This is a genomic window from Pseudomonas sp. LSJ-87, assembly GCF_032971465.1.
Lineage (GTDB): Bacteria > Pseudomonadota > Gammaproteobacteria > Pseudomonadales > Pseudomonadaceae > Aquipseudomonas > Aquipseudomonas putida_Z.
Map to the genome: position 1 here is coordinate 1 of NZ_JAWJYQ010000006.1, position 57,020 is coordinate 57,020.

Sequence of the window (57,020 nt, forward strand, 5' to 3'; positions counted from 1 at the left end):
TGGTGTCCAACTTCTTGGGGGCAGTCCAGGTACTGCACAAGGCTTGAGGTCGATGCAGTCGAGGTGGGAGCTGGCTTGCCGGCGATGGGCCGCAAAGCGGCCCCAGGTTTTCAATCTTTGATCAACCCTCGCAACACCGCTCGCGCTTCTTCAGTGCGCAAGCACTCGATGAACAGCCGGGCTTCCCGCGCCACTGTCGCCTCAAGCTCGGCTCGTTGGCCGTCCTTGAGCAGCCGCTTGCTGATGCGCAGCGCCGCCTGCGGGTAGCCTTGCAACTGCCGCGCCAGGCGCCGGGCAGCAGCCAGGCACTGCTCACCGTCTTCATGCAGTTCATTGGCCAGCCCCCAGGCCACCATCCGTTCGCCATCAAGCAACTCGTTTGCCAGCAGCAGGCGAGCCGCCCGGGCATGGCCAAGCAAGCGCGGCAGCAGCAGGCTGGAACCAAACTCCGGGCACACGCCCAACGGCGCGAAAGGGATGCGCAGCTTGGTCGTACGGCTGACCAGCACCTGATCGCAATGCAACAGCAAGGTGGCACCAATACCGATCGCCGCACCACTGACCGCGGCAATCAGCGGTTTGTCCAGGCCCATCACCACCCGCATCAGGCGGAACACCGGGCTGTCCAGGTCGGCGGGCGGGTTGTCGAGGAAGTCGCGCAAGTCATTGCCGGCGGTAAAGCAGTGCGGCCCCCCGGTGATGATGATGGCTTCGACATCAGGGTCTTCACCTGCCGCCAGCAGCAGGTCGCCCAGCTGTTGGTACATGGCGGTGTTCAAGGCGTTGAGCTTGTCGGGGCGGTTGAAGGCCAGGGTCAGCAGGCCCCGGTCCAGGTCGCGTGTGATCAGGTCGTTCATGGCAGCCGCTTTTGTTGTTGTGGGCATGGGTGCCAAGGGTTTATCACGCAGTCCGGCTTGTTGTACAGTCGTTCAGTCCAGCCCCTAGCCCGAGAGCCGACGATGAACCAGGAAGCCCGCTACCACCGCATGCTGCCGGAATTGCGCAAAGCCAACCTGGTCGAGGCGACCCTGGTATGCCTCAAGCGCCATGGCTTCCAGGGCGCGTCGATCCGCAAGATTTCGGCCGAGGCCGGGGTCTCGGTCGGGTTGATCAGCCATCACTACGCCGGCAAGGATGAGCTGGTGGCCGAAGCCTACATGGCGGTCACCGGCCGGGTGATGGGCCTGCTGCGCGAGGCCATGGCCCAGGCCGCGCCCAATGCCCGCGAACGGTTGTCGGCGTTCTTCCGCGCCTCGTTCTGCGCCGAGCTGCTCGACCCGCAATTGCTCGACGCCTGGCTGGCGTTCTGGGGCGCGGTGAAGACCGCCGACGCGATCAACCAGGTGCATGACCATTCCTATGGCGAATACCGCAATGAACTGAGCGGGCTGCTGGCCACGCTGGCCGGGGAGGAGGGCTGGCAGGGCTTCGATGCCGACCTGGCGGCCATCAGCCTGAGCGCCTTGCTCGATGGCCTGTGGCTGGAGTCGGGGCTCAACCCCGGTACATTCACCCCCGAGCAGGGCGTGCTGATCTGCGAGGCCTGGGTCGATGGCCTGCAGGCCGGTGGCCGGCGCCGCTTCAGCCTGCCGGAGGGCTGTTGATCGCCTGTTCAGTAACGAGTACGCTGCTGTCGCGAGTGTGTAGAACAAACCAATAAAAAAAAGAGACGACACGCAATGACGCCTCGGGTATTGATCGTCGATGACGATCCGCTTATTCGTGACTTGCTGCAGGCCTATCTGTCCCAGGAAGGCTATGACGTGCACTGCGCCGACACCGCGGAAAAGGCCGAAGCCCTGCTCGGCAGCCAGGATGTCGACCTGGTGCTGCTGGACATCCGCCTGCCCGGCAAGGACGGCCTCACCCTGACCCGCGAGCTGCGGGTACGTTCGGAGGTCGGCATCATCCTCATTACCGGCCGCAACGACGACATCGACCGTATCGTCGGCCTGGAATGCGGCGCCGACGACTACGTGATCAAGCCGCTCAACCCCCGCGAACTGGTATCCCGCGCCAAGAACCTGATCCGCCGCGTGCGCCATGCCCGCGAGGTGCACCCGGCGCCGGCCTGCGCGCAATCGCTGAAGCAGTTCGCCGACTGGGCGCTGGACACCGACCGCCGGCGCCTGATCGACGCCCGTGGCGGGCAAACCCTGCTGACCCATGGCGAGTTCCAGTTGCTCAGCGTGTTCCTGCGCAACAGCGGCCACACCCTCAGCCGCGACCAGTTGATGGACCAGATCCGCAACCGCGAGTGGGTGCCCAACGACCGCTCCATCGACGTGCTGGTCGGCCGCCTGCGGCGCAAGCTGCACGACGACCCGGCCGAGCCCCAGCTGATCATCACCATCCACGGCACCGGCTACCTGTTCACCGCCAGCGTGGCGGCATGACCCGCAGCGCCTGGGTGCTGGCCTTGGCATTGTTCGCCGTGCAAGCCAGTGCAAGGCAGCCGGTGCGCTATTGCGACTACCCGGTGTACCCGCCGATTTCCTGGAGCGACGGCCACCAGGTGCGTGGCCTGGCCCCCACCGTGGTGCGAGAGCTGTTCGCGCGCATGGGCTACGAAGTGCAGACCGTGGTGCTGGGCAACTGGAAGCGCTGCCTGATGGACGCTGCTGCCGGGCGGGTGGACGTGGTGCTGGCCTACAACAGCGACCAGCGTGACCAACGCATGCGCTTTTCCACGGTGCCGGTAGTGCGCGAGGAAGTGGCGGTGTTCTACAACCGCCTGCGGCCGGTGCAGTTCCAGCGCCTGGAGGACTTGGCCAGCTACCGTGGCGGCCTGCTGTACGGCGAAAGCTACGGCGCCGATTTCGACCGCTTCGTCGCCCGCCACCAGAACATCGAACGGGTGTCGTCCAGCCAGCAGAACTTCGGCAAGCTGATCCGTGGGCGCATCGACTACGTGATCCAGGAGCGGCGCACCGGCCAGCTGTTCATCGAAAACCTGCCTGGGGCGCAGGACATCCGCGTATTGCCCACGGCCCTGAGCGTGGACTACCTGCGCGTTGCGATATCACGGCAATCGCCCTTGAGCCAGCATATGGACGAAATCGACGCGCAGTTGCTGCGCATGAACCAGGCCGGCGAGATCGAGCGCTGGCTGGAGCAGAGCGAAGTGACCTACCGCGACATGGTCAACCTGCCGGCGGACTCCCGATGATCCGCCTGCGCACCGATGGCTTGCTGCGCCGCTTGCTGCTGTTCATCCTGCTGTTCAGCCTGTGCTTCACCGTGCTGGCCAGTTCGGTGCAGCTGTACTTCGAATACCGCCGCGAGATGCGCGATATCGAGGCGCGCATGGCGTTGATCCGCGCCGGTTACCTGGCCAGCCTGGAGCGCAGCCTGTGGGACCTGGACGAGGCACAGCTGGACGCACAACTGCGCGGCCTGGTGGACTTTTCCGATGTCGCCCGGGTGCGCCTGGTCAGCGACGATTTCCAGCTGCTGCGCGGCGCCGCCGAGCCCAAGGGGCCGCTGCGCATCGAACGCTTCCCCCTCGATTACCAGCCGCCCTCTGGGCCGGCCAGGCACCTGGGCGAGCTGGAAGTGAGCATCGACCTGGGCGCGGTGCACAGGCGGCTGTATGCCACTGGCCTTGCCAGCCTGCTGTGGATGGGCGTGTTCCTGTGTGGCCTGGCGGTGGCGCTGTCGGGGCTGTTCTACCGCCTGGTCACCCGCCACCTGCAAGTGATGGCCGAGTTCGCCCGGCGTATTGGCGCCGGCCAGTGGCAGGAACCGTTGCGCCTCGGGCGCCGCACCTCGACGCGCCCGGACGAGATCGACACCGTGGCCAATGCCCTGGATGACATGCGCCGCGCCATCCTCAGTGACATCGAGCGCCGCGAGCGCGACCGCCTGGCGTTGCAGGACAAGCGCGACGAACTGCAGGCCATGGTCGAGCGGCGCACCGCCAGCCTGGCCCGGGCCAAGGACGAGGCCGAAGCCGCCAACCTGGCCAAGTCACGCTTCCTGGCGACCATGAGCCATGAACTGCGCACACCGCTCAACGGCATTCTCGGCATGGCCGAGCTGCTGCGCGGCGGCCGGCTGGAGGCGGCCGACCGCCAGCGCGTCGAGGCCTTGTACAAGGCCGGCGAGGGGTTGCTGGCGATTCTCAACGAGGTGCTGTATTTCGCCCGCCTCGAGGAGGGCGAAAGCCGCGCCGAGCTGGTCGGTTTTTCGCTACGCCAGTTGTGTCAGGAAGTGCTGGCGCTGCTCGAACCCATGGCCCGGGACAATGGCGACGCCCTGCAGCTGCACATCGACGAGCAATTGGCCGAGTACCAGCACGGTGCCGAACAGTACCTGCGCCAGGTGCTCAGCAACCTGCTGGCCAACGCCATCAAGTTCACCGAACACGGCCAGGTGCGGCTTGCGGTGCAGGTACTGGCCAGTGACCAGGGCTCGCAGCGCGTGCGGGTGTCGGTCAGCGACAATGGCATCGGCATCGAGCCGGCTGTGCAGGCCAGGGTCTTCGACCGCTTCGTCCAGGCCAGCGAGGCGGTGGCCCGGCGCTACGGCGGCACCGGCCTGGGCCTGGCGATCTGCAAGCACCTGGTGGAAAAACTGGGGGGCTGCATTGGCCTGGACAGCGTGCAAGGGCAGGGTAGTTGCTTCTGGTTCGAACTCGACATGGCTCGCGCGCAGCCAGTGCAGGCCAACTCACCAGCCCCTTCGCCCCTGGCCAGCCTGGATATCCTGGTAGTCGAGGACGTGGCATTGAACCGCGAGGTGGCCGGTGGGTTGCTGCTGCGCGATGGCCACCGGGTGAGCTTTGCCGAGGACGCCGGGCAAGCCCTGCTGGCCTGCGCACAGCGGCGCTTCGACCTGATCCTGCTCGACGTGCACCTGCCCGGCATGAGCGGGGTGGAGCTGTGCCGGCAACTGCGTGCCACCCCCGGGCCGAACCGCCACAGCCGGATCCTGGCACTGACGGCTGGCGTGCAACCGGGGCAAGTGCCAGGGTACCTGGATGCCGGCATGCAGGGAGTGCTGGCCAAGCCCCTGCGGCTGGACAACCTGCGCCGGGCGCTGGCCGAAGCGGCGCCCGCTGAAGTGGCGGGCGTCGACGCGACAATGGACTGGTCATTGCTGGACACCCACCGCTCGCTGCTGGGTGAACAGAAGCTGCAAGGCCTGTTGAAGGTGCTGCGCCAGTCGCTGGAGCAGCACGCCACGGCGTTGGCCGAGGCGCTGCCGGCCCAGGACTTTACCGAAGTGCTGCACCTGGCCCACCGCCTGGCCGGCAGTTGCGACTCCCTGGGTTTTTCTGGCCTGGCTGCGTTGTTGCGACGCCTTGAGGACGCTGCCCGGCAGCATGACGAACAGGCATTGAAAGCGCTCGGCGCGCCGCTGGCCACCGAGCTTGCCCAGGCCCGCGCCACCCTGGAACAGCTGATCCAGAGCTGACGTACAAAAAACTTACGACTTTTTACATCTTCGATCCGTTCGTACAACGGCACCTTACATCCGTTTCCAATAATCCAAGGCAACCGTGTTGCACGCGGTCCATGAGGCTTATTGGAGACAAGAATAATGACATGCCGTAGCGCTCAGCCCCTCCTTCCTACCACACCGCGCGGCACCCCCGCGCGGCCTGGCACCAGCCGCAAAGGCGAGGTGCGCCATGACTGACAACCGCGAAAAGATCCAGCTCACCCGCGCGCTGAAAAGCCGGCACATCTTCATGCTGTCGCTGGGCGGGGTGATCGGCACCGGGCTGTTCATGGGTTCGGGCGTGACCATCAACCAGGGCGGCCCGATAGGCGCGATCCTGGCCTACCTGGTCGCGGGTTTGCTGATGTACCTGGTGATGGTCTGCCTGGGCGAGCTGTCGGTGCAGATGCCGGTGTCCGGTTCGTTCCAGGCCCACGCAACAAAGTTCATCGGCCCGGCCACCGGCTTCATGATCGGCTGGGTGTACTGGATGAGCTGGGCCACCACCGTGGGCCTGGAGTTCACCGCCGCCGGCATGCTGATGACCCGCTGGTTCCCCGAGGTGCCGATCTGGTATTGGTCGGCGCTGTTCGTGGTCGTGCTGTTCGGCCTCAACGCCCTGGCCACCCGTGCCTTCGGCGAGGCGGAGTACTGGTTCTCGGGGATCAAGGTGGCGACCATCCTCGGCTTCATCATCATCGGCCTGCTGGTGATCTTCGGCGCCATCCCGCTGAGCAGCGGGGCGCCGGCACCGATGCTGGACAACCTGATGGGCGAGTCGCTGTTCCCCCATGGCCTGTCGGCGGTGTTCGCGGTGATGATGACCGTGGTCTATGCCTTCCAGGGCTGTGAAATCATGGGGGTGGCGGCCGGCGAGACCGAGCACCCGGAAAAGAGCATCCCACGGGCCGTGCGCAACGTGGTGTTCCGCGTGCTGATCTTCTACGTGCTGGCGATTGCCGTGCTCTCGGCCATCGTGCCGTTCGAGCAGGCCGGGCTGATGGAAAGCCCGTTCGTGCAGGTGTTCGACATGGTCGGCATCCCCTTTGCCGCCGACCTGATGAACTTCGTCATCCTCACGGCCATCCTTTCGGTGGGCAACTCCGGGTTGTATGCCTCCACGCGCATCCTCTGGGCTATGTCGAAGAGCGGCATGGCGCCGAAAAGCCTGTCGCCGCTGAGCAAGCGTGGCGTGCCGTTGCGGGCGCTGAGCATCACCCTGTGCTTTGCGCTGATCTCGCTGATGACCAGTTTCGTTGCCGCCGACACCCTGTTCATGGTGTTGATGGCGGTGAGTGGCATGTCCGGCACCGTGACCTGGATCGTCATCGCCCTGGCGCAGTACCGCTTCCGCAAGGTCTACCTGCGTGAAGGTGGGCAACTGCAGGACCTGAAGTACAAGGCGCCGCTTTACCCGCTGGTGCCGCTGCTGTGCATCACCCTGTGCAGCTCGCTGTTCGTGTTCCTGGCGCTGGATGAAACCCAGCGGCCGTCGTTGTACTGGGGCTTTGGCTTCATTGCCCTGTGCTATGCGGCGTATTTCTTCGTCAACCGCCGTCGGCAGGGGGCTTTCGAGCCGAGCGTGCCGGGGGTCTGAGGTTTCAATCTCGGGGGCTGCTACGCAGCCCATCGCGACGCAAGGCCGCTCCCACAGGTACCGCGCAGACCTGAAGTCTGCGAATGACTTGTGGGAGCGGCCTTGTGTCGCGAAAGGGGCGCAAAGCGCCCCCAGCAATCCGTCAGTTGTACAAAGTTGTAACAACCACCTCCGATCTCAACCTTGGTACAACAAATAAAACTAATAAAAACAACGACATATATCGTTTCCAAGCGTTGTTACAGCCCAATCCCCGCGCAATTGCCGCCTTGTTGAACACTCGTTTAGTATCTCCCTCATCAAGCCTTCTCAAACCATCACAACAATACCGAGGCCCCCCATGACCACCCCGTCGTCGTCACTGTTGAGTAAGGTCGAAGCCGGCGTTGCCTGGATCACCCTCAACCGCCCCGAGCAGCGCAACGCGCTGGACATTCCCACCCTCAAGCAACTGCACGCCCTGCTGGAAACCTGCAACAGCGACCCGGCCGTGCGCGTGGTGGTGCTGACCGGCAGCGGGCGCAGCTTCTGCGCCGGTGCCGACCTGGCCGAATGGGCCGCGGCCGAGGCCCAGGGCACCCTGGAAAGCTACGGCTGGACCGAAACCGCCCACGCCCTGATGTTACGCCTGCACAGCCTCGACAAGCCCACCATCGCTGCCATCAATGGCACTGCCGTGGGCGGTGGCATGGACCTCAGCCTGTGCTGCGACCTGCGCATCGCCGCGGCCTCGGCGCGCTTCAAGGCCGGCTACACCAGCATGGGCTACAGCCCCGATGCCGGGGCCAGCTGGCACCTGCCACGGCTGATCGGCAGCGAGCAGGCCAAGCGCCTGTTGTTCCTCGATGAACTGTGGGGTGCCGAACGTGCCCTGGCGGCCGGGCTGGTCAGCGAAGTCTGCGCCGACGAGCAACTGCCCGCCGTGGCCGCCGAGCTGGCCGGGCGCCTGGCAAACGGCCCTACCTTCGCCTACGCGCAGACCAAGCGGCTGATCCGCGACGGCGCCCGGCGCACCTTGGCCGAGCAGCTGGAAGCCGAGCGCGAGGCCGGCCTGCTGTGCGGCCGCAGCCAGGACGGTGCCGAGGCGCTGCAAGCCTCGGTGGAACGCCGCGCCCCCCGTTTCACTGGCCAGTAACCCGATAACCGACCCTCACCAGGACCTTCGCAGATGAATTTCCAACTGACCCAAGAACAAGAAATGTTGGTGGAAGCGGTACGCAGCTTTGTCGCCAAGGAGCTGCTGCCCCATGAGGAGGCAGTGGACCGCGCCGATGCCGTGTCGCCCGAGCTGGCTGCGCAGATCCGCGGCAAGGCAATCGCCGCCGGGTTCTATGCCTTCAACATGCCCGAGGAGGTCGGCGGCGGTGGCCTGGACTATCTGTCCCAGGCGCTGATCGAGCGCGAACTGTCCAAGGTGTCCTGGGCCCTGCACGTGTTCGTCGCGCGGCCATCGAAAATCCTCATGGCCTGCAAGGACGAGCAGATCAACGACTACCTGTTGCCCTGCGTGCAGGGCGAGAAGATCGACTGCTTCGCCCTCACCGAGCCGGGCGCCGGCTCCGATGCCAACGCCATCAAGACCCGTGCCGTGCGCCAGGGTGACGACTTCGTCATCAACGGCAGCAAGCACTTCATCAGCCATGCCGGCCACGCCGATTTCGCCATCGTCTTCGCCGTCACCGACACCTACGAGCACAACGGGCGCAAGCGCAACGCGGTAACGGCCTTCCTGGTCGACCGGGGCACGCCGGGCATGACCATCCGCCGTGGCCCCAAGTGCGTGAGCAACCGTGGCTACCACACCTACGAGCTGTTCTTCGACGACTGCCGGGTGCCGGCCAGCAAGGTGCTGGGCGAGGTCGGCAAGGGCTGGGAGGTGGCCAACGCCTGGCTCACCGCCGGCCGGGTGATGGTCGCCGCCAACTGCGTGGGCCAGGCCCAGCGTGCCCTCGACCTGTCGCTGCAATGGGCCGCCGACCGCAAGCAGTTCGGCCAGGCCATCGGCAGCTACCAGGGCGTGTCGTTCAAGCTCGCCGACATGGCCACGCAGATTCGCGCTGCGGAAATGCTCACCCTGCACACCGCCTGGAAGATGGACCAGGGCAGCATGACCGACGGCGAGGCCGGCATGGCCAAGCTGTTCGCCAGCGAGGTGCTGGGCAAGGTTGCCGACGAAGCCGTGCAGATCTTCGGCGGCATGGGCCTGATGGATGAAGGCCCGGTCGAGCGCATCTGGCGCAACGCACGCATCGAGCGCATCTGGGAAGGCACCTCGGAAATCCAGCGGCACATCATCGCCCGCGAACTGCTGCGCCCGCTGCTGCGCTGAGCGCCAGGAGAACACCCATGTCGCATTCGATTCGTGACAACCTCAAGCGCCTGCTGGCCCCCCGGCACCTGGCCTTCGTCGGCGGGCGCAGCATGGCGCGGGCGCTCAAGCGCTGCGCCGAAGGTGGCTTTGGCGGCGAGCTGTGGCTGGTCAACCCGCAGCATGACAGCCTCGAAGGTATCCCCTGTGTGGCGCGGGTGGCCGACTTGCCCCATGCCCCGGACGCGGTGTTCATCGCTACCAACCGCGAACTGACCCTGCAGTGCGTTGCCGAGCTGGCCGCACGCGGCGCCGGTGGCGCCATCTGCTATGCCTCGGGCTTTGCCGAAAGCGGCGAAGAGGGCCGCCAGCTGCAGCAGCGCCTGCTCGCCGCCGCCGGCAACATGGCCTTGCTCGGCCCCAACTGCTACGGCCTGCTCGACTACCTGCACGGCGCTGCGTTATGGCCGGTGGCCCATGGTGGCCAGCAGGTGGAGAGGGGCGTGGCGATCCTCACCCAGAGCGGCAACTTCGCCTACAACCTGTCGATGAGCGACCGTTCGCTGCCGGTGGCCTACATGGCCTCGGTCGGCAACCAGGCACAACTGGGCGTGGCCGAGCTGATGGACGTGCTGCTCGACGACCCACGGGTAACCGCCATCGGCCTGCATCTGGAAGGCCTGAAGAACGTGCCGGGTTTCGCCCGTGCCGCCTGCAAGGCGTTGCAGCAGGGCACGCCGATCATTGCGTTGAAGACCGGCGTGTCGCAGATTGGCGCCGAACTGGCGCTCAGCCACACCAGCTCGCTGTCCGGCTCCGATGCCTTGTACGACAGCCTGTTCCAGCGCCTGGGCGTGATCCGCGTCAGTGGCCCGGTGAGCTTCGTTGAAACGCTCAAGGCCGCCGCCTGTGGCCGCCTGCCGGTGAATGGCGAGCTGATCGCCCTGGCTTGTTCCGGTGGCGATGCCGGCTTGATCGCCGACTATGCCGAGCGCAACCAGCTGGTCCTGCCGAAGCTTGCACAAGGGCAGGTGGCGCAGTTGGCCGAGGTGCTGCCGGCCTATGCCAACCTGGTCAACCCGCTGGATTTCACCACTGCCATCTGGGGTGATGCAGCGGCCCTGCAACGTATGCTCGACAGCACCCTGAGCGGCGCAGCCGACGCGGCCATGCTGGTGCTGGACTACCCGGCGGCGTTCACCGGCGAACGCAAGGAATGCGACCTGCTGCTGGCGCTGTACTGCGATGCGCTGGAGCGCCACGGCAAGATCGGCTTCGTCACCTCGGCATTCCCGGAGCTGTTGCCCGCCTGCGCGCGCGAGCGTTTGCACGCGCGAGGCATCGCCGCCCTGCAGGGTGTGGAGGATGGCCTGGCAGCCTGGGGCCGCATCGTCGCCTACCAGCGCAACCGCCAGCGGCTGCTGGAACAGGGTGAGGCCACGCGGGTGCCGCTGTGCCCGCAGGCCCTTGGCGGCGAGAGCCACCTGCTGGACGAATGGCAATCCAAACAAGCCCTGCGTGCCTTCGGCCTGCCGGTACCGGCAGGGGTGCTGAGCACACCCGAGCGCGCCGTGGCAGATGCCGCACGCGTCGGTTACCCGCTGGTATTGAAGGCGGTCAGCGCGCAACTGCCGCACAAGACCGAAGCCGGTGCAGTGGCGCTGAACCTGCGCGATGCCGCCGCCCTCGAGGTTGCGCTGGTGCAGATGCGCCAGCGCATCGCCGCCTACGCCCCGCAGGTAGCGTTCGACCAGGTGCTGCTCGAACCGATGGCCGAGCCGCCGCTGGCCGAACTGATCGTCGGCATCAAGCGCGAGCACGACTTCGCCCTGGCCCTGGTGATCGGTGCCGGTGGCGTGCTGGTCGAGCTGCTCAAGGACAGCGTCAGCCTGTTGCTGCCGACCACCGACAACGCCATCCGCGCCGCGCTGCTCAGCCTACGTAGCGCCAGCCTGCTGCAAGGCTTCCGTGGCCGCCCGGCCGCCGACCTCGACGCACTGGTTGCGGCTATCCGCGCGGTGGCCGACTACGCCTGCGAAAACGCCGGGCAACTGCTGGAGCTGGATGTGAACCCATTGATGGTCGGTGCCCACGGCACCACCGCGGTCGACGCGCTGATCCGCCTCGGCCAGGCGCAAGGAGAACGACATGAATAAGCACACCCCGACCGCCGGCCAGGCGTTGGTGCGCCTGCTGGCCAACTATGGCGTGGAGACGGTATTCGGCATCCCCGGCGTGCACACCCTGGAGCTGTACCGCGGCCTGCCGGGCAGCGGCATCCGCCATGTGCTGACCCGCCACGAGCAGGGCGCCGGCTTCATGGCCGACGGCTATGCACGGGTAAGCGGCAAGCCGGGGGTGTGCTTCGTCATCACCGGCCCGGGCGTGACCAATGCCGCCACCGCCATCGGCCAGGCCTATGCCGACTCCATCCCGATGCTGGTGATTTCCAGCGTCAACCACACGGCCAGCCTGGGCAAGGGCTGGGGCTGCCTGCACGAAACCCAGGACCAGCGCGCCATGACCGCGCCGATTACCGCGTTCTCTGCCGTGGCCCTGCGCGGCGACGACCTGCCCGAGCTGATCGCTCGTGCCTGGGCCGTGTTCGACAGCGAACGGCCGCGCCCGGTGCACATCTCGGTGCCGCTGGATGTACTGGCCGCGCCGGTCAGCCGTGACTGGAGCGCTGAGGTGGTGCGCCGCCCCGGGCGTGGCCAGCCGTGCCGCGACATCCTCGACCAGGCCGCCTTGAAGCTGGCCGCCGCCAAGCGGCCGATGATCATTGCCGGTGGTGGGGCATTGCACGCGGCCGAGCAGCTGCAGCAACTGAGCACTCGGTTGGCAGCACCATTGTTCACCAGCGTGGCCGGCAAGGGCCTGCTGCCAGCGGACGCGCCACTGAATGCCGGCGCCAGCCTGTGCGTCGAGCCCGGCTGGCAGCTGATCAGCCAGGCCGACGTGGTGCTGGCAGTGGGTACCGAAATGGCCGACACCGACTTCTGGCGCGAGCGCCTGCCGATCAGCGGCGAGCTGCTGCGCGTGGACATCGACCCGCGCAAGTTCAACGACTTCTACCCCTGTGCCATCGCCCTGCACGGTGATGCCCGGCAAACCCTGGCCGGCCTGCTGGAGCACCTGCCAGCGCTGGACCGTGACCCGGCCCAGGCCAGCGAAGCAGTGGCCAACCTGCGCCAGGCCATTCGCAGCGGGCATGCGCCGCTGCAGGCCGTGCACCAGGCAATCCTCGACCGCATTGCCGCCGTGCTGCCCGACGATGCCTTCATCAGCAGCGACATGACCCAGCTGGCCTACACCGGCAACTACGCCTTCGCCAGCCGGGCGCCGCGCAGCTGGCTGCACCCCACCGGCTACGGCACCCTGGGCTACGGCCTGCCGGCCGGCATCGGCGGCATGTTCGCCAGCGACCACCGCCCAGGCCTGGTGCTGGTGGGCGACGGCGGCTTCCTCTACACCGCCCAGGAACTGGCCACGGCAGTCGAGGAGCTGGACCGACCGTTGGTCGTGCTGTTGTGGAACAATGACGCCCTTGGCCAGATCCGTGACGACATGCTCGACCTGGACATCGAGCCGGTCGGCGTACTGCCGCGCAATCCGGACTTCATCGGCCTGGCCCGTGCCTTTGGTTGCACGGTGCGCCAGCCGCGTGATCTGGATGCGCTGCAGGCCGATCTGGCCAGCGGTTTCGCAACCCCCGGCGTCACCTTCATCGAACTCAAACACACCTGCGTCTGCTAAGCGGCAGACACCACGAACAACAAGAGAAACCACCATGCCATTTCGCCGTACCCTCCTGGCTGCATCCCTCGCTCTGCTGATCACCGGCCAGGCCCCGCTGTACGCCGCACCACCCCTGTCGATGGACAACGGCACCGCCGCCCTGACCGCGCAAAACAGCAACGCCTGGGTCGAAATCAGTGCCGGCGCGCTGCAACACAACATCCGTACCTTGCAGGCCGAGCTGGGCGGCAAGTCCAAGCTGTGCGCCGTGCTCAAGGCCGACGCCTATGGCCACGGTATCGGCCTGGTGATGCCGTCGATCATCGCCCAGGGCGTGCCTTGCGTGGCGGTGGCCAGCAACGAGGAGGCCCGCGTGGTCCGCGCCAGCGGCTTCACCGGGCAACTGGTGCGGGTGCGCCTGGCCAGCCTCAGCGAAGTGGAAGATGCCTTGCAGTACGACATGGAAGAACTGGTCGGCAGCGCCGAGTTCGCCCGCCAGCTCGATGCCCTCGCCGAACGCCACGGCAAGACCCTGCGCATTCATCTGGCGCTCAATTCCAGTGGCATGAGCCGCAACGGCGTGGAAATGACCACCTGGTCCGGCCGGGGTGAAGCGCTGCAGATCACCGACCAGAAGCACCTCGAGCTGGTCGCGCTGATGACCCACTTCGCCGTGGAAGACAAGGACGATGTGCGCAAAGGCCTGGCAGCGTTCAACGAGCAGACCGACTGGCTGATCAAACACGCGAAACTTGATCGCAGCAAGCTCACCCTGCACGCCGCCAACTCCTTCGCTACGCTGGAAGTGCCGGAAGCGCGCCTGGACATGGTGCGCACCGGCGGCGCGCTGTTCGGCGACACCGTGCCGACGCACACCGAATACCAACGTGCCATGCAGTTCAAGTCGCACGTGGCAGCGGTGCACAGCTACCCGGCAGGCAACACCGTCGGCTATGACCGCACCTTCACCCTGGCGCGTGATTCGCGCCTGGCCAACATCACCGTCGGCTACTCCGATGGCTACCGCCGGGTGTTCACCAACAAGGGCCATGTGCTGATCAACGGCCACCGTGTGCCGGTGGTGGGCAAGGTGTCGATGAACACGTTGATGGTCGATGTCACCGACTTCCCCGATGTGAAGGGTGGCAACGAAGTGGTGCTGTTCGGCAAACAGGCCGGGGGTGAAATCACCCAGGCCGAAATGGAAGAAATCAACGGCGCGCTGCTCGCCGACCTGTACACCGTATGGGGCAGTTCCAACCCGAAGATTCTCGTCGACTGAAACCGCCAATGAAGGGAGATTGCCATGCGCTACGCCAAGCTCACTCAACGCATCGCCGGGGACGGGGCCGCGGCCTGGGACATCCACTACCGCGCCCTGGCGCTGCAGGCCGAGGGCAAGGATATCCTGCTGCTGTCGGTGGGTGACCCGGACTTCGACACCCCCGCGCCGATCGTCGAGGCGGCCATCGACAGCCTGCGTGCGGGCCACACCCATTACGCCGATGTGCGCGGCAAGCTGGCGCTGCGCCAGGCCATCGCCAACCGCCACCGCCAGCGCAGCGGCCAGGCCGTCGATGCCGACCAGGTAACGGTGCTGGCGGGGGCCCAGTGCGCGCTGTACTGCGTGGCTCAGTGCGTGCTCGACCCGGGTGACGAGGTAATTGTCGCCGAGCCCATGTACGTGACCTACGAGGCGGTGTTCGGGGCCTGTGGCGCCAAGGTGGTGCCGGTGCCGGTCAAGCCGGAGAACGGTTTTCGCGTGTGCCCGCGTGACGTGGCCGCGCGCATCACCCCGCGCACCCGCGCCCTGGCCCTGAACAGCCCGCACAACCCTTCGGGGGCGAGCCTGCCGCGCGCCACCTGGGAAGCGCTGGCCGAGCTGTGCATCGCCCACGACCTGTGGCTGATTTCCGATGAGGTGTACAGCGAGCTGTTGTACGACGGCGAGCATGTCAGCCCTGGCAGCCTGCCGGGCATGGCCGAGCGCACCGCCACCCTCAACAGCCTGTCGAAGTCGCATGCCATGACCGGTTGGCGGATGGGCTGGGTGGTCGGTTCGACCGAGCTTGCCACCCACCTGGAAAACCTCGCCCTGTGCATGCTGTACGGCTCGCCGGACTTCATCCAGGACGCCGCCGTGGTGGCGCTGGAGCAGCAACTCCCGGAACTGGATGTCATGCGCGAAGCCTATCGCCAGCGTCGCGACCTGGTGTGCGAGCAGTTGGCCGACTGCCCGGGCATCAAGGTGCTCAAGCCCGATGGCGGTATGTTCGTGATGGTCGATATCCGCGAGACCGGCGTATCTGCCCAGACCTTTGCCGACTACCTGTTGGACAGCCAGGGCGTGTCGGTGCTTGCCGGCGAAGCGTTCGGCCCCAGCGCTGCCGGGCATATCCGCCTGGGCCTGGTGCTGGGCAATGCGGCGCTGATCGATGCCTGCCGGCGCATCGCCTGCTGTGCCGACGAACTGAAACGGGACTACGGCCATGCGTGAGTATGCGCGGCTGTACATCGATGGTGCCTGGCAGGTACCGAGCGGGCAGGGCATGGCCGAGGTGATCGACCCGGCCACCGAACAGGCCATCGGCCGCGTGCCGCTGGGCGCCGAGGCCGATGTCGAACGGGCGGTGATGGCTGCGCGGCGGGCCTTCGATGGCTGGTCGCGCACACCGTCCAGCGTACGCGCCGGGTACATAACGGCGCTGGCCGCACAGCTGAAGAGCCGCGCCGCGGAAATGGCCTCGCTCATCACCGATGAACTGGGCATGCCGGTGCAGTGGTGCCAGGCGGTACAGATCGAGGGCCCGATTGCCGGGCTGGAGCAGTACGCCGAACTGGCCGGGCTGATGGATGAGGTGCGCGAAGTCGGCAACTCGCTGGTGTACCGCGAGGCCGTTGGCGTGTGCGCGTTCATCAACCCGTGGAACTACCCGCTGCACCAGATGATCGGCAAGCTGGCGCCGGCCCTGGCCGCCGGCTGCACGGTGGTGGTCAAGCCCAGCCAGGAAACACCGCTGCACGCGTTCCTGCTGGCCGAGATGATCGAGGCCATCGGCCTGCCGGCCGGGGTGTTCAACCTCGTCAGCGGGCCGGGGGCCAAGGTTGGCGAGGCACTGGCCCGGCACCCGCAGGTGGACATGGTGTCGTTCACCGGCTCCACCGGCGCCGGGGTGCGCGTGGCCCAGGCGGCCGCGCCGACGGTCAAGCGGGTGTGCCTGGAGCTGGGCGGCAAGTCGCCGCTGCTGATCACCGCCGACGCCGACCTGCACGCGGCGGTGCGCCATGGCGTGCAGGACGTGATGATCAACTCGGGGCAGACCTGTACGGCCCTGACCCGCATGCTGCTGCCGGCCAGCCGCTACGCCGAGGCGCTGGAGATTGCCGAGGCCGAGACCCGTGCGCTGGTCATGGGCGACCCGCGTGACCCGGCCAGCTTCCTCGGGCCGATGTGTTCGGCAGGCCAGCGGCGCACCGTGCTCGACTACATTCGCCTGGGGCAGGAAGAGGGCGCGCGCCTGCTGTGCGGCGGTGATACGCCGGCCGGCTTCGAGCGCGGCTTCTACGTGGCGCCGACGTTGTTCGCCGATGTCGACAACCGCATGCGCATCGCCCAGGAGGAAATCTTCGGCCCGGTGCTGTGCCTGATCCCCTATGTCGACGAGGCCCAGGCGCTGGCCCTGGCCAACGATTCACCGTTCGGCCTGTCCAGCGCGGTGTGGGCCGGTAGCCGCGAGCACGGCCTGGCCCTGGCGCGGCAGATACGCGCCGGGCAGTGCTTCATCAACGGTGGCGGGTTCAACTACCAGGCACCGTTTGGTGGCTACAAGCAGTCGGGCAACGGGCGCGAGTGGGGCGAGGAGGGCCTGGCGGAGTTCGTCGAGGTGAAAGCGGTGCAGTGCTGAGCCACAGCTGGAAGACAACCTGTTTTGTGTGAGGAGAATGTTTGTGAATGTACTGATCGTCCACGCTCACCCCGAGCCGCAATCGTTCACTGCTGCACTGCGTGGCCAGGCCGTGGAAACCTTCCGCGCCCAGGGCCACCAGGTGCAGGTCAGCGACCTGTACGCCATGGGCTGGAACCCGGTGGCCAGTGCCGATGACTTCAGCCAGCGCGAGAACCCCGAGTACCTGGTGTATGCCCTGGAGCAGCGCCAGGGGGTGAAGCGTGGCGCCATTGCCGCGGATATCCAGCAGGAGCTGGACAAGCTGCTGTGGGCCGACTTGCTGGTGCTGAACTTCCCGATCTTCTGGTTCTCGGCGCCGGCCATGCTCAAGGGCTGGATCGACCGGGTGCTGGTGTCGGGGGTGTGCTATGGCGGCAAGCGCTTCTACGACCAGGGCGGGTTGGCGGGCAAGAAAGCGCTGGTGACCGTGACCCTGGGCGGGCGCGAGCACATGTTTGGCGACGGGGCGATTCATGGGCCGCTGGAAGACATGCTGCGGCCGATCTTGCGCGGCACGCTGGCCTACGTGGGGTTCGAGGTACTGCCGCCGTTCGTGGCCTGGCATGTGCCGTACATCAGTGACGAGGCGCGGCAGGCGTTTTTGCAGCAGTACCGGCAGCGCCTGGAGCAACTCTCGGACGACCAGCCACTGGTGTTCCCGCGCCTTGAGCAGTTTGATGAGGCGCTTTACCCGCTGGCGTGATTGACTGTTCTGGCCCAATCGCCGGCAAGCCAGCTCCCACAGGGAAATCACAGGGCTTCAGGACTGTGGAGGACTTGTGGGAGCTGGCTTGCCGGCGATTGGGCCTGTGGCCTTCATACAAAATTCACCTGCCAAAAAACGACCACCCACACATTCGGGGTATGTCCCCCTTCGGCAAATCCCTCGATAGTGCCCCCATCGGCTCGATCCCGAGCACTCACACGATGGAGTTGCCATGCGCAAGGTACTGAAGGTGATTGGCGGTCTGCTGCTGGCGTCTGGCGCCAGCCTGGCCCAGGCGGCAGAGGTGGACAGCGGTAACACGTTGCGGTTGTACAACTGGACCGACTATATCGGCGAAACCACCCTGGCCGACTTCGAGAAGGCCACCGGCATCAAGGTCATCTACGACACCTTCGACGGCTACGAAACGGTACAGACCAAACTGCTCACCGGCCGCTCCGGCTACGACCTGGTCATGCTCAACGCTTCCCTGGTCCCCCCGCTGATCAGCGCCGGGGTATTCCAGGCGCTGGACAAGCAGCAACTGCCCAGCTGGCACAACCTCGACCAGCAGGTGGTGAACAACCTGCAAGGCTACGACCCCGGCCTGAAATACTCGGCGCCCTACACCTGGGGCAGCTCGGGGGTAACCTACAACGTCGACAAGATCACCGCGCGCATGCCCGATGCCCCCATCGGCTCGCTGGCCATGCTGTTCGACCCCAGGATCGTCTCGCGCTTCGCCGACTGTGGCGTCACCCTGATGGACGCGCCGACCGAAGTCATCCCGCTGGCCCTGCAGTACCTGGGCAAGGACCCTCGCAGCGCATCACCGGCCGACCTCAAGGCGGCCGAACAACTGCTGCTGGGCATTCGCCCGTACATTCGCAAGTTCGACTCGGTCAATTACCTCACCAGCCTGCCCAACGGCGATGTCTGCCTGGCCCTGACCTGGTCCGGCGACTACGCCACCGCCCAGGCCCGCGCGGTGGAAGCGAAGAAGGACATCAAGCTGTCGTTCTTCATCCCCCAGGAAGGCTCGCTGATCTGGTTCGACAACCTGTACATCCCCAAGGATGCGCCGCACGCGGCCAATGCCCACCGCTTCATCGAGTTCCTGCTGCAGCCGCAGACCATGGCCAAGGTCACCGACTACATCCACTACGCCAACAGCAACGCCGCCGCCACCGCGCTGGTGCGCGACGAGATCCGCCAGGACCCGGCCATCTACCCCGACGCGCAAACCCGCGAGCGCCTGTTCGCGCAGAAAACCCAGAGCCCGAAGGACATGCGCGCCATCACCCGGGTCTGGAGCACGGTCAAGACCGGTTTCTGAACACTGCCCAACGATCACTGCCAAGGAGCTGCCCATGGCCACCCCAAGCAAAGCATTCGCCATTGCCCACGACCCGCTGGTGGAAGCCGACAAGGCCCACTACATGCACGGCTACCACGTGTTCGACGAGCACCGCGAGCAAGGCGCGCTGAACATCGTTGCCGGCGAGGGCGCCTACATCCGCGATACCCACGGCAACCGCTTCCTCGATGCCGTCGGCGGCATGTGGTGCACCAACATTGGCCTGGGCCGCGAGGAAATGGCCCTGGCCATCGCCGACCAGGTACGCCAGCTGGCCTATTCCAACCCGTTCTCCGACATGGCCAACGATGTGGCCATCGAGCTGTGCCAGAAGCTTGCGCAGCTGGCGCCGGGTGACCTGAACCATGTGTTCCTCACCACCGGCGGCTCGACCGCGGTCGATACTGCCTACCGGCTGATCCAGTACTACCAGAACTGCCGTGGCAAGCCGCACAAGAAGCACATCATCGCCCGCTACAACGCCTACCATGGCTCCACCACCCTGACCATGTCGATCGGGAACAAGGCCGCTGACCGGGTGCCGGAGTTCGATTATCACCACGACCTGATCCACCACGTGTCCAACCCCAACCCGTACCGCGCCCCGCACGACATGGACGAGGCCGAGTTCCTCGACTTCCTGGTGGCCGAGTTCGAGGACAAGATTCTCTCGCTGGGGGCCGACAACGTGGCGGCGTTCTTCGCCGAGCCGATCATGGGCTCGGGCGGCGTGATCATTCCGCCCAAGGGCTACTTCCAGCGCATGTGGCAGCTGTGCCAGACCTACGACATCCTGTTCGTCGCCGACGAAGTGGTGACCTCGTTCGGGCGCCTGGGCACCTTCTTCGCCAGCGAGGAACTGTTCGGCGTCACCCCCGACATCATCACTACCGCCAAGGGCCTGACCTCGGCCTACCTGCCGCTGGGGGCGTGCATCTTCTCCGAGCGCATCTGGCAGGTGATCGCCGAGCCGGGCAAGGGCCGCTGCTTCACCCACGGCTTCACCTACAGCGGCCACCCGGTGTGCTGCACCGCGGCGCTGAAGAACATCGAGATCATCGAGCGCGAGCATTTGCTGGCGCACGTCAAGGACGTTGGCGGCTACCTGGAACAGCGCCTGCAAAGCCTGCGCGAGCTGCCGCTGGTGGGGGATGTGCGCTGCATGAAGCTGATGGCCTGTGTCGAGTTTGTTGCCGACAAGGCCAGCAAGGCGCTGTTCGCCGACGAGGTGAACATCGGCGAACGCATCCACAGCAAGGCCCAGGCCAAAGGGCTGCTGGTGCGGCCGATCATGCACCTGAACGTGATGTCGCCACCGTTGATCGTCACCCATGCGCAGGTGGACGAGATCGTCGAAACCCTGCGCCAGTGCATCATCGAAACCGCGCGCGAACTCACGGCGCTTGGCCTGTACCAGGGCCGATGAACCTGGCGCAAAGGGCTGTGCGCGGGCGTGCCTGGCAGGCTAGACTGCCGGGCATGACCCAGGCCTCTCCCGACACCCCGCTTACCCTTTCACTGGGCGCGCTGCAGCAATGGCATGCGGCGCTGCAGCGCGCACTGGCCCACAGCGAAACGCCCGAGGCGCTGGCGCATGTGGCGGCCGCCATCGGCCAGCTGGTGCAGGTGGAGTCGATGATGATCAGCCTTGAGTGCCAGGGGCGGGCACCGCAACTGCTGTACCAGCAAGGCATCCCCGACCTGCACCGCGCCGCCGTGCTGGAGCGCTACTTCACTGCCGGCTACCTGCTCGACCCGTTCTGCCTGGCCGTGCAGAGCGGCCTGGCCGAGGGCTTCTACCACCTGCAGGAAATCGCCCCGGACAATTTCTTCGACAGCGACTACTACAAGGCCTATTACCTGGGTACCGGCTGCAGTGAAGACAGCTACTACATCGTCGACCTCAGCGCTGGCCGCAAGTTGTCGCTGAGCCTGTTCCAGGGCTGCAGCGGTACGCGGCTGAGTACGGGGCAGATCGACCTGCTGCGTGCGCTGGAGCCGATGGTACGCGAGCTGCTGGGGCGCTACGCCCGGCACCATCTGGAGCCCGGCCCCGCATCGGCGGAGCGTGGCAGCCTGCAGGCGGCGTTCGACAGTTTTGGCTGCCAGGTGCTGACCGACCGTGAGCGGGAGGTAGCGCACATGATCTTGCGTGGGCATTCGGTGAAGTCCACCGCGCTGGAGCTGGGCATCTCGCCGGAAACCGTGCGCATGCACCGCAAGAATCTGTACCTGAAGCTGGAGATCAACTCGCAGTCGGAGTTGTTTGCGCGGTTTATCGACTGGCTGCGTGGCGATCACCTGCCGGCCTGGCAGCAAAGGAGTAACTGCCTTACTCAAATCTGAAAGCTGGCGCGGTCCCTGTGGGAGCGGGTTCACCCGCGAAGCAGGCACCGCGGTGGATGGCACGGGCTTCGCCCGTGTTCGCGGGTGAACCCGCTCCCACACGGATCGCGACAGACCTGGGTTTTCGGGTAAGCCTTGTCACGAAGCAGCCAGTCTTGCCTCCAGCGCGGCAATATGCGCCTGCAGCCGTTCATGTTCCTGGCGCTCGGCGCTGATGTCTTCGAACACGCTGATCAGGTGCTCCGGCTCGCCGTTGTCGCGACGTTGCAGCGAGGTGCGGGCGCGTACCCAGATGTACTCGCCGTTCTTGTGGCGTACGCGTTTTTCCACTTCGTAACGCTCGGTTTCGCCGGCCAGCATGCGCTGCAGCAATTGCAGGTTCTGCGCCAGGTCATCGGCGTGGGTGATCTGCTGGAAAGTCATGCCGTACAGCTCCTCGGCACGGTAGCCCAGCAGCTCGCACAGGCTGTTGTTGACCCGTTGCCAGGTGCCGTCGGGGTCGATGTAGGCGAGGGCGCCCCAGGCCAGCTCGAAGATCGTGCGAAAGCGTTCCTCGCTCTGGCTCAAGGCCTGCTGGGCCATCTGGCGCTCGGTGTTGTCCATGCTGATGCCGACCATCTTCACCGATCGCCCGGCGCTGTCGCGTACCACCGTGGCGCGGGAGGAGATCCAGCGTACTTCACCGTCGGGGCGGGTGATGCGGAAGTCGCACTCGCAGCCGCTGCCCTTGGCCACTGCCTCGGCATACATCGCCTGCATGTGCTGCACGTCTTCGCCCGGCAGGTGTTTCCAGAAGTCTTCGTTGTGGTGCACCGGCCAGCCATACACCTGCTCGACATTGGGCGAGTAGGTGACCTCGTCGCTGATCAGGTTCCATTCCCAGGTGACGATGCGTGCGCCTTCCTGGGCCAGTTTCATGCGCGTTTCGCTTTCCATGATCTCGGCCGTCAGGCGCCGGCGCAGGTCGGTCATCGGCAGCTCGACCACCTGTGGTTGCTGGATGTTCTGCAGCGCCTCGTCGCCATAGCGCAGCCAGATCCAGTTGACCTTGAGAAAGTCGGCCAGCTTGCGCAGGTTGTCGTAGTCGATCTCGCCGCCACGGGTCCACTTGTGCACCGCGGTGCGCGAAATGCCCAAGGCCGTGCCCACGGCTTGCAGGGTCAGCTTGTGATGCTCGAGCAGTTCCTTGAGGCGGAAGGCGAAGCTGTTTCCAACATCGGCAGGGTGTCCTGATCTGGGCCAAGAGCCTGCCAGTATACCCAAGCTGTCAACTTTTGGTTGACGGATCAGTGGTCCTCTCTCTCGACCTTGTGTTGCCTGTACTGGCCTCATCGCCGGCAAGCCGGCTCCCACATCGACCGCATCGCCTTCAAGCCATGTGCAGTACCTGTGGGAGCCGGCTTGCCGGCGATGAGGCCAGTACAGGCAGCATCAGCCGGGCGGTTGTTACAAGTCCAGCACCAAGCGGGCAGTACGAGCACGCGAGACGCACAGCATGATGCTCTGCTGGGCAGCCTTTTCTTCGTCGCTCAGGTACTGGTCGTAATGCTCGGCTTCACCCTCGAGGATGGCCGTCTCGCAGGTGCCGCACACGCCTTCGCGGCACAGGCACTCGACCTTGGCGGCTTTGGACTTCTCGATGGCCTGCAGGATGGTCATGCCTTCTTCCACCTGCACCTCCACACCCGACTGCGCCAGCACCACGGTAAAGGCACTGCCGTTGACCGGAGTGGCGGCAAACTGTTCCCAATGCACGCGGTGCTCGGCAATGCCGGCCTGGGCGGCGCAGGCGATGACCGCGTCGATCAGTGGTTTGGGGCCGCACACGTACAGGTGCGCCTGCTCGTCCAGGCCCGCGCACAGGGCGGCCAGGTCGAGCTTGCGGTCGAGGCTGTCGATGTAGAAACGGGTGTTGGCGGCGTGCGGCCCGTTGGCCAGCTGGTCCTGGAACGCCCCGTGCTCCGGCGCGCGGAAGGCATAGTGCAGTTCGTAGTCGGCACCGGCGCCTTCCAGTTCATGCAGTTGCGCCAGGAACGGGGTAATGCCGATGCCGCCGGCAATCAGCACATGGCGGCCGGCGGTCGGGTCCAGCGCGAACAGGTTGTTGGGCGAGGAAATGGTCAGGCGGGTGCCCACTTCCACCTGCTGGTGCATGAACGCCGAGCCGCCCTTGGACTGCTCCTCCAGGCGCACGCCAATCTGGTAGCTGCGGGTGTCGCGCGGGTCGCTCATCAACGAGTAGGCGTTGCTGAACTGGCTGCCGTCGGTGCCGTGCATCTGTACGATGACGTGGCTGCCACCGGTGAAGGCGGGCATCGCCGCGCCGTCTTCGCGGGCCAGGGTAAAGCGCTTGATCAGCGGCGTGGCTTGTTCCACTGCGGTAACGTGCACGCTGAACATTTCATATGTGTTGGCCATGGTTCACCTCGACTGCCTGGGTGCGCGGCAGGCCCTGCCGCGCACCTTTACGTGCAAAAAACGTGGAGCGGTTGCCATCAATCGTCGAGGTGGGCCACGGCGATCAGGTTGTGGAAGTGGGCAATGCCGTGTTCGCTCATGCCGCTGCGCTCGCGGTCGGCCATGATCCGGCCCTGGCCACGGTAGCCACGGGACTTCAGGCCCTTCTGCACGCTTTCGACCAGGCGCAGGTCTTCCGGGCGGAACACTTCGCGGTACCAGTCGATCAGCTTCTGCTGCTCCTCGCTGATGTCCTTGTTGAGGAAGTAGATGTCGTAGTGCTGCAGGGTGGTTTCGGCATCGACCGGGAACTCGTAGATCACGGTCATGAAGTTGGCTCCTGGCGGCACGTTGAACATGGTGCAAGGCCAGGCCCAGAAACCGGCGAACGATGGGTCTTTCACATTCTCGTCGAACTTGAACGACTGCTCCGAAGGCTTGGCCAGGCCGTATTGCAGGGTCCAGTTGCCGTGCAGGCTGTGGCTGTACTGGCCAACGTCCACCGAGTCGGAGAAGCCCGGGTGGGCAGGGGCGCAGTGGTAGCACTCCAGGTAGTTGTCGACGATCGACTTCCAGTTGGCCGGGGTGTCGCTGACGAAGCGCCCGGCCAGGTGCGGTACAGCACTGACGAGGGGCTACGATCACGGTAATCAGGAACACTTGACATCCTTCCCGCCCTTTCAGGCCTGGAATCCCTACCGTGATCAGCCCTGACGGACCAATTCACCTCGGTGGGTTCCTGCTGCTGGCGGTCTTGTAGTACCGCTCACTTCACAGGCGATCCGGGCTGCGGTTTCCCGCCCGACAGAAGCATCTGCCGTGTCCTGCCCTTCGTCTCGCAGGTTTTGCATCCCGCGAGCAAGGATGTTTATCGCGCCGACCCGATCCGCGTGTTCGCTAAAGCCGCACTCGACACAGCTGAAGCGGGTTTGGCTCTGTCGGTTAGCCCTGGAGACATGTGTGCAGTGTGGGCAGGTTTGGCTGGTGTGGCGAGCTGGCACGGCAATCAGCCAGCCTCCCTTCCATGCCAGCTTGTAGTCCAGTTGGCGGCGGAACTCATACCAGCCCTGGTCGAGGATGGCCTTGTTCAGACCGGACTTGGCCCGGACATTTTTGCCCGGATGTTCGGCTGAACCTGACGCCGAGGTGCTCATGTTGCGCACCTGCAAGTCTTCGATACATACCATCGCGTGGTTTTTGCTGATGTTGGTCGAGGTCTTGTGCAAGTAGTCGAGGCGCACGTTGCATATGCGCACATGCAGGCGCTGGACGCGAGCTTTTGCACGCGTCCAGTTGCGGCTGAATCTTGTCTTGCGACTCATGGCCTGCTGCGCTTTGCGCAGGGCCCTTTCGTGCCGCTTGAAGCTGTTGAGTGGCTCGATGTGGCTACCATCACTCAATGTAGCGAATCGAGCGATTCCCATATCGATGCCGACCATCCCACCCAGCGGTACTGGTGTTTGTACCTCGCGACGGGTCTGGATGGCGACAAACCACCGACCGCCGCTCAAACTTACGGTGACGTTGCGTAGGTCGCCCAACACCTTGCGGCTGTTGCGGTAGCGCAGCCAACCAAGCTTGGGCAGGAAGACGCGGCCGTTGGCCTGATCAAGTTTGATCTGTTTGGGATCGGGGTAACGGAAACTGTTGCTGCGGGCCTTATGCTTGAATTGTGGGAAATCGGCACGCTTCTCGAAAAAGTGCTTGTAGGCTTTATCGAGGTCTTTGAGGGCGTGTTGCAGCGGATGGACGGGGGCCTCCTTCAGCCAGGCCGTTGCGCTGCTGTTACGCCACGCGGTCAGGTGTTTAGCCATCGCTACATAGCCGATGTACGCGCCGCCTGCGTCGCGGTTGGCTTGCTGCAACGCCAGCGCCTGGTTAAACACGAACCGGCACGAGCCGGCGAAACGGCGCATTTGACGCTGCTGTTCGCCGGTTGGCATCAGTAGGTACTTGAAGGCTTGGAGTTGCAGCATATAAAGCAAAACACGCATTAAACGATATGAGATGTGGTAGATACTGCAGCTTCGTGCAGCATGTCCACTTGGTCTTTGTTACCAAATATCGGCGTGCAGTCTCCGCGCCGCTGCAAGTGGCAGAAGGTCGATCATCAGATTCCAGCCACTGGTGGATCAGGCCTCGACCAGCGCGGTAATTGCCTGGCCCACTTGCTGGGTGGATTGCTGCCCGCCCATGTCGCGGGTCACGTCACCGGCGGCGATGACCTGCTCGATGGCCTTGAGGATGTCGTCGTGGGCGGCGCGATAGCGCGGGTCGGCGCCGTCGTTGCCGAGGAAGTCGAGCATCAGCGCACCGGACCAGATCATCGCGATCGGGTTGGCGATGTTCTTGCCGTAGATGTCCGGCGCCGAACCGTGCACCGGTTCGAACAGCGACGGGAACTTGCGCTCGGGGTTGAGGTTGGCCGATGGCGCGATGCCGATGGTGCCGGCGCAGGCCGGGCCGAGGTCGGAGAGGATGTCGCCGAACAGGTTCGAGGCCACCACCACGTCGAAGCGGTCCGGTTGCAGCACGAAGCGCGCGCAGAGGATATCGATGTGCTGCTTGTCCCAGCTGATTTCCGGATAATTGGCAGCCATCGCCGCCGTGCGCTCGTCCCAGTACGGCATGCTCACGGCCATGCCGTTGGACTTGGTGGCCGAGGTGACATGCTTGCGCTGGCGGGTCTGGGCCACATCGAAGGCGTACTTGAGGATACGGTCGACGCCGCGGCGGGTGAACACCGACTCCTGCAGCACGAACTCGTTCTCGGTGCCTTCGAACATGCGCCCGCCCAGCGACGAGTACTCGCCCTCGGTGTTCTCGCGAATGACCACGAAGTCGATGTCACCTGGCTCACGGCCAGCCAGTGGGCAAGGTACGCCGGGGAACAGGCGCACCGGGCGGATGTTCACGTACTGGTCGAAGTCGCGGCGGAACTTGAGCAGTGAACCCCACAGGGAGATGTGGTCCGGTACCTTGTCAGGCCAGCCCACTGCGCCGAAGTACAGGGCGTCGAAACCCTTGAGCTGTTCGAACCAGTCGTCCGGCATCATCTTGCCGTGGGCCAGGTAGTAATCGCAACTGGCCCATTCGAAGAACTCGAAGCTGATGTCCAGGCCGTGCTTGCGCGCAGCGGCCTCGACCACGCGAATGCCTTCAGGCAGTACTTCGTTGCCGATGCCATCGCCGGGGATTGCCGCGATTCTGAAAGTCTTGCTCATGGGGTGCACTCGTTGTCTAGGGAACAGGTGCTGGCCATGCTATAAGGGCTTGATCCGGAGATAATCTAGCCATTCATGGATTCTTGGAACACGCTACGTGAATAATCTGCCCAACCTCGACGACCTCAACATCTTCCTGCAAGTGGCCAGGCGCGCCAGCTTCGCGGCCGTGGCCGATGAGCTGGGCATGTCGGCGGCGTACATCAGCAAGCGCATTCGCATGCTCGAGCAAACCCTGGAAGTGCGCCTGTTGCACCGCACCACCCGGCGGGTGACGGTGAGCGAGGAGGGCGAGCGGGTGTACCAGTGGGCGTTGCAGATTTTCGATGCGGTGCAGCGCATGGGTGATGACATCAGCGCCCAGCACCGCGAGCCGGCCGGGCAACTGCGCATCGCCAGCAGCCTGGGCCTGGGCCGGCGCTTCGTGGCGCCAGCCTTGTCGGAGCTGGCCGAGCGCTACCCGCGGCTGGACATTCGCCTGGACATGCATGACCGCCTGGTGGACCTGATTGCCGAAGGCGTCGACCTGGATATCCGCGTGGGCAACGCCATCGCCCCCAACCTGATTGCCAAGCCGCTGGCGCGCAACCGCCGGGTGCTGTGCGCCGCGCCGGCGTACCTGGCCCGGCGCGGCACGCCCAAGGTGCTGGGCGACCTGGCCAGTCATGACTGCCTGGTGATCAAGGAGCGCGACCACCCGTTTGGCGTGTGGCAGCTGATGGGCCCGGAGGGTGAGGAGGGAGTGCGGGTGACCGGCAGTTTGTCGAGCAACCATGGCGAAGTGGCGCACCAGTGGTGCCTGGACGGGCGCGGGATATTGCTGCGCTCCTGGTGGGATGTGCACGACAGCCTGCAGGACGGGCGCCTGGTGCAGGTGCTGGAGGACTATCACCAGCCGGCGGATATCTGGGCGGTGTACACCACGCCGCTGGCCAGCTCGGCCAAGGTGCGGGTGGCGGTGGACTTCTTCCGGCAGTACTTTGCCGAGCGTTATAGCCTGCCGGGTTAGGTCGAACTCGAATCCTGCCCGGTATGCCCCTGCTTTTTTGTGGGAGCGGCCTTGCGTCGCGAAAGGGCTGCAAAGCAGCCCCAGGATTTCAGCGGTGTCGCATGGATTGCCGGGGCCGCTGTGCGGCCCTTTCGCGACGCAAGGCCGCTCCCACAAGCATCAAAGCAGAGACGAATCCTCAGCCTCTCCCTTTGGCCAGATAGGCCGCAAACTCTGCCTCCGGCACCATGCTGCCACCGGTCCCCCACACCAGGTGCGTGGCCCGCTCCATGCGCCCAGCCGACAGGCCCATCCGCGCCAGGTACTCAGGCGATTCAAGCACCTTGAGCATGCCCGGCATCCCCGCCAGCGCCGAAGGCTCCAGCCGCGCGTTCTCCTGGTCATGGGCCAGCACCAACAGCCGGTACAGCGCCTCGTCGCTGACCGTGTAATAACCATCGAGCAAACGCTGCATCGCCTTGCCGACAAAGCCGGAAGGGCGGCCCACCGCCAGGCCGTCGGCGGCGGTCAGGTTGTCGATGCCGAAATCCTGCACGCTGGTGGCGTCATGCAAACCGCTATACACCCCCAGGAACATGCAGGGCGAGTGGGTGGGCTCGGCGAAGATGCAGTGCACATGGTCGCCCCAGATCAGCTTCAGGCCGAACGCCACGCCACCCGGGCCGCCGCCGACCCCGCAGGGCAGGTAGACGAACAGCGGGTGCTCGGCATCCACCTTGATACCCGCGGCCTCGAACTGGACGGCCAGCCGCTCGGCCGCCACGGCATAGCCGAGGAACAGGTGTGGCGAGTTCTCGTCGTCGACGAAGTAGCAGCTCGGGTCCGCCGCCGCCTGCTGGCGCCCTTGCTCCACCGCCACGCTGTAGTCGCTTTCGTACTCGACGACCTTCACGCCATGGGCGCGCAGTTTGTCCTTCTTCCATTGGCGGGCATCGGCCGACATGTGCACGGTGGCCTGAAAGCCCAGCCTGGCGCTCATGATGCCGATCGACAGGCCGAGGTTGCCGGTCGAGCCGACCGCAACCTTGTACTGGCTGAAGAATTGCCGGGCCTGGTCGCTGGCCAGTTCCCGGTAATCGCTGTCGAGGCGGATCAGGCCGGCTGCCAGGGCAAGGTCTTCGGCATGCTTGAGCACTTCATGAATACCGCCGCGGGCCTTGATCGAACCAGAGATCGGCAGCTCGCTGTCGGCCTTGAGCCAGAGTGAACCGCTGGCTGGCAGGCCCGCTGCCTGCAGCAAGGTGTCGTGCAGGGTGGGCAGCGGGCGCAGTGGCGACTCGATGATGCCGCCGGTGGCAGCGGTATCCGGGAACACGCTGGCCAGGTAGGGGGCAAAGCGTGCCAGGCGGGCACTGGCGGCACTGACATCGGCGGCGCTCAAGCCGACATCGGCCAGAGCCTGGGCGGCAGGGGCAATGTGCGGGTTGAACCAACGGGTTTCGCGCAGGGCCACCAGGTCTTCGATCAGGGGGTGGGAGCTGCACCATGCTTGCAGTGTCTTGCCGTGAATCATGCTGGTTTTTCCTGTTGGTGATGAGGGCCGGGGTGTGACACAAAAGTGCGCCTACAGACAGACGCGGACCCTGTGGGAGCGGGTTTACCCGCGAAGAATGCAACTCGGTGCATGGCACGGGCTTCGCCCGTGTTCGCGGGTGAACCCGCTCCCACAGGGTCAGGTGTTTAGCCAGACCGTTGATTCCAGGAGCGCGCGCTCATTCGGCCTGTTGTGCAATCAATGCCAGGCAGCGCTGCACGATCGGGCTCACATCGCCCATGCGCCGGCTGAGGATGATCGGGCTGACGGCGCCGCTGTCGAGCAGGCTTACATATTCGATATCGGTGCGGTGCTGCTGCTGCACCGACGCCGGCACCAGGGTCACGCCTACGCCGACGGCCACCAGGCCGATGGCGGTCTGCAGTTCGTTGGCCCACTGGCTGACGCGGATGCTCATGCCGTGGTGGGCGAACAGTGCCAGCACATGGTCGGCATAGCTGGGCCGCGGGTTGGCCGGGTAGAGGATGAACGCCTCGTCAGCCAGCTGGGCAAGGGTAAGCGGGCTGCTCGCCAGCGGGTGGCCCTTGGGCAATACAGCCACCAGCGGGTCCTCGCACAGCACTTGCTGGTGAATGGCCGGGTCATCGATGCGAATGCGCCCGAAGGCGATGTCGATGCGCCCGCTTTTCAGCGCCTCCACCTGCTGCAGCGTGGTCATCTCGTTCAGGCCCAGCTCCAGCTCGCTGTCCTGGCGCAGCTCGCGGATCAGCTCCGGCAGCACCTTGTACAGGGTCGAGGGGGCAAAGCCGATCCCCAGCCACTGGCGCTGGCCCTGGCCGATGCGACGGGTGTTGTCGCTGATGTTCTCCAGCTGCTGCAGCACGGTGCAGCTCTGCTCGTAGAAGAAGCGGCCCGCCTCGGTCAGCCGCAGCGGGCGCTCGCGCACCACCAGCAAGGTACCGAGCTGGTCCTCGAGTTGGCTGATCTGCCGGCTCAGCGGTGGCTGGGCAATGTGCAGCAGCTCGGCGGCGCGAGTGAAGTTCAGGGTTTCGGCCAGGACCTTGAAGTAACGCAGGTGGCGCAGCTCCATCAGACCTCCAGGGTATGGTGGGAGATTCATTCGATATTGGACGGCTATCAGGGTCTCGCGCAATCCTTGAACAAGCAAGTAAATGCACCACTCGGGCCTGCGGCTGGCAGCCCGAAACAACGGGACCTGGCAACAATGACAAGCGCGCTGATTGAACGTATAGAGGCAATTATCGTCGACCTGCCGACCATTCGCCCGCACAAGCTGGCGATGCACACCATGCAGCAGCAGACCCTGGTGGTATTGCGTGTTCGCTGCAGTGATGGCGTGGAAGGCATCGGCGAGGCCACCACCATCGGCGGCCTGGCCTATGGCTACGAAAGCCCCGAGGGCATCAAGGCCAACATCGATGCGCACCTGGCGCCGGCGCTGATCGGCCTGCCGGCAGACAACATCAACGCCGCCATGCTCAAGCTGGACAAGCTGGCCAAGGGCAACACCTTTGCCAAGTCGGGTATCGAGAGCGCCTTGCTCGATGCCCAGGGCAAGCGCCTGGGCCTGCCGGTCAGCGAACTGCTGGGTGGCCGCGTGCGCGACAGCCTGGAAGTGGCCTGGACCCTGGCCAGCGGCGACACCGCCCGCGACATTGCCGAAGCCCTGCACATGCTGGAGATTCGCCGGCATCGGGTGTTCAAGCTGAAGATCGGCGCCAACCCGTTGGCCCAGGACCTCAGGCACGTGGTGGCGATCAAGCGCGAGCTGGGCGACAGCGCCAGTGTGCGGGTCGACGTCAACCAGTACTGGGACGAATCCCAGGCCATCCGTGCCTGCCAGGTGCTTGGCGACAACGGCATCGACCTGATCGAGCAACCGATTTCGCGCATCAACCGCAGCGGCCAGGTGCGCCTGAACCAGCGCAGCCCGGCGCCGATCATGGCCGACGAGTCGATCGAAAGCGTCGAGGACGCCTTCAGCCTGGCCGCCGACGGCGCGGCCAGCATCTTCGCCTTGAAAATAGCCAAGAACGGTGGCCCGCGCGCCGTGCTGCGCACCGCGCAAATCGCCGAGGCTGCCGGCATCGCCCTGTATGGCGGGACCATGCTCGAAGGCTCGATCGGCACCCTGGCTTCGGCTCACGCCTTCCTGACCCTGCGCCAGCTCACCTGGGGCACCGAGCTGTTCGGGCCGCTGCTGCTGACCGAAGAAATCGTCAACGAGCCGCCGCAGTACCGCGACTTCCAGCTGCACATTCCACGTACCCCAGGCCTGGGCCTGACCCTGGACGAACAGCGCCTGGCGCGCTTCGCCCGCCGCTGACCCACGCTGACTGAAAGAACACACAACCTTCTAGAAGTTGGCGCGATCCCTGTGGGAGCGGCCTTGTGTCGCGAAAGGGCCGCAATGCGGCCCCAGGATTGATGCGCAACAGTTGAAATTGCTGGGGCTGCTTTGCAGCCCTTTCGCGACACAAGGCCGCTCCCACAGGTACAGCGACAACCTCGAGAGCAACGCTGTTCCTGTGGGAGCGGCTTTAGCCGCGAAGCAGGCGACGCGGTGGATGGCACGGGCTTCGCCCGTGTTCGCGGGTAAACCCGCTCCCACAGTGTTCGCGCCAAATCAGAGAAAGGAGATACCAGCATGCTGTTCCACGTGAAGATGACCGTGAAACTGCCGGTCGACATGGACCCGGCCAAGGCCGCCCGGCTCAAGGCCGACGAAAAGGAACTGGCCCAGCGCCTGCAGCGCGAAGGCACCTGGCGCCACTTGTGGCGCATTGCCGGGCACTACGCCAACTACAGCGTGTTCGACGTGCCCAGTGTCGAGGCGCTGCACGACACCCTGATGCAGCTGCCGCTGTTCCCGTACATGGACATCGAGGTCGACGGCCTGTGCCGGCACCCCTCGTCGATTCACAGCGACGACCGCTGAGTCGCACCTGTCCACCTGACAAGAACAATATGAGGCAAGCACGATGACTGTGAAAATTTCCCACACTGCCGATGTTCAGGCGTTCTTCAAGGAAGTGGCCGGCCTGGGCCATGCCGAAGGCAACCCACGCTTCAAGCAGATCATCCTGCGTGTGCTGCAGGACACTGCACGGCTGGTCGAAGACCTGGAAATCACCGAAGACGAGTTCTGGCATGCCGTCGACTACCTCAACCGCCTGGGTGGTCGTAACGAAGCCGGCCTGCTGGCGGCGGGGCTGGGCATCGAACATTTCCTCGACCTGCTGCAGGATGCCAAGGACGCCGAGGCCGGCCTGACTGGCGGCACCCCGCGCACCATCGAAGGCCCACTGTATGTGGCGGGGGCGCCGCTGGCGCAGGGCGAAGCGCGCATGGACGACGGCAGCGACCCGGGCGTGGTGATGTTCCTCCAGGGCCAGGTGTTCGATACCGAAGGCAAGCCGTTGGCCGGCGCCACCGTTGACCTGTGGCACGCCAACACCCAGGGCACCTATTCGTACTTCGACTCGACCCAGTCCGAATACAACCTGCGCCGGCGCATCATCACCGATGCCGAAGGGCGCTACCGTGCGCGCTCCATCGTGCCGTCGGGGTATGGCTGCGACCCGCAGGGGCCAACCCAGGAATGCCTGGACCTGCTTGGCCGTCACGGCCAGCGCCCGGCGCACGTGCACTTCTTCATCTCCGCGCCGGGGCACCGCCATCTGACCACGCAGATAAACCTGGCCGGCGACAAGTACCTGTGGGATGACTTTGCCTATGCCACCCGTGACGGGCTGGTCGGCGAGCTGCGCTTTGTCGAGGATGCGGCGGCAGCGCGTGATCGCGGCGTAGAGGGCGAACGCTTTGCCGAGCTGGCGTTCGACTTCCACCTGCAGGCGGCCAAGGCGCCGGACGCCGAGGCGCGCAGCCACCGCCCGCGTGCGTTGCAGGGGGCCTGAGTGGTGTTATCGCTCCGGTTGTAGAGGTCGTTGTGGGAGCGGGTTTACCCGCGAAGAATGCGACACGGTGTATGGCACCGGCTGTGCCGGTGTTCGCGGGTGAACCCGCTCCCACAGGGGCCTGCTAAATCAATGAGTGATGTGCTTGTGATGGTTTTGCCGGGGCCTTTCCGTGCGGGGAGGGCCTGGGCTTTTTGCTGCCAGGAGCTGTTGATCTAGAATCCGCCTTTTTACCCGAGCCCTCGCACCATGCTGCCCATCGAACTGCTGGCAACCACTGCCGACCAGGCCCCGCTGATTCGCAACCTCTACCAGTTCTACGCCTACGAGTCCTCGGACTGGGAGCAGGAAGACGTCGAAGTGGACGGCCGCTTCTATATCCATGACGAGCATCTGCAACGTTACTGGCAGGCCGATGGCTGGGGCGCGTACCTGGTGCTGGCAGATGGTTTCATCGCCGGTTTCGTGCTGGTCGAACGCAGCGGGCTGCCGGGCATCGACGCGTTCGAACTGGCCGACCTGTTCATCCTGAAAAAGTACCGCCGACAGGGCATCGGCCGGGCGGTGGCATTGCAACTGCTGGGCGGCGAGGGCGACTGGCTGATGCGCTGTTACGCACAGGACACGCCTGCCGTGGCCTTCTGCAATACCGTGCTGGCCGAGCTGTCGCGCCCGGCGCAGCCCATAGCCCTGGATGACGAACCGGGCTTGCTCAATTTCCTGGTGACGGGCGCCCGCCATTGAGGGGTTGCCAGCCTTCGTTCGCAAACTGAAGGGATCGTGGCTTTTTGTGAGCTACTTCACAAAATCGTCATCAGAGGCATAATGCCACCAATCCTTTTCACGCCTTTCGAAGGCCCAGGTAAAGTTCATGTCGCTAGTCGCAAGCCCCGACATCATGTACCGGCTGTTGATCCAGAGTGTGGTGGACTATGCCTTCTACCTGCTCACCCCCGAAGGTATCGTCGCCAACTGGAACCCCGGCGCCCAGCGCGCCAAGGGCTACCTGGCCGAGGAAATCGTCGGCCAGCACTACTCGTTGTTCTACACCGATGCCGAGCGCGCCGCCGGGCTGCCCGCGCTCAACCTTGAGCAGGCGCGCAGCACCGGGCGCTTCGAAGAGACCGGTTCGCGCCTGCGCAAGGACGGCACGACCTTCCATGCCCATGTGGTGATCGACGCGGTGTACGACGATGCCGGGCAACTGGTGGGCTTCGCCAAGGTCACCCGCGACATTTCCGAGCACCACCGGCAAGAGCTGGAACTGCTGCAGGCCAAGGAACTGGCAGAGCAGTACAGCCAGGAAATGACCAAACTGTCGCAGTTCCTTGATTCGGTGATTGCCAACATCCCCGCCAGCGTCATTGTCCAGGACCTGGAAAGCCAGCGCATCCTGCTGGCCAACCAGCAGGCCGAACGCCTGTTCGGCGGGCCGCAGCGCAGCATGACCGGGCAGTTGCCCGGCGAATGCCTGGCACCGGGTGTTGCCGGTTACCTGGAACAGCAACTGGCCCGTGGCGCCCGCAGCACCAAGGGCCATGCCGCCGAAACCCGGGTCGACACGGCCTGCGGCCCACGCACCCTGCGCAGCCGCACCTTGCTCAGCCAGAACCGTGAAGGCCAGGCCGACTACGTGCTGTTCGTTGCCGAAGACGCCACCGAAGAGCTGGCCGCCCACGCGCAGATCCACCACATGGCGCACCACGATGCGCTGACCGGGCTGCCCAACCGCACCCTGTTCAACGAACGCCTGCGCCAGGCGCTGGTGCGTGACAGCGAGCACGCCAAGCTGACCGCCGCCCTGTGCCTGGACCTGGACAACTTCAAGAACATCAACGATTCGCTGGGTCACGCCTTTGGCGACAAGCTGCTGCGCGCGCTGGGCAAGCGCCTGCGCCGCGAGCTGCGCGAACACGACACCCTGGCCCGCCTGGGCGGCGACGAGTTTGCCGTGGTGCTGACCGGCCTGGAGGGCCGGGAGGCCGCATGCAACACTGCGCAGCGCCTGATCAACGCGATCTGCCCACCGTTCCAGATCGAGGGGCACCAGTTCACGGTGGGGGTGAGCATCGGCATTGCCATTGCGCCTGATGACAGCGACCAGGCCGAGCAACTGCTGGGCTACGCCGACATGGCGCTGTACGAGGCCAAGCGCAACGGCCGCAACCGCTACGAGTGCTTCAACGTCGAACTGGACGTCGCCGCGCGCCAGCGCCGCCTGGTGGAAACCGACCTGCGCACCGCACTGCACCTGGGCCAGTTGCAGCTGCACTACCAGCCGGTGGTCGACCAGCAGACCAGCAGCGTTACCGGCTATGAGGCGTTGCTGCGCTGGGAGCACCCGACCCGTGGCATGGTCATGCCCATGGACTTCATCCCCATTGCCGAGGAAACCGGGCTGATCCACGAACTGGGCAACCGGGCGCTGAACCTGGCCTGCCAGGAGGCGGCCAGCTGGGACAGTGAGCAGACGGTGTCGGTCAACCTTTCGGCGGTGCAGTTCAAGAACGCCAACCTGGTGCACACCGTGGCCCTGGCGCTGGCCGACTCAGGCCTGCCGCCGCAGCGGCTGGAGCTGGAGGTCACCGAGTCGGTGCTGTTGGGCAACAGCGAGGAGAACGTGCGCACCTTGCGTGCACTGAAGGACCTGGGCGTATCCATTTCGCTGGACGATTTCGGCACCGGGTATTCCTCGCTGGGCTACCTGCGTTCGTTCCCGTTCGACCGGATCAAGATCGACAAGTCGTTCGTGCATGACATGTGCGACAGCCGCGAGGCGATGTCGATCATCCGCGCCATTACCGACCTGTCCAACAGCCTGATGATCAAGACCACGGCCGAGGGGGTCGAGTCGGAGGAGCAGATGCGCCGGTTGGCGGCGGAGGGGTGCTCGCACTTCCAGGGTTACCTGTACGGGCGACCGGCACCGGCGAACGAGCGGTTGAAGCAGGTCATGACGCCGGCGTAGTGCCCTTGCGCGGGCCTGCAGAATCACCACAGCCGATCGGCCCGGCGCAGTACCTGTGGGAGCGGGTTCACCCGCGAAGCAGGCGACACGGTGGCTGGCACCGGCTGCGCCGGTGTTCGCGGGTGAACCCGCTCCCACATGGGCCGTGCAAGCTTTCAAGGCTTGATCAAGGCTTAGCTGTTCCAGTCCGGCGCAAACGCCGGGCTCACCACCCGCTGGTCCTTCGGCAACCCGGCGATCGCCGCGCGGTCCTCGTCATCCAGTTGCACGTTCGACGCCGCCAGGTTGGCCAGCTGGTTCTCGCGGCTGCCGGCCTTGGGGATCACCGCCACGCCGTCCTGGTCCAGCAACCACTTCAGCGCCACCTGGCTGGGCAGTACGCCATGCTTGCGGGCGATCGTCTGGATCACCGGCTGCGCCGCCGCCTGCCCGCGGGCCAGCGGGGTGTAGGCGGTGAGCAGCAGGTTGTGGCGGCGGGCGTAGTCCAGCAGCGGTTGCTGACCGAGCAGCACGTGGTATTCCACCTGGATCGCCGACAATGGTGCGCCCAGGGTTTCCACCACCTGGCGCAGCAGCCCCAGCGGGAAGTTGGCCACGCCGATGCTGCGCGCCTTGCCCTCGTCACGCAGGGCCACCAGGGTTTCGATGCTGCGGGCCAGGTCCCAGTCCTGGCCGGGCCAGTGGATGTGGAACAGGTCGACCTGCTCGGTACCCAGCGCGCGCAGGCTGTCCTCCAGCGACTGGCGCATGGCCTTGGGCGCCAGGCGATCCCACCATACCTTGGTGGTCAGGTGAACCTGCTCGCGCGGTACATCGCTGTCGCGCAGGGCCTGGCCGACGGCGGCTTCGTTGTCATAGGCAGTGGCGGTGTCGATGTGCCGGTAACCCACTTCAAGCGCCTGGCGCACGGCCTGGGTGCACTCGATGCCGGTCATTGGCCAGGTGCCCAGGCCGATCGCGGGCAGGTCCAGGCCGTTTCGGGTGGTGAGCCTTTGCATGTAAATTCCTTGTAGGGTGGGCAGGGTTCGCATTCGATGGTCGGCGATCAGCACGCCACGGGCCATGCGCGCGGGGCGGAAAGTGGTCGATCAGCGAACAGAAATTGCAGTCGGCCTTGGCTGGCGGCAATTGAACTTCCTTATTCTTCGGCATCTCTTCTAGAATCCGAGCTGTTGCATCCGCCAGGCAGCGCCTGCGCGGCCTTCCCTGGGCGCCGCATCCAGCCGCGCCGTCATCGAGAGTGCCATGAGTTCCAGCACACCGCTGTCCGGAGTCAACCAACCCCTGCGCGGCATCGCCCTGGTGGTGGTGGCGACGTTCCTGTTCGCCAGTCACGATGCCCTGTCCAAGTTCCTCGGCGGCCTGTACCCGATCATCATGGTGGTGTGGGCGCGGTATGTGGTGCACACGCTGCTGATGGCCGGCATCTTCCTGCCCAAGGCCGGCCTAAACGTGCTGCGTACCCGCCGCCCGCTGTTGCAGACGTTACGTGCCCTGAGCCTGTTGAGTACCAGCCTGCTGTTCACCACCGGCCTGCAGTACCTGCCGCTGGCCGAGGCCACGGCGGTCAACTTCCTGGCCCCGGTGCTGGTCACCGCGCTGTCGGCGCCGTTGCTGAAGGAGCGGGTGACGGTGGGGCAGTGGGTGGCGGTGGTGATGGGCTTCATCGGTGTGCTGGTGGTGGTGCATCCGGGCGGGGCGATGTTCACCCCGGCCATCCTGTATCCGTTCGGTTCGGCGCTGGGCTTCTGCTTCTATCAGTTGCTGACGCGCATCCTGGCCGCGCATGACAGCCCGACCACCAGCAACTTCTATGCGGGGTTGTGCAACACCCTGGCGATGAGTGCGCTGGTGCCGTTCTTCTGGGAGATGCCGCGTTGGGACCATGCGCTGCTGATGCTGGCGCTGGGTGGCTTTGGCATGACTGCGCACCTGCTGCTGACCCAGGCCTTCCGCCATGCGGCACCGGCCTTGCTGGCGCCGTTCAGTTATTGCCAGATCGTGTTTGCCGGGTTGCTTGGGTTGGTTGTCTATAGCCAGGTGCCGGATACCTTGAGCCTGGTGGGCATCTCGGTGATCTGCCTCAGTGGGCTGGGGGCGGCGTGGATGCAGCGGGGTAAGTGACAACCTGTAGTGGCCTCTTCGCGGGTAAACCCGCTCCCACAGGTACAGCGCAGTCCGTGGACAGGGCGCTGTACCTGTGGGAGCGGGTTCACCCGCGAAAGGGCCCTCAAACGCGACCCTTCAACAACGCCTGCAACGAATCGTCAAAGTCCCGCAGCGCATCGGCCTGCACCGCCTGTTCATCCTCGGCCACCCGCGCCACATCGTCCAGGCGCTTGCTGGCCCGCCCTTCAGCGCGGCCGATGTAGGTCAGCTGGTCATCGAAAAAGCGCGCTACCACCCGGCTTTCGATATCCGCGCTGGCCAAACGGCTTTCGGTGTCCAGCAGCACGATCACATCCGGGTGGTCACCCAGCAGCGTGTCCAGGTCGTCATAGAAAGTCACTTCGGCAAACTGCTGCGCCAGTGACCGCGCCAGCCAGTCATACGCCTGGCTCTCGCTGCCAAGGGTCGCAACAGGGGCACGCTGGCCCTGGGCCGGTGCGGCTGCCTGGGTACGATGGCTGCCGAGGTATTCGAGGGTTGCTTCGGCGTCTCGCCCCAGCAGCACCGCCACCCGTTGGCCGGGGGCCAGGGCGACGCTGGAAATGGCCGTGGCCGAATAGAAGTGCCCGTAGGGCTGCGCGTCGGTAGCGGCCTGGCTGGCACAACCGCCAAGGGCGGCCAGCAAGGCGAGCAGGGCAGCGATCATGCCGGTTTTCATGGGGGCCTCATCAATCAGTGAATGCCGCCATCTTCCGCCCGGGCTTGCCGCAGCGGAACTTGATGGCATTCATGGTGGCTATCGATGAGGTCGATGCATCACTGCGTGGCCATGAACTGCAGGATGCGCTCGCGCAGCCAGCGCTCGGCCGGGTCATTGTCCTGTGCACCGCTCCAGACCATCGACAGTTCGGCCTCGGTGATGTCGAACGGCGCCGGGTCGGCGCGCAGGCTGCCGTCGTCGGCCAGGGCGCAGGCGGCATAGTCCGGCACCGTGGCGATCAGCTCGGTGTTGCGCAGCAGGGCGCGCAGGCTGCCGAACTGCGGCACCGCCAGCACCACCTTGCGGCAGCGGCCGATGCGCGCCAGGTCGAGGTCGATATTGCCGCTCATGTCGCCGGAGAACGACACCATCACATGCGGGCGGGCGCAGTATTCGTCGAGGGTCAGCGGGCCCGGGCGGTCATCGGCGCGCAGCACCCGCACGCCAATGTTGCGCAGCTTGCGGCGCTTGGCGGTGGCCGGCAGGTCCGTGGTGTAGCTCACGCCCACCGAGATCTCGCCGCTGGCCAGCAGCCCCGGCATCAGCAGGAAGTTGGCCCGGCGCACCACCACGCTGATGTTCGGGGCCTCTTCGCGCAGGGCCTGCAGCAGGGCCGGGAACAGGCCGAACTCGGCATCGTCCGACAGGCCCAGGCGGAACACGTTGCAGCTGTTGACCGGGTCGAACTCGCGGGCGCGGCTGATGGCGGCGGAAATCACATCCATGGCCGGCCCCAGCTCGGCGAAGATCTGCATGGCCCGTGGCGTGGGCTCCATGGCCCGGCCGTTGCGGATCAGCAGCGGGTCGTCGAACAGCTCGCGCAGGCGGGCGAGGGCGGCGCTGACGGTGGGCTGGGTGATGAACAGCTTTTCGCCGACCCGGGTCAGGTTGCGTTCGATCATCAGGGCTTCGAACAGTACCAGCAGGTTCATGTCGACGCGGCGCAGGTCGTTGCGGTTCATGAGGGGGCGGGTTCCGGAGTAGAAGGGGTGGCGGTGTATTGAAGCATGTGGCCAGCCTGGTTGCCTTGTATGGATGTGCCGGCCTCTTCGCGGGTAAACCCGCTCCCACAGGATCACCACAGGTCCTGAGGGCTGTACCGTACCTGTGGGAGCGGGTTTACCCGCGAAGAGGCCGGCACAGGAAGGCTGACAGAGCCAACCTATCACCCCTCAATAGCCACTCTATTAGAACTCTGTCCAAGCTCGGCTAGTCTTTCCCCTGGCCCCGCGAATTCCGCGAGCGGGCGGCGTGTCAGCACTTGCGTGCAAGACCGCACCAACCCCGTCGTGACAGCTTCGCAAGCCCCGTGTAGACCTGATGAGGGGTAGCACGAGCCGACGCGCTCGGCTGAAAGAACACCTGGCAAAGACCGGAAATCTGGATAACCGACCCAAAGGTACCCGCAGATGTCGAACGAATCGAAATGCCCGTTCCATCAAACCGCAGGTGGCGGCACCACCAACCGTGACTGGTGGCCTGACCAGCTCAACCTGAGAATTCTTCACCAACATTCCTCCAAGTCCGACCCGATGGACCCGGGTTTCGACTATGCCAAGGCGTTCAAGAGCCTCGATTTCCAGGCCCTGAAGAAAGACCTGACCGCCTTGATGACCGACTCCCAGGACTGGTGGCCCGCCGACTTCGGCCACTACGGCCCGCTGTTCATCCGCATGGCCTGGCACAGCGCCGGTACCTACCGCATCGGCGATGGCCGGGGTGGTGCAGGCTCTGGCCAGCAGCGCTTCGCCCCGCTCAACAGCTGGCCGGACAACGTCAGCCTGGACAAGGCCCGGCGCCTGCTGTGGCCGATCAAGCAGAAGTACGGCAACAAGATTTCCTGGGCCGACCTGATCGTGCTCACCGGCAACGTCGCCCTCGAATCCATGGGCTTCAAGACCTTCGGCTTCTCCGGCGGGCGTGCCGACGTGTGGGAGCCGGACGAAGATGTGTACTGGGGTTCGGAAAAGGTCTGGCTGGGCGGAGACATTCGTTATGGCAATGAGCAGGTCAAGGCCCAGCCGCCAGGCCAGGGTGACCTGGTAGCAGAGCCAGCCAAGCACCCAGAGGAGCAAAGCCGGGACCTGTCCGGCGAGCGTAACCTGGAAAACCCCTTGGCTGCTGTGCAGATGGGCCTGATCTACGTGAACCCGGAAGGCCCGGACGGCAACCCCGACCCGGTAGCCTCGGGCAAGGACATCCGTGACACCTTCGGCCGCATGGCCATGAACGATGAAGAAACCGTGGCGCTGATCGCCGGTGGCCACGCCTTCGGCAAGACCCACGGTGCCGGCCCTGCCGACAACGTTGGCCCGGAGCCGGAAGCTGCAGCCCTGGAGCTGCAGGGGTTGGGTTGGGCCAACAAGTTCGGCAGCGGCAAGGGTGGCGATACCATCACCAGCGGCCTGGAAGTGACCTGGACTTCGACCCCCACCCGATGGAGCAACGAGTACCTCAACAACCTGTTCAACTTCGAGTGGGAACTGACCAAGAGCCCGGCCGGTGCCCACCAGTGGCGGCCGAAGGAGGGCAAGGGGGCAGGCACCGTGCCGGATGCCCATGACCCGGCCAAGCGCCACGCGCCTTCCATGCTCACCTCCGACCTGGCGCTGCGCTTCGACCCGATCTACGAGCCGATCGCCCGCCGCTTCAAGGACAACCCTGAGCAGCTGGCAGACGCCTTCGCCCGAGCCTGGTACAAGCTGATCCACCGCGACATGGGCCCATTGGCGCGCTACCTGGGCCCGGAAATGCCCAACGAAGAGCTGCTGTGGCAAGACCCGCTGCCAAAAGTCGACCACCCGCTGGTGGGTGAGCAGGACATTGCCGCGCTCAAGGCCAAGGTGCTCGCGGCGGGCCTGAGCGTTGGCGAGCTGGTGGCCACTGCCTGGGCGGCGGCGTCGACCTTCCGCGGTTCGGACAAGCGTGGTGGGGCCAATGGTGGCCGCCTGCGCCTGGCGCCGCAGAAGGACTGGCCGGCGAACCAGGGCACAGGCAAGGTGCTGGCGGCGCTGGAGAAGATCCAGGCCGAGTTCAATGCCGGTGGCAAGAAGATCTCCCTGGCTGACCTGATCGTTCTGGCTGGCGCCGCCGCAGTGGAAAAGGCTGCCAAGGACGCCGGGCACAACGTCAGCGTGGCGTTCCGCCCGGGGCGTACCGATGCCTCCCAGGCGCAGACCGACGTCGAGTCGTTCGCCGTGCTGGAGCCGCTGGCCGATGGCTTCCGCAACTTCACCAAGGCCCGCTACAGCGTCAAGGCCGAGAAGCTGCTGCTGGACAAGGCCCAGTTGTTGACCCTGACCGCGCCGGAAATGACCGTGCTGATCGGCGGCCTGCGCGTGCTCGGCGCCAACCACGGCGGCAGCCAGCAGGGCGTGTTCACCGACAAGGTCGGTACCCTGAGCAACGACTTCTTCCGCAACCTGCTGGACATGGGCGTTGAGTGGAAGCCGACCTCGGCGGATAACGAAACCTTCGAAGGGCGCGACCGCAAGACCGGGCAGGTGAAGTGGACCGGTAGCCGGGTTGACCTGGTGTTCGGCTCCCATGCCCAGTTGCGGGCGTTGAGCGAGGTGTACGGCAGCAGTGATGGCCGGGACAAGTTCGTGCGGGACTTTGTGGCGGCCTGGGAGAAAGTGATGGAGCTGGATCGCTTTGACCTGAAATAGCTTCGTCAGAAATGGGGGCGCTTTGCGCCCCTATCGCGACACAAGGCCGCTCCCACAGGTTCGGCGCCGCATGTGGATTCGGCGCTGGCTTGTAGGAGCGGCCTTGTGTCGCGACAGGGCTGCAAAGCAGCCCCGTGCTCTCCGGGGGCTGGACCATTTCAATCTTCCTGTGCAAGCTGATGCACGACAGTGATTGCACACAGAAGGTGATCGTTCGTGAACCCCGAAACCATGCTGGCGGCATTGCCAGGCTACGCCATGTCGGCCGAGTCGATACAGGTGCTGCCCGATGCCAAGGCCTACCGCGCCTGCCTGCTCGAGCGCATCCGCGCCGCAACCCGGCGTATCGTCATCGTTGCGCTGTATCTGCAGGAAGACGAGGCCGGCCAGGAAGTGCTGGATGCCTTGTACCAGGCCAAGGCCGCGCGGCCGGGGCTGGAAATCACCATCGTGGTCGACTGGTTCCGTGCCCGCCGCGGCCTGCTGGGCGCCGGGCGCCAGCCGGGTAACGCCGCCTGGTACCAGGCCCAGCGCCAGCACCATGGGCTGGACATCGTCATCCATGGCGTACCGGTGCAGACCCGCGAGCTGTTTGGCGTGTTGCACCTGAAGGGCAGCATCATCGACGACTGCGTGATCTACACCGGCGCCAGCCTTAACAACGTGTACCTGCACCGTTTCGACCGTTATCGCCTGGACCGCTACCACCTGTTCCAGTCACCAGAGCTGGCCGACGCGATGGTCGGGCTGGTGCGGCGCCTGCTGCACCACACCGCCACGCCGCGCCTCGACCTGCCGGCGCCACCCTCCACCCGCAGCCTGCGCGGCGACATCCGGCGCTTGCGCGCGCGGCTGCGGCGCATGGCCTATGAGGCACCGGCCAGCGCAGCGGGGCAGGGCCTGCGGGTTATTCCGCTGTTGGGTGTGGGCCGTGGCAACCCGCTGAACCGGGCACTGTGCGCCTTGCTGGCGGCGGCGCGCACGCAGGTCATCATCAGCACGCCGTATTTCAACCCGCCCCGGGTGCTGATGCGCGAGCTCGACCATGCCCTGGCGCGTGGCGTGCGGGTGGAGCTGATCGTTGGTGACCGCACGGCCAACGACTTCTATATCGCCCCCGGCGAGCCGTTCAGTGCCAGCGGCGCGTTGCCCTACCTGTACGAAGACAACCTGCGCGCCTTCACCCGACGTCGCCACGCTGCGATTGCCAGCGGCCAGCTGCAGGTGCGGATCTGGAATGACCCCGGGCATACCTTTCATGCCAAGGGCGTGTGGGTAGACCAGCGCTATTCGTTGCTGACCGGTAACAACCTGAACCCGCGCGGCTTCAACCTGGATCTGGAGAACGGCCTGCTGATCGATGACCCGCAAGGGCAATGGCTGGGGCCACGGGAGGCAGAGTTGACCGAGTTGCGCCGGCATGCGCCGAAGATCGGCTCGGCAGAGGAGTTGGGGGTCAAGGCCGAGCACCCCAAGGAAGTGCGCAAGTTCCTGCGGCGGCTGCGCTATAGCCGGCTGGAGCCGCTGATCAAGCGGGTGCTCTGAGGGATTCAAGCGTTTTTGTGGGCGCGGCCTTGTGTCGCGAAAGGGCCGCAAAGCGGCCCTAGACGTTGGTGTTGCTACCAAGATTGCCGGGGCTGCTCTGCAGCCCTTTCGCGACGCAAGGCCGCTCTCATAGAACTGCACATAACTCATTGAATTAGCGGGGCCCCTGTGGGAGCGGCTTTAGCCGCGAACACCGGCGCAGCCGGTGCCATGCACCGCGTTGGATTCTTCGCGGCTAAAGCCGCTCCCACAGGGTACGAGGATCGCTTGCGAATTCAGTTATCTGTGCGACAGCGCAGCCCAAAGGGCTGGGCAATCTCCCACAGTGACCGCAGTCAGGCTGCTGCACCTTTGGCCTCAGCCACCTTTGTTTCCTGTTTGCCCCGCGGCTTGAGCCGCGACACCGCAAACAGCACCACCGCCAACCCGACGACCTGATACAGCGAAATCTCCTCGCTCAGGATCGCCCACGATGCCAGCACCGTCAGCACCGGCCCCAGGTTGAGCGGTGCGCTTTACTGCGCCGGGGCCAGGCGAATACCACTCACCTGCACCTGATCACCGGGCTTGAAGCGGGCATTGGGCGAGCGATAGCGCTGGGTACTGCCGTCGTCATGGCGTACCACGTAGGCCGCGTCGCTGTGCCCGCTGCCTTGTTGCACGGCGGCGCCGCCAAATGCACCTAGGGCTGCACCGGCGATGGCGCCGAACGGGCCACCGAGCGCGGCGCCGACCATCAGACCGCTGACGCCGCCGGCGCCATAGCCCACCGTGTTGTCGGGGCTTTCCGAGAGCACCTCGTCGGCGCAGGCGGGCAGGGCGATGGACAGGGACATCGCCAGAGGGAGGAGGATATTTTTCATGATGTTTATTTCCGCAAGGCAGGTAGTGGCGAAAGAGAATGGTTCAGCTTTCGTGCCAGCTGGGCAGCCCTTGCAGATGGGCGTGTTGCGCTGGTGTGTTGTCATAACGACAGCGGTTTTTGTGGTGCAAATGACAGGCTGATGTCAATATGACATTCACTCGCACGGGTATCGGCCAGGGCTGGGCTATCATTTGCAGGCTGGTGGTGTAAGGCTCCTCTGAAAAGTCATCACGAGCGCATACAATCGGGCCTTTTCCTCGTCAACCAGATAGGCCAAACCGTTCATGGCGCTTGATCCACCCACGATGCTCACTATCTCGATCGCCCTGGCTGCCGCGGCTGCGTTGTACCTGGCGATCGAGTGGCGCAGCGTACGCGAGCCGTCGCTGCTGTTCTGGAGCGCAGGCTTTGCCACCATCACGATTGGTTCCACCCTGGCCTTGCTGCGCGGCATCGGTTTGTTGCTGATCGGTATCTGGTTCGCCAACGGCTTGCTGGTGGTGGCGCACTGGTTCTTCCTGATGGGGGTGTTGCGCTTCACCCAGGTGCGGCTGTCGCGTATATGGTTATCGGTCGTGCTGGTGTGGTTTGCCTTACTGCTGATGCCTGTTGGGCCGCAGTGGTCGAAGGTGATGCTGATGGTCAACTCGTTGCTGGTGGCGCTGTTGACGCTCAAGGCCAGCTGGCTGTTGCGGCCGCATGGCAAGTCGCTGAGTGTCGGCGCGGTGCAGTTGCGCTATGTGTTGCTGGTGCATGGGTTGTTCTATGTGGCCAAGGCGATCATTGCGATCACACCGGGTACGTTGATTGACCTGGCCACCTTCGGCGGGCTGATCATTCAGGTTTCGTTGGTCGAAGGTGCGATGGCGATCATGCTGATTGCCTTGTCGATGACCGGAACCGTGCGCTACCGGCGCGAGGAGCGGATTGCCCGCCTGGCAGCCCGTGACCCGTTGACGGCGCTGTACAACCGGCGTGCACTGGAGGTGCGGGCGGGGCCTTTCTTCAAGGCAGTGGATTCGGCGCAGCCCGGGGCCTTGCTACTGATCGACATCGACAACTTCAAGCTGGTCAACGACCTGCACGGGCATGTTGCAGGGGACCGCTTGCTGATTGCCCTGAGCGAGATCATTCGCACGGTGCTGCCCGAGCGCTCGCTGGCCGCGCGGCTGGGCGGTGATGAGTTCGTCATTCTGCTGTGTGGTGCGAGCAGCGAGCGGGTCATGGAGCTGGGTGGACTGCTGCGCGAGCAGTTCCAGCAGTACGCAAGCAAGACGGTACCTACGCCGCAGCCGGTCACCTTGAGCATCGGCGCCAACCTGTTCGACCAACCGCCGACGAGCCTGGCAGCCTTGATCGAGCAGGGGGATGTCGCCTTGTACCAGTCCAAGCGCGGTGGGCGCGACAGCATCCGCTTCGTCGAACGGCCGATGGCCGACCTCAGTTAGTAGCAGTTTTGCCTTGGCTTCTGCCTTTGCCTTTGCTTTTGCTTTTGCTTCTAAGCGCGCGATAGTTCAGGCGCCGCCGCTTGCGACTTCAGGAGGCCGCGCGAAGGGACTGCGGAGGGAGGTGACGGGCATGAATGCCCGTCAAGCGCTGAGGCCCCATGGATGGGGCCTGCAGCGCGTACTCCCGGGAGCAGGCCCGTAGCGAGGGGACCCCGGAGCGTAGCGTAGGGGCCGGATGATGGGAGCGGACGGTTTTTGGTTCCTTTTTGCCACGACAAAAAGGGACCCGCCGTAAGGGCGGAAAGGTGACTCAGCGCCACCATCGCGAATGAATGTCTACTAGATGTGAAGGCCCACATCCAAAAAGCCAAATAGCTGCAGGCCCCATCCATGGGGCCTCAGCAAGAATGGCGAATCAGGTCACCACCTGGTAGCACGGTACATACGCCGCGCCGCCAGGCAACTTCATCCGATGCTGGTCGACGAACGCCTGCAACAGCCGGCCCAGTGGGTCCAGCACGGCGCTGTCGCCACGGATCTGATACGGCCCGTGTTCCTCGATCAGGCGGATGCCCTTGTCCTTCACGTTGCCGGCGACGATGCCGGAAAACGCCCGGCGCAGGTTGGCGGCCAATTCGTGGGCCGGCAGCTCGCGCCGCAGGTCGAGGTCGGCCATGGCCTGGTGGGTCGGGTCGAACGGGCGCTGGAAGCTCTCCTCGATCTTCAGCAGCCAGTTGAAGTGGAAGGCATCGTTGCGCTCGCGGCGGAACTGCTTCACCGCCTTGAGCCCTTCGACCATGTGCCTGGCAACTTCCGCCGGGTCATCGATGATGATCTCGTACAAGCGATGCGCCGCCTCACCCAGGGTAGCGCCGACGAACGCGTGCAACTGTTGCAGGTACGGCTCGGCACTGCGCGGGCCGGTGAGTACCACCGGGAACGGCAGGTTCTGGTTGTCCGGGTGCATGAGGATGCCCAGCAGGTAGAGGAACTCCTCGGCCGTGCCGGCACCGCCCGGGAAGATGATGATGCCGTGGCCGACACGGACGAAGGCTTCCAGGCGCTTCTCGATGTCCGGCAGGATCACCAGTTCGTTGACGATCGGGTTGGGCGCTTCGGCGGCGATGATGCCCGGCTCGGTCAGGCCCAGGTAGCGGCTGCCGTGCATGCGTTGCTTGGCGTGGGCAATGGTGGCGCCCTTCATCGGGCCCTTCATCACACCCGGGCCGCAGCCGGTGCACACATCCAGCTTGCGCAGGCCCAGCTCGTGGCCGACCTTCTTGGTGTACTGGTATTCCTCGCTGCTGATCGAATGGCCACCCCAGCACACCACCATCTTCGGCTCCACGCCCGGGCGCAGGGTGCGGGCGTTGCGCAGCAGGTGGAAGACATAGTCGGTGATGCCCTGGGAGCTTTCCAGGTCGATGCGCTGGCTGGCCAGCTCGCTTTCGGTGTAGACGATGTCGCGCAGGGCGCTGAACAGCATTTCACGGGTGCTGGCGATCATTTCGCCATCGACGAAGGCGTCGGCCGGGGCATTCAGCAGCTCCAGGCGCACGCCGCGGTCCTGTTGATGAATACGCACCTCGAAGTCCTGATAGGCCTCAAGGATGGTCTTGGCATTGTCGACATGGGCGCCGGTGTTGAGGATGGCCAGGGCGCACTGGCGGAACAGGGTGTAAAGGCTACCGGTACCGACTTCACTCAGTTGCTGCACTTCACGTTGTGACAGCGTCTCCAGGCTGCCTTTGGGGCTGACGGATGCATTGATGACATTGCGTTGAGGCATCTAAGTCTTTCCTGTGCGGGTAAAACATCCTTCTTTGACAACACCATACCGAGAAATGTGGACGGCAACGAGGGGGGGCAACAAAAACCTCATCAGACCGAGCCGCCTGCTTCGCGGGTAAACCCGCTCCCACAGGTACGGCGCAGGTTCCGAAAGCAGCGCGATACCTGTGGGAGCGGGTTTACCCGCGAAGCAGGCGACTCGGTCTCAAGTCATCCCAACAGCTTCTGCACACCCAGGGTAATAGCCACGCCACCAAACACCAGCCAGAGGTTGAGAATCGCCCCGGTGGCCAGCGCCCGCGGCCCGGCCTGGCGAATCTGGCTGAGGCGCGTCTCCATCCCCAGCGCGGTCATGGCCATGGTCAGGGCGAAGGTATCCAGGCTGTTGACCGCCTGCGTCACGCTGCCCGGCAACACCTGCAGCGAATTCACCAGCACCAGCGCGAGGAAGCCGAAGGCGAACCACGGCATGGCGATGCGCCCGTTGCCCTGTGCCTGGCCCGGCTGGCGCGCGCGGCTGATCCAAAGGCCCACCACCAGCAGCACCGGTACCAGCAGCATCACCCGGGTCATCTTGACGATGGTGGCGATATGCGTGGCCTCGGGGCTGACGTTGCTGGCCGCACCGACCACCTGGGCCACTTCGTGAATGGTGCCACCCAGGAACAACCCGGCGCCCATGGCGTCCAGCTGCAGCCAGCCGGCATTGATCGCCAATGGGTAGAGGAACATCGACAGGGTGCCGAACAGCACCACGCTACCAACCGCCATGGCGCTTTTATGCGGTGCACTGCGCAGCGCCGACTCGAAGGCCAGAACCGCGGCGGCGCCGCAGATGGCGCTGCCGGCGGCGGTCAGCAAGGCGGTATCGCGGTCCAGCTTGAACAGCTTCATGCCGCACCACAGGCCGATCAGCAGGGTGCTGGACACCACCAGCAACGACACGATGAGCCCGGACCAGCCGACTTCGGCAATTTCCTGCAGGCTTACCCGCAGGCCGAAGAAGGCCACGGCAATGCGCAGCAGGCCGCGGGCGGAAAAGTTGATACCCGCCGCCCAGCTTGCCGGTACACTGTCACGCAGTGCATTGCCGTAAAGCGCCCCGGCGACGATACCGACGATCAGCGGGCTGATACCCAGGTTGGCGATGGCGGGCAGGGCGGCCAACTGGGTGACCGCAAGTGCGAACAACGCGACGAACAGGATGCCATTGAGCCGCCCTCGGGTAGAGAGGGTAGGTGCAAAGGCGGGGTTGGACGGAGCCGTGGCCATGTGAGTCCTCCGGAAAGGTGTTTCGACATTGCTTACGTTAATATGGTTATAAGCTTATAAAAAATCGTAATTTAGGATGGCAAATATCCGTTTAGCTGATATTTTTCATTCATGACCCCAGAACAACTGATAACGTTCGCCACTGTCGCCGAGCACGGCAACATCAGCCATGCGGCCCAGGCCCTGCACTTGTCGCAGCCGGCGGTGTCTGGCCAGCTCAAGCTGCTGCAGGAGGCCTTTGGCGAGCCGCTGTATCAGCGCGCCGGCCGTGGTGTGCGGCTGACAGCAGCCGGCGAGCAATTGCTGGCCCATGCCGAGCGCCTGCGCGAAACCTTCCGTCAGGCCCAGGCATTGCGCGAGGCCATGCGCGGGCTGGAGCGCGGTACCTTGCGCATCGGCGCCAGTACCACGCCGGCCAGCTACCTGCTGCCTTACCTGATTGCCGATTTCCATGCCCGCTACCCGGAGGTGCTGGTGAGCACTTCCAACGGCAATACGGCAGAAATCGTCGCTGCGCTGGACAGCGTCGATATCGCCCTGATCGAAGGGCCGCCTGGGCAGGAACTGCCATTGGGCACGGCGGTGACGGCGTGGCGGGAGGACGAGATCGTGGCCATCGTGCCGCGTGGTCATCCGCTGGCTGGCAGTGACCGACAGACGCTGGCGTCGCTGGGGGCTTACCCGTTGGTATTACGCGAGAGCGGCTCGGGTGTGCGGCAGATCGTCGAGCGGGCATTTGCCCGCAGCGGCGTGGCGATGCGCGTGGCGCTGGAAATTGCCGGCGTGGAAGGGGTGAAGGAGGCGGTGCGGGCCGGGATGGGGATTGGTTTTGTGTCGGCGATGTCGATCCGGCATGAGGATGGGGCGTTGCAGCGGTTGCAGGTTATGCCGCAGGCGTTGGTGCGGCGGTTTTCCATTCTGGTGCCGCATGCCGCTACCCCGTCGCGTGCGGCGGCGCGGTTTCTCGAGTTGTGTGTTGGCCTGCAAGAGGTGGGGTAACTGCACCGGGCTCTTCGCGGGCTCGCCCGCTCTTACAGGTACTGCACCCAAGAGCCGTGAGAAACCTGTGGGAGCGGGCAAGCCCGCGAAGAGGCCAGAACAGGCACCATCAAGCCACATGAAGACATTGATATGAACGTTGTCAAAAGAGTTTTAACTGTTGTCCTCGCCGGCGTCGGCGTCGGCGTTGTCGGTTCGGTGTTTGCTGATGATTCTCCCAAGGGTGGATTAGTCGACATGGCAGTGAGAGACCTTTCTGCCGTTCACCAACTGATCGTTTCCTCTCACCCAGGCGCCATAGATCAAGAAAATAAAGTTTTTACTGACTGGGTTGAGCGAGGTTATCAGGAGGCCAAACAGTTGGCCTTGCGTGTCCGCTCGGAAAGGGATGCTCAAGCCGTTCTGGGTTTCTATGTTTCAGGGTTCAAGGACGGCCATGTAGGCGTTTATCAATCCAGAAAAGGGAAGTCTTCCTGGGCCGGTTTCATGCTGGATATGCGAGGTGAGGATCTTGTTGTCGGTCGTGTGGCAAAGGCGTGGCCTGTCCCTTTGCCTCCAATCGGTTCGAAAATTATCTCATGTGACGGCAAGACAGTTCGGGAAATATTGGGTAATGAAATATCGCCCTACGTAGATCGCCGGTTGAATCTGAAATCGACCTGGGGGCACTTGGCTAAATTTTTGACCGTTGATGATGCGGACTATCCAGTGCTTGCCAGAAAACGGGCAGCCAATTGTCTGGCTGTTTTGCCGGGAGGAGTACAGCAGCATTTTGCTTTGGCATGGCAGGAGGACCGTGGGCAACTAAAGGATTTCCTGACTCGGCCTCAACCACCTCAGACCCTGAGAAACCTCGGTGGCGGGCGCTATTGGGTGCACGCATCGAATTTCGCACCTTCGACACCCGAGAACGCGTCCCTCGAAAAAATGCTCGACACGCTCGAGACTCTCGATGATGCCAAGCTGGTTGTACTTGATACACGTGGCAATCGCGGTGGTAACAGCTTGGTCGGGGCCAGGATCCTGTCTGCTTTATTGGGTGAACAGTTTGTTGAAAGCCTGAGTCAGTCCTCACGTTCGTATGCAATGTGGCGGGTCTCTCCTCTTGCGCTTGCAACACTGAATAGCGCTTTGGCCGGCATGGAAAGCGATTACGGAAAAAACAGCGACGCCTACAAATTTGTTTCAGGTATGCATGAGTCGATGAGCGCTGCGCTTGTGAAGCGCGAGGACTGGTTAAGACAGCCAGAGACGTCTTCGATCGATCAAGACCGTTTTAAGGATTCCAGTCCAAAACCATTCAAAGGTCAGCTTGTGCTGGTGACGGACTCATTCTGTTCAAGTGCCTGCCTGGATTTTGCAGATGCAGTTCTGGCCGTTCCTGGAACGACCCATTTTGGGCTGTCAACGAGTGGTGACACCTTGTATATCGATATTGGCTCCCATGTCTTGCCAAGCGGGGCTCAGTTCTGGCTGCCCTTGAAGGTCTGGAGAGGGCGAGTGCGGGGGAATAATCAAAGTTATGACCCGCAATATGTTTTCGATGGCGACATCAATGACACTCCAGCCGTTCAAAAGTGGGTGCTGAGCTACTTTTGAACCGCGAAGAGGCCAGCACAGGCACCCTCAATCCACCTGAAACACATGCTTCAGATAGGCCACGAAGTTCTCATCCCGGCACTGTGTCTTGCCCGGGCTGTCGGAAATCTTGGCCACCGGTGCCCCATTGCAGGCTGTCATCTTGATCACGATGTTCATCGGCTCCACCCCCGGTATATCGCAGGTCAGCCTGGTGCCAATGCCAAAGCTCACATTGATCCGCTCATGCAGCGCCCGGTACAGCCCCAGCGCCTTGGCAAGGTCCAGCCCGTCGGAAAAGATCAGGGTCTTGCTCTTCGGGTCGATCCCCAGCCGCTCATAGTGGGCAATGGCCTTTTCCGCCCAGGCCAGCGGATCGCCCGAATCGTGCCGCAGGCCATCGAACAGCTTGGCGAAGTACAGGTCGAAGTCGCCCAGGAACGCGTCCATGGTGATGCAGTCAGTGAGGGCGATGCCCAGCAGCCCCCGGTATTCCCGCACCCAGCATTCCAGCGCGGCAGCCTGGCTGTCGACCAGGCGCGGGCCGAGTTGCTGGTGGGCCATGAACCACTCGTGGGCCATGGTGCCGATCGGCTTGAGCTGGTATTCGCGGGCCAGATGCACGTTGCTGGTACCGACAAAGCGGCCCGGGAAGTCACGCTTCAGAATGTGCACCACCTCTTCCTGCACCCGGTAGGAGAAGCGCCGCCGGGTGCCGAAGTCGGCCAGTTGGAAACCTGCCAGTTCTTCGGCGCTGGCCTCGGCCTTCAGCCAGTCGAGGTTCTGATACAGGCGCTCGCGGACCTGCTCGATCACCACCTCGCGATAGCGGTAGCGGTTGCGTACCTCGCTGATGATCGCCAGCAGCGGGATCTCGTAGAGAATCACGTGCAACCACGGCCCGCGCACGCGAATCGCCAGTTGCCCGGCATCATCCAGGCCTACCTGTACATAGCGCAGGTTGAAGCGGAACAGGCTGAGAAAGCGGATGAAGTCCGGTTTGATGAACGGGATCTTCTCCAGGTAGGCGAGCTGGTCATGCGTGATGCTGACATCGGCCAGTTGCTCGACCTGGTAACGGATTTCCGCCAGGTAAGGTGCGAGGTTCTCGCCGTTACGGCAGCGGAATTCCCACTCCACCTCGGCGTTGGGGTAGTTGTGCAGCACCGCCTGCATCATGGTGATCTTGTAGAAGTCGGTGTCCAGCAGGTTCTGGATGATGCGTGGGCCGAAAACGCTGTCGCTCATGGGCGGTCTTCCTTGATCAGAGAGAGCTGGTGGTCGAGCGCGGCTTCGTCGCCGCAGAGGATCACGCCGTCGGCGGCCAGGGCGCCACACGCCTCGATGGCGCCTGCCTGGGTGAGGGCGCGGCAGGCCGGCAGGTACAACAGCACCCGGAAGCCGGCCTGGCGCAATTGGCGGGCGGTGGTCCTGACGCAATAGTCCAGGGCCAGGCCGCCGACGATCACCGCGCCCACCTGCTGCACCTTGAGGTACTCGATCACCCCGGTAGAGCGGCGTTCGGCCAGGTCGTGGTAGCAGGCGCCGTAGGGGTGCAGGTCAGGCTCGACGCCTTTCCACACGAAATAGTCGTAGTCGATAGGGGCCGGCAGCCCGGGCAGCAACTCGAAGCCGGGTGTGCCGGGGACGCAGTGGCTGACCCAGGTCAGGTCGGCGTTGGCCAGTTGCAGGGGCTGCAGCATGTGCGCGGGGTCGGCGACTACCCAGGCGGCGTTGGCCGGGTGGGCGTCCTTGCTGCCCAGGCGCAGATCGGCGCGCAAGGCCATGGTATTAAGATCTACCGCGATTTCATTGCCTTCGGGAACCGGCAGCTCTTGCGGCACGTTGCTGGTGAAGCCGTTCTGGGCGTCGACATCGAAACTGGCGATCTTCATGGCGGTTCTCCTCGCTGGAATGGATACATAATTCACTTGGTGTATTAAGTGTGTCAAGCAACTTTTGAAACGGGCTTTCTGCTTGCCTTACTTAGATGCTCTGGTGGATTATGGTGAGCTTGAACAAGGAGTCGCCCGGTGAATGCAGTCGAAGTCCTGGCCAGCGTCGATATCGTCGCCCTGCGCATGGCCCCCGAAGCTCAACATCTGCAGGTGCTGCTGCACCGTCGTGAGCGTGAACCGCATGCCGGCCAGTGGGCCTTGCCCGGGGTGATCGTCAATGGCCGCACCCCCGACACCAGCCTGGAAGCTGCTGCCGAACGCGCGCTGCGCGAGAAGACCCAGGTCGTACCGTGCTACATGGAACAGGTGGGCACCGAGGGCAATGCTTTCCGCGACCCGCGTGGATGGTCACTCAGCACCTATTACCTGGCATTGCTCGAACCCGGGCAGGTCGTCGAGGGCGAGCAACTGGCGTTTTTCGACTTGGACAGCGTATTGGCGCGCAAGGTGCTGTTGCCCTTTGATCACAACCTGTTGGTGGAGCGCGCCCGTGAGCGGCTGGCGGCGAAGACGGTGTACAGCAGCCTGCCGCTGTACCTGCTGGCGGAGAAGTTCACTGTGCTGGATGCGCTAGGTGCGGTGCAGGCGTGCCTGGGGCAGGCGGTGAACAACACCTCGCTGCGCAAACGCCTGGAGCGCTTGCGCGAGCTGGGGTGGGTGAGGGACACCGGGGAGAAGAACCAGCCCAGGCTGGGCCGGCCGCAGCAGTTGTATCAGTACACACCACAGGGGGAGCGGGCGTTCATGTTTGACCGCAGCCTGCTGCCTGAGGGCGCTTAGTCGCCTGTACCGACCTCATCGCCGGCAAGCCAGCTCCCACAGGTAAAGCATCAGGCTAGAGCCCTGTGATTACCCTGTGGGAGTAACTGTCTTGTGCTGCCTGTTCTGGCCTCATCGCCGGCAAGCCAGCTCCCACAGGTACTGCACAATGCTTGAGGCCTAAGCGGTCGGGTGGGAGCCGGCTTGCCGGCGATGAGGGCCGTTCAGGCAAGCACATTCATCAATGCGCGCAGCGGCTGGTATCGCCTTGTTCCGCTGGTGCCTTGCGCGCCGCCGCCAGGATGGTCGCCAGCACGATCAGCGCAGCGCCAGCGGCCATGCGCAGGCTTGGCTGCTCACCGAACAACCACCAGGCGCCGATGATCGCGTACACCGGCTCCAGCGCGATGATCATGCCGGCCGTGCGCGCTTCCAGGCCTTCCAGGCTCTTGACGAACAGGAACTGCGACAGCCCGGTGCAGAACACGCCCAACAGCGCCAGGTTGACCCAGTCGCTGCCAGCCAGGCTGGTATTGCCCAGGTGAGTGAAGGCAAACGGCGCCACCAGCGCGGCCACCACCACGTTCTGCCAGAACGCCACCTGCATGGCGTTCATGCTCGAGCCGTTGCGGCGGTTGGCCACGGTCAGCAGGGCGAACGCCAGGCCCGAGCCCAGGCCCCAGAGCAGGCCGACGGTGCCTTTGTCGAGCAAGTCGAAGGTCGGTACCACCAACACCAGACCGGCCGTGACCATCAGCAGCAGCAAACCTTGCACGGCACCGATACGCTGGCCGAACACGCCGCGCTCGATCATGGCGATGAACGCCGGGAAGCTGGCGAAGCCCAGGGTGGCCACGGCCACGCCGCCAACCTTCACGGCGATGAAGAAGGTTACCCAGTGGGCAGCCAGCAGGGCGCCGGTCAGGCCCAGCACCGGCAGGTTGTGCAGGGTGAGGGCGTCGAGCAGGCGCGTGCCCTTGAGCCCGGCGACGAAGCCCAGGGCGATGAAGGCGAAGGTGGCGCGGCCGAAGGTGATGATGCTGGCGTCGGCCTCGATCAGGTGACCGAGGATACCGGTCAGGCCGAACAGCACAGCGGCGATATGGGCAACGCACAGGGCGTTACGGTGGCCGGTGGCAGCACCGGCTACGGGGATTGAAGTCGCGATCATGGCAGTCAAGTCTTCACAATGTGGCGCGCGCAAACACTCCCGGCTGGCGCGGCGCGGGTCTCTGATACTGGGAGTTTTATCGTTATGAGCCCGGACGAACTGCCCGGTGCAAAAAGGCGCCACAGCGTTGGAATTGTGAAGCGAGGCTGTTTTACTCGCGAATACCGCACCGATCAGCCCACGGCGCGGGGCTGGTCGATGTGTGTATTATTTTTGTAGACACAGTTCTGAAGCCGATCGCGGGCGACGTGTGCTTGTCTGATCGCGACATCGGTTGTTGCCTTGCTGCGCCGCGTCACTCGTCGCCGTAGTTCATGATCGACAACAGGCGGATGGGTACCTGCACCAGCTGCTCGGGGCCGTGCGGGGTCTCGCCGTCGAAGGTCAGGCTGTCGCCGGCCCGCATGTGATAGAGCTGGTTGCCGTGGCGGTACACCAGTTCACCCTCCAGCAAGTGGAGGAACTCGGTGCCGGGGTGGGCGAAGGTCGGGAACTCTTCGCTGGCGTCGTCCATGGTCACCATGTACGCCTCGAAGTTCTTCTTCGGCCCCCTGGCGTGATT

The 57,020-nt window shown here is 64.6% G+C and carries 48 protein-coding genes and 2 pseudogenes (1 of these 50 running past the window's edge); 31 read left to right on the forward strand and 19 right to left on the reverse strand.

Annotated features, from left to right (window positions below; genetic code table 11):
* Positions 1–110 precede the first annotated feature (110 nt).
* A complete protein-coding gene (locus RYH74_RS06480; protein WP_317409120.1) occupies positions 111–857 on the reverse strand; it encodes an enoyl-CoA hydratase in 747 nt (248 codons plus the stop codon).
* Positions 858–959: 102 nt separating this feature from the next.
* Between RYH74_RS06480 and RYH74_RS06485 the strand changes: the two genes are divergently transcribed.
* The 16 genes from RYH74_RS06485 (at position 960) to RYH74_RS06560 (ending at position 21,444) form a co-directional block, all read left to right on the forward strand.
* Positions 960–1,604 carry a TetR family transcriptional regulator C-terminal domain-containing protein gene (locus RYH74_RS06485; protein WP_015270774.1) on the forward strand — a complete coding sequence of 215 codons (645 nt, stop codon included), beginning with the start codon at positions 960–962 and terminating at the stop codon, positions 1,602–1,604.
* A 75-nt stretch (positions 1,605–1,679) separates the two neighbouring features.
* The gene (locus RYH74_RS06490) at positions 1,680–2,396 is read left to right on the forward strand and encodes a response regulator (protein WP_012271826.1); all 717 of its coding nucleotides are present in this window, start codon (positions 1,680–1,682) and stop codon (positions 2,394–2,396) included.
* On the forward strand, positions 2,393–3,169 hold the full coding sequence (locus tag RYH74_RS06495; protein ID WP_075044922.1) for a substrate-binding periplasmic protein: 777 nt from the start codon (positions 2,393–2,395) through the stop codon (positions 3,167–3,169). The genes RYH74_RS06490 and RYH74_RS06495 overlap by 4 nt, the downstream gene beginning before the upstream one ends.
* Positions 3,166–5,418, forward strand: a complete 2,253-nt coding sequence (locus RYH74_RS06500) for an ATP-binding protein (protein WP_075044923.1) — start codon at positions 3,166–3,168, stop codon at positions 5,416–5,418. Before RYH74_RS06495 ends, RYH74_RS06500 begins: the two co-directional genes overlap by 4 nt.
* A gap of 217 nt (positions 5,419–5,635) precedes the next feature.
* The gene (locus RYH74_RS06505; protein ID WP_075044924.1) at positions 5,636–7,042 is read left to right on the forward strand and encodes an amino acid permease; all 1,407 of its coding nucleotides are present in this window, start codon (positions 5,636–5,638) and stop codon (positions 7,040–7,042) included.
* A 340-nt stretch (positions 7,043–7,382) separates the two neighbouring features.
* Positions 7,383–8,177, forward strand: a complete 795-nt coding sequence (locus RYH74_RS06510; protein WP_317409121.1) for an enoyl-CoA hydratase/isomerase family protein — start codon at positions 7,383–7,385, stop codon at positions 8,175–8,177.
* A gap of 33 nt (positions 8,178–8,210) precedes the next feature.
* Entirely contained in the window at positions 8,211–9,371 is a 1,161-nt protein-coding gene (locus RYH74_RS06515) for an acyl-CoA dehydrogenase family protein (RefSeq protein ID WP_015270769.1), read from the forward strand.
* A 17-nt stretch (positions 9,372–9,388) separates the two neighbouring features.
* A complete protein-coding gene (locus RYH74_RS06520; protein ID WP_075044926.1) occupies positions 9,389–11,506 on the forward strand; it encodes an acetate--CoA ligase family protein in 2,118 nt (705 codons plus the stop codon).
* Complete coding sequence (locus tag RYH74_RS06525) at positions 11,499–13,106, forward strand: 5-guanidino-2-oxopentanoate decarboxylase (protein WP_317409122.1); 1,608 nt, start codon at positions 11,499–11,501, stop codon at positions 13,104–13,106. The genes RYH74_RS06520 and RYH74_RS06525 overlap by 8 nt, the downstream gene beginning before the upstream one ends.
* Before the next feature lie 34 nt (positions 13,107–13,140).
* The gene (alr, locus tag RYH74_RS06530) at positions 13,141–14,370 is read left to right on the forward strand and encodes an alanine racemase (protein WP_238066490.1); all 1,230 of its coding nucleotides are present in this window, start codon (positions 13,141–13,143) and stop codon (positions 14,368–14,370) included.
* Positions 14,371–14,394: 24 nt separating this feature from the next.
* Positions 14,395–15,585 carry a pyridoxal phosphate-dependent aminotransferase gene (locus tag RYH74_RS06535; protein WP_317409123.1) on the forward strand — a complete coding sequence of 397 codons (1,191 nt, stop codon included), beginning with the start codon at positions 14,395–14,397 and terminating at the stop codon, positions 15,583–15,585.
* The gene (locus tag RYH74_RS06540) at positions 15,578–16,993 is read left to right on the forward strand and encodes an aldehyde dehydrogenase family protein (RefSeq protein ID WP_317409124.1); all 1,416 of its coding nucleotides are present in this window, start codon (positions 15,578–15,580) and stop codon (positions 16,991–16,993) included. The genes RYH74_RS06535 and RYH74_RS06540 overlap by 8 nt, the downstream gene beginning before the upstream one ends.
* Positions 16,994–17,036: 43 nt before the next feature.
* Positions 17,037–17,738, forward strand: coding sequence for an NAD(P)H-dependent oxidoreductase (locus tag RYH74_RS06545; protein ID WP_317409125.1), 702 nt, complete (start codon positions 17,037–17,039; stop codon positions 17,736–17,738).
* A gap of 235 nt (positions 17,739–17,973) precedes the next feature.
* Positions 17,974–19,077: a polyamine ABC transporter substrate-binding protein gene (locus RYH74_RS06550; protein ID WP_013973072.1), complete on the forward strand. Its 1,104-nt coding sequence runs from the start codon at positions 17,974–17,976 to the stop codon at positions 19,075–19,077.
* Positions 19,078–19,111: 34 nt separating this feature from the next.
* Positions 19,112–20,524: an aminotransferase gene (locus RYH74_RS06555; protein WP_317409126.1), complete on the forward strand. Its 1,413-nt coding sequence runs from the start codon at positions 19,112–19,114 to the stop codon at positions 20,522–20,524.
* Positions 20,525–20,577: 53 nt separating this feature from the next.
* Entirely contained in the window at positions 20,578–21,444 is an 867-nt protein-coding gene (locus tag RYH74_RS06560; RefSeq protein WP_317409127.1) for a LuxR C-terminal-related transcriptional regulator, read from the forward strand.
* A gap of 138 nt (positions 21,445–21,582) precedes the next feature.
* Here RYH74_RS06560 and RYH74_RS06565 read toward each other — a convergent pair whose 3' ends face one another.
* The 4 genes and pseudogenes from RYH74_RS06565 to RYH74_RS06580 form a co-directional block, all read right to left on the reverse strand.
* The gene (locus RYH74_RS06565) at positions 21,583–22,707 is read right to left on the reverse strand and encodes a helix-turn-helix domain-containing protein (RefSeq protein ID WP_237140984.1); all 1,125 of its coding nucleotides are present in this window, start codon (positions 22,705–22,707) and stop codon (positions 21,583–21,585) included.
* A gap of 183 nt (positions 22,708–22,890) precedes the next feature.
* Positions 22,891–23,862 (reverse strand): PDR/VanB family oxidoreductase, encoded by a 972-nt coding sequence (locus RYH74_RS06570; protein WP_075044936.1) that lies wholly within the window; start codon positions 23,860–23,862, stop codon positions 22,891–22,893.
* Positions 23,863–23,939: 77 nt separating this feature from the next.
* Positions 23,940–24,515 (reverse strand): annotated as a pseudogene (locus tag RYH74_RS06575) (RHO alpha subunit C-terminal catalytic domain-containing protein); the annotation flags it as partial.
* Positions 24,516–24,605: 90 nt separating this feature from the next.
* Positions 24,606–25,877: an RNA-guided endonuclease InsQ/TnpB family protein gene (locus tag RYH74_RS06580; protein WP_075044937.1), complete on the reverse strand. Its 1,272-nt coding sequence runs from the start codon at positions 25,875–25,877 to the stop codon at positions 24,606–24,608.
* A gap of 26 nt (positions 25,878–25,903) precedes the next feature.
* Here RYH74_RS06580 and RYH74_RS26430 point away from each other — a divergent pair.
* Positions 25,904–25,978 (forward strand): annotated as a pseudogene (locus RYH74_RS26430) (IS200/IS605 family transposase); the annotation flags it as partial.
* A gap of 55 nt (positions 25,979–26,033) precedes the next feature.
* Here RYH74_RS26430 and RYH74_RS06585 read toward each other — a convergent pair.
* A complete protein-coding gene (locus tag RYH74_RS06585) occupies positions 26,034–27,125 on the reverse strand; it encodes a tartrate dehydrogenase (protein WP_025338756.1) in 1,092 nt (363 codons plus the stop codon).
* 97 nt (positions 27,126–27,222) lie between these two features.
* Between RYH74_RS06585 and RYH74_RS06590 the strand changes: the two genes are divergently transcribed.
* Entirely contained in the window at positions 27,223–28,134 is a 912-nt protein-coding gene (locus tag RYH74_RS06590) for a LysR substrate-binding domain-containing protein (protein ID WP_317409128.1), read from the forward strand.
* Between the two features lie 178 nt (positions 28,135–28,312).
* Here RYH74_RS06590 and RYH74_RS06595 read toward each other — a convergent pair whose 3' ends face one another.
* On the reverse strand, positions 28,313–29,647 hold the full coding sequence (locus tag RYH74_RS06595) for a D-serine ammonia-lyase (RefSeq protein ID WP_317409129.1): 1,335 nt from the start codon (positions 29,645–29,647) through the stop codon (positions 28,313–28,315).
* Positions 29,648–29,846: 199 nt separating this feature from the next.
* Complete coding sequence (catR, locus tag RYH74_RS06600) at positions 29,847–30,719, reverse strand: HTH-type transcriptional regulator CatR (protein WP_317409130.1); 873 nt, start codon at positions 30,717–30,719, stop codon at positions 29,847–29,849.
* 135 nt (positions 30,720–30,854) lie between these two features.
* On the opposite strand from catR, the gene RYH74_RS06605 reads away from it, so the two are divergent.
* The 5 genes from RYH74_RS06605 (at position 30,855) to RYH74_RS06625 (ending at position 36,535) form a co-directional block, all read left to right on the forward strand.
* Positions 30,855–31,976, forward strand: a complete 1,122-nt coding sequence (locus RYH74_RS06605) for a muconate cycloisomerase family protein (RefSeq protein WP_075044940.1) — start codon at positions 30,855–30,857, stop codon at positions 31,974–31,976.
* Positions 31,977–32,297: 321 nt separating this feature from the next.
* A complete protein-coding gene (catC, locus tag RYH74_RS06610) occupies positions 32,298–32,588 on the forward strand; it encodes a muconolactone Delta-isomerase (RefSeq protein WP_013973066.1) in 291 nt (96 codons plus the stop codon).
* A gap of 43 nt (positions 32,589–32,631) precedes the next feature.
* On the forward strand, positions 32,632–33,567 hold the full coding sequence (gene catA, locus RYH74_RS06615; RefSeq protein ID WP_025338762.1) for a catechol 1,2-dioxygenase: 936 nt from the start codon (positions 32,632–32,634) through the stop codon (positions 33,565–33,567).
* A gap of 249 nt (positions 33,568–33,816) precedes the next feature.
* Positions 33,817–34,311 carry a GNAT family N-acetyltransferase gene (locus RYH74_RS06620; RefSeq protein ID WP_317409132.1) on the forward strand — a complete coding sequence of 165 codons (495 nt, stop codon included), beginning with the start codon at positions 33,817–33,819 and terminating at the stop codon, positions 34,309–34,311.
* Positions 34,312–34,438: 127 nt separating this feature from the next.
* Positions 34,439–36,535: a putative bifunctional diguanylate cyclase/phosphodiesterase gene (locus RYH74_RS06625; protein ID WP_286101721.1), complete on the forward strand. Its 2,097-nt coding sequence runs from the start codon at positions 34,439–34,441 to the stop codon at positions 36,533–36,535.
* A gap of 173 nt (positions 36,536–36,708) precedes the next feature.
* Here RYH74_RS06625 and RYH74_RS06630 read toward each other — a convergent pair whose 3' ends face one another.
* Positions 36,709–37,533 (reverse strand): aldo/keto reductase, encoded by an 825-nt coding sequence (locus RYH74_RS06630; RefSeq protein WP_317409133.1) that lies wholly within the window; start codon positions 37,531–37,533, stop codon positions 36,709–36,711.
* A gap of 247 nt (positions 37,534–37,780) precedes the next feature.
* Here RYH74_RS06630 and RYH74_RS06635 point away from each other — a divergent pair, with 247 nt between their 5' ends.
* On the forward strand, positions 37,781–38,659 hold the full coding sequence (locus RYH74_RS06635; protein WP_015270753.1) for a DMT family transporter: 879 nt from the start codon (positions 37,781–37,783) through the stop codon (positions 38,657–38,659).
* A 106-nt stretch (positions 38,660–38,765) separates the two neighbouring features.
* Here the strand turns inward: RYH74_RS06635 and RYH74_RS06640 are convergent, their stop codons facing one another.
* Together RYH74_RS06640 and RYH74_RS06645 are read right to left on the reverse strand one after the other, a co-directional pair.
* Positions 38,766–39,362, reverse strand: coding sequence for a hypothetical protein (locus tag RYH74_RS06640; protein WP_317409134.1), 597 nt, complete (start codon positions 39,360–39,362; stop codon positions 38,766–38,768).
* A 98-nt stretch (positions 39,363–39,460) separates the two neighbouring features.
* Positions 39,461–40,366: a LysR family transcriptional regulator gene (locus RYH74_RS06645; protein ID WP_025338767.1), complete on the reverse strand. Its 906-nt coding sequence runs from the start codon at positions 40,364–40,366 to the stop codon at positions 39,461–39,463.
* A 447-nt stretch (positions 40,367–40,813) separates the two neighbouring features.
* Here RYH74_RS06645 and katG point away from each other — a divergent pair, with 447 nt between their 5' ends.
* Both katG and pssA read left to right on the forward strand, forming a co-directional pair.
* On the forward strand, positions 40,814–43,072 hold the full coding sequence (katG, locus tag RYH74_RS06650; protein ID WP_317409135.1) for a catalase/peroxidase HPI: 2,259 nt from the start codon (positions 40,814–40,816) through the stop codon (positions 43,070–43,072).
* A 216-nt stretch (positions 43,073–43,288) separates the two neighbouring features.
* Complete coding sequence (gene pssA, locus RYH74_RS06655; protein ID WP_085615354.1) at positions 43,289–44,617, forward strand: CDP-diacylglycerol--serine O-phosphatidyltransferase; 1,329 nt, start codon at positions 43,289–43,291, stop codon at positions 44,615–44,617.
* Between the two features lie 335 nt (positions 44,618–44,952).
* Here the strand turns inward: pssA and RYH74_RS06660 are convergent, their stop codons facing one another.
* Both RYH74_RS06660 and RYH74_RS06665 read right to left on the reverse strand, forming a co-directional pair.
* Positions 44,953–45,108 (reverse strand): hypothetical protein, encoded by a 156-nt coding sequence (locus RYH74_RS06660; RefSeq protein ID WP_237140985.1) that lies wholly within the window; start codon positions 45,106–45,108, stop codon positions 44,953–44,955.
* Between the two features lie 24 nt (positions 45,109–45,132).
* Positions 45,133–45,480, reverse strand: a complete 348-nt coding sequence (locus RYH74_RS06665; RefSeq protein WP_039613879.1) for a hypothetical protein — start codon at positions 45,478–45,480, stop codon at positions 45,133–45,135.
* On the opposite strand from RYH74_RS06665, the gene RYH74_RS06670 reads away from it, so the two are divergent.
* Positions 45,479–45,622 carry a hypothetical protein gene (locus RYH74_RS06670; RefSeq protein ID WP_157896955.1) on the forward strand — a complete coding sequence of 48 codons (144 nt, stop codon included), beginning with the start codon at positions 45,479–45,481 and terminating at the stop codon, positions 45,620–45,622. The two genes, RYH74_RS06665 and RYH74_RS06670, sit on opposite strands and share 2 nt — an antisense overlap.
* Before the next feature lie 165 nt (positions 45,623–45,787).
* On the forward strand, positions 45,788–46,930 hold the full coding sequence (locus RYH74_RS06675; RefSeq protein WP_286101726.1) for a GGDEF domain-containing protein: 1,143 nt from the start codon (positions 45,788–45,790) through the stop codon (positions 46,928–46,930).
* Between the two features lie 415 nt (positions 46,931–47,345).
* Here the strand turns inward: RYH74_RS06675 and ppnN are convergent, their stop codons facing one another.
* Positions 47,346–48,719, reverse strand: a complete 1,374-nt coding sequence (ppnN, locus tag RYH74_RS06680; protein ID WP_025338773.1) for a nucleotide 5'-monophosphate nucleosidase PpnN — start codon at positions 48,717–48,719, stop codon at positions 47,346–47,348.
* 212 nt (positions 48,720–48,931) lie between these two features.
* The gene (locus RYH74_RS06685) at positions 48,932–49,993 is read right to left on the reverse strand and encodes a YeiH family protein (RefSeq protein ID WP_317409136.1); all 1,062 of its coding nucleotides are present in this window, start codon (positions 49,991–49,993) and stop codon (positions 48,932–48,934) included.
* A gap of 111 nt (positions 49,994–50,104) precedes the next feature.
* On the opposite strand from RYH74_RS06685, the gene RYH74_RS06690 reads away from it, so the two are divergent.
* Positions 50,105–50,992, forward strand: coding sequence for a LysR family transcriptional regulator (locus tag RYH74_RS06690; protein ID WP_075044953.1), 888 nt, complete (start codon positions 50,105–50,107; stop codon positions 50,990–50,992).
* A gap of 132 nt (positions 50,993–51,124) precedes the next feature.
* Positions 51,125–52,591, forward strand: a complete 1,467-nt coding sequence (locus RYH74_RS06695; protein WP_075044954.1) for a S41 family peptidase — start codon at positions 51,125–51,127, stop codon at positions 52,589–52,591.
* A gap of 27 nt (positions 52,592–52,618) precedes the next feature.
* Here RYH74_RS06695 and pncB read toward each other — a convergent pair whose 3' ends face one another.
* Positions 52,619–53,818 (reverse strand): nicotinate phosphoribosyltransferase, encoded by a 1,200-nt coding sequence (gene pncB, locus RYH74_RS06700; protein WP_075044955.1) that lies wholly within the window; start codon positions 53,816–53,818, stop codon positions 52,619–52,621.
* Entirely contained in the window at positions 53,815–54,465 is a 651-nt protein-coding gene (locus RYH74_RS06705; protein WP_196178137.1) for an isochorismatase family protein, read from the reverse strand. Before RYH74_RS06705 ends, pncB begins: the two co-directional genes overlap by 4 nt.
* A gap of 138 nt (positions 54,466–54,603) precedes the next feature.
* Between RYH74_RS06705 and RYH74_RS06710 the strand changes: the two genes are divergently transcribed.
* Positions 54,604–55,308, forward strand: a complete 705-nt coding sequence (locus RYH74_RS06710; protein WP_025338779.1) for an NUDIX hydrolase — start codon at positions 54,604–54,606, stop codon at positions 55,306–55,308.
* Positions 55,309–55,528: 220 nt separating this feature from the next.
* Here RYH74_RS06710 and RYH74_RS06715 read toward each other — a convergent pair whose 3' ends face one another.
* Both RYH74_RS06715 and RYH74_RS06720 read right to left on the reverse strand, forming a co-directional pair.
* Entirely contained in the window at positions 55,529–56,458 is a 930-nt protein-coding gene (locus RYH74_RS06715) for a DMT family transporter (protein ID WP_317409137.1), read from the reverse strand.
* A gap of 295 nt (positions 56,459–56,753) precedes the next feature.
* On the reverse strand, positions 56,754–57,020 hold the 3' end of the coding sequence (locus RYH74_RS06720) for a helix-turn-helix domain-containing protein (RefSeq protein ID WP_075044957.1). Its footprint extends 327 nt past the window's final position; only the last 267 of its 594 coding nucleotides appear in the window; the start codon falls outside the window, past its right edge; the stop codon is at positions 56,754–56,756.

Excerpts from the sequence above, each read along its gene's own strand:
- RYH74_RS06480 (WP_317409120.1), bottom strand. The coding sequence starts at position 857 with ATGAACGACCTGATCACACGCGACCTGGACCGGGGCCTGCTGACCCTG.
- RYH74_RS06485 (WP_015270774.1), top strand. The coding sequence starts at position 960 with ATGAACCAGGAAGCCCGCTACCACCGCATGCTGCCGGAATTGCGCAAA.
- RYH74_RS06490 (WP_012271826.1), top strand. The coding sequence starts at position 1,680 with ATGACGCCTCGGGTATTGATCGTCGATGACGATCCGCTTATTCGTGAC.
- RYH74_RS06495 (WP_075044922.1), top strand. The coding sequence starts at position 2,393 with ATGACCCGCAGCGCCTGGGTGCTGGCCTTGGCATTGTTCGCCGTGCAA.
- RYH74_RS06500 (WP_075044923.1), top strand. The coding sequence starts at position 3,166 with ATGATCCGCCTGCGCACCGATGGCTTGCTGCGCCGCTTGCTGCTGTTC.
- RYH74_RS06505 (WP_075044924.1), top strand. The coding sequence starts at position 5,636 with ATGACTGACAACCGCGAAAAGATCCAGCTCACCCGCGCGCTGAAAAGC.
- RYH74_RS06510 (WP_317409121.1), top strand. The coding sequence starts at position 7,383 with ATGACCACCCCGTCGTCGTCACTGTTGAGTAAGGTCGAAGCCGGCGTT.
- RYH74_RS06515 (WP_015270769.1), top strand. The coding sequence starts at position 8,211 with ATGAATTTCCAACTGACCCAAGAACAAGAAATGTTGGTGGAAGCGGTA.
- RYH74_RS06520 (WP_075044926.1), top strand. The coding sequence starts at position 9,389 with ATGTCGCATTCGATTCGTGACAACCTCAAGCGCCTGCTGGCCCCCCGG.
- RYH74_RS06525 (WP_317409122.1), top strand. The coding sequence starts at position 11,499 with ATGAATAAGCACACCCCGACCGCCGGCCAGGCGTTGGTGCGCCTGCTG.
- alr (WP_238066490.1), top strand. The coding sequence starts at position 13,141 with ATGCCATTTCGCCGTACCCTCCTGGCTGCATCCCTCGCTCTGCTGATC.
- RYH74_RS06535 (WP_317409123.1), top strand. The coding sequence starts at position 14,395 with ATGCGCTACGCCAAGCTCACTCAACGCATCGCCGGGGACGGGGCCGCG.
- RYH74_RS06540 (WP_317409124.1), top strand. The coding sequence starts at position 15,578 with ATGCGTGAGTATGCGCGGCTGTACATCGATGGTGCCTGGCAGGTACCG.
- RYH74_RS06550 (WP_013973072.1), top strand. The coding sequence starts at position 17,974 with ATGCGCAAGGTACTGAAGGTGATTGGCGGTCTGCTGCTGGCGTCTGGC.
- RYH74_RS06555 (WP_317409126.1), top strand. The coding sequence starts at position 19,112 with ATGGCCACCCCAAGCAAAGCATTCGCCATTGCCCACGACCCGCTGGTG.
- RYH74_RS06560 (WP_317409127.1), top strand. The coding sequence starts at position 20,578 with ATGACCCAGGCCTCTCCCGACACCCCGCTTACCCTTTCACTGGGCGCG.
- RYH74_RS06570 (WP_075044936.1), bottom strand. The coding sequence starts at position 23,862 with ATGGCCAACACATATGAAATGTTCAGCGTGCACGTTACCGCAGTGGAA.
- RYH74_RS06580 (WP_075044937.1), bottom strand. The coding sequence starts at position 25,877 with ATGCTGCAACTCCAAGCCTTCAAGTACCTACTGATGCCAACCGGCGAA.
- RYH74_RS06585 (WP_025338756.1), bottom strand. The coding sequence starts at position 27,125 with ATGAGCAAGACTTTCAGAATCGCGGCAATCCCCGGCGATGGCATCGGC.
- RYH74_RS06595 (WP_317409129.1), bottom strand. The coding sequence starts at position 29,647 with ATGATTCACGGCAAGACACTGCAAGCATGGTGCAGCTCCCACCCCCTG.
- catR (WP_317409130.1), bottom strand. The coding sequence starts at position 30,719 with ATGGAGCTGCGCCACCTGCGTTACTTCAAGGTCCTGGCCGAAACCCTG.
- RYH74_RS06605 (WP_075044940.1), top strand. The coding sequence starts at position 30,855 with ATGACAAGCGCGCTGATTGAACGTATAGAGGCAATTATCGTCGACCTG.
- catC (WP_013973066.1), top strand. The coding sequence starts at position 32,298 with ATGCTGTTCCACGTGAAGATGACCGTGAAACTGCCGGTCGACATGGAC.
- catA (WP_025338762.1), top strand. The coding sequence starts at position 32,632 with ATGACTGTGAAAATTTCCCACACTGCCGATGTTCAGGCGTTCTTCAAG.
- RYH74_RS06620 (WP_317409132.1), top strand. The coding sequence starts at position 33,817 with ATGCTGCCCATCGAACTGCTGGCAACCACTGCCGACCAGGCCCCGCTG.
- RYH74_RS06625 (WP_286101721.1), top strand. The coding sequence starts at position 34,439 with ATGTCGCTAGTCGCAAGCCCCGACATCATGTACCGGCTGTTGATCCAG.
- RYH74_RS06630 (WP_317409133.1), bottom strand. The coding sequence starts at position 37,533 with ATGCAAAGGCTCACCACCCGAAACGGCCTGGACCTGCCCGCGATCGGC.
- RYH74_RS06635 (WP_015270753.1), top strand. The coding sequence starts at position 37,781 with ATGAGTTCCAGCACACCGCTGTCCGGAGTCAACCAACCCCTGCGCGGC.
- RYH74_RS06640 (WP_317409134.1), bottom strand. The coding sequence starts at position 39,362 with ATGAAAACCGGCATGATCGCTGCCCTGCTCGCCTTGCTGGCCGCCCTT.
- RYH74_RS06645 (WP_025338767.1), bottom strand. The coding sequence starts at position 40,366 with ATGAACCGCAACGACCTGCGCCGCGTCGACATGAACCTGCTGGTACTG.
- katG (WP_317409135.1), top strand. The coding sequence starts at position 40,814 with ATGTCGAACGAATCGAAATGCCCGTTCCATCAAACCGCAGGTGGCGGC.
- RYH74_RS06670 (WP_157896955.1), top strand. The coding sequence starts at position 45,479 with ATGATGTTTATTTCCGCAAGGCAGGTAGTGGCGAAAGAGAATGGTTCA.
- RYH74_RS06665 (WP_039613879.1), bottom strand. The coding sequence starts at position 45,480 with ATGAAAAATATCCTCCTCCCTCTGGCGATGTCCCTGTCCATCGCCCTG.
- RYH74_RS06675 (WP_286101726.1), top strand. The coding sequence starts at position 45,788 with ATGCTCACTATCTCGATCGCCCTGGCTGCCGCGGCTGCGTTGTACCTG.
- ppnN (WP_025338773.1), bottom strand. The coding sequence starts at position 48,719 with ATGCCTCAACGCAATGTCATCAATGCATCCGTCAGCCCCAAAGGCAGC.
- RYH74_RS06685 (WP_317409136.1), bottom strand. The coding sequence starts at position 49,993 with ATGGCCACGGCTCCGTCCAACCCCGCCTTTGCACCTACCCTCTCTACC.
- RYH74_RS06690 (WP_075044953.1), top strand. The coding sequence starts at position 50,105 with ATGACCCCAGAACAACTGATAACGTTCGCCACTGTCGCCGAGCACGGC.
- RYH74_RS06695 (WP_075044954.1), top strand. The coding sequence starts at position 51,125 with ATGAACGTTGTCAAAAGAGTTTTAACTGTTGTCCTCGCCGGCGTCGGC.
- pncB (WP_075044955.1), bottom strand. The coding sequence starts at position 53,818 with ATGAGCGACAGCGTTTTCGGCCCACGCATCATCCAGAACCTGCTGGAC.
- RYH74_RS06705 (WP_196178137.1), bottom strand. The coding sequence starts at position 54,465 with ATGAAGATCGCCAGTTTCGATGTCGACGCCCAGAACGGCTTCACCAGC.
- RYH74_RS06715 (WP_317409137.1), bottom strand. The coding sequence starts at position 56,458 with ATGATCGCGACTTCAATCCCCGTAGCCGGTGCTGCCACCGGCCACCGT.